Annotated in this window: 57 protein-coding genes and 4 tRNA genes; 53 read left to right on the top strand and 8 right to left on the bottom strand. The window is 43.3% G+C overall.

The window, feature by feature from the left end; translation table 11 throughout:
* Positions 1 to 226: 226 nt before the first annotated feature.
* Positions 227 to 1205 (bottom strand): IS630 family transposase gene (locus tag AAEZ00_RS16680; RefSeq protein ID WP_233768647.1). Its coding sequence is split into 2 segments (ribosomal slippage): positions 227 to 794 and positions 793 to 1205, totalling 981 coding nucleotides; the frame shifts between segments, so codons are not numbered across the junction.
* A gap of 356 nt (positions 1206 to 1561) precedes the next feature.
* Here AAEZ00_RS16680 and murB point away from each other — a divergent pair.
* Positions 1562 to 2578: a UDP-N-acetylmuramate dehydrogenase gene (gene murB, locus AAEZ00_RS16675; RefSeq protein ID WP_124013986.1), complete on the top strand. Its 1017-nt coding sequence runs from the start codon at positions 1562 to 1564 to the stop codon at positions 2576 to 2578.
* Positions 2575 to 3537 carry a bifunctional biotin--[acetyl-CoA-carboxylase] ligase/biotin operon repressor BirA gene (gene birA, locus AAEZ00_RS16670; protein WP_124013987.1) on the top strand — a complete coding sequence of 321 codons (963 nt, stop codon included), beginning with the start codon at positions 2575 to 2577 and terminating at the stop codon, positions 3535 to 3537. Before murB ends, birA begins: the two co-directional genes overlap by 4 nt.
* Before the next feature lie 37 nt (positions 3538 to 3574).
* On the opposite strand, the gene coaA is transcribed toward birA, so the two are convergent.
* On the bottom strand, positions 3575 to 4525 hold the full coding sequence (gene coaA, locus AAEZ00_RS16665; RefSeq protein WP_124013988.1) for a type I pantothenate kinase: 951 nt from the start codon (positions 4523 to 4525) through the stop codon (positions 3575 to 3577).
* Between the two features lie 223 nt (positions 4526 to 4748).
* On the opposite strand from coaA, the gene AAEZ00_RS16660 reads away from it, so the two are divergent.
* The 46 genes from AAEZ00_RS16660 (at position 4749) to AAEZ00_RS16435 (ending at position 37877) form a co-directional block, all read left to right on the top strand.
* A tRNA-Thr gene (locus AAEZ00_RS16660) sits at positions 4749 to 4824 on the top strand.
* Positions 4825 to 4831: 7 nt separating this feature from the next.
* A tRNA-Tyr gene (locus tag AAEZ00_RS16655) sits at positions 4832 to 4916 on the top strand.
* 34 nt (positions 4917 to 4950) lie between these two features.
* Positions 4951 to 5024, top strand: a tRNA-Gly gene (locus tag AAEZ00_RS16650).
* A 9-nt stretch (positions 5025 to 5033) separates the two neighbouring features.
* Positions 5034 to 5109, top strand: a tRNA-Asn gene (locus AAEZ00_RS16645).
* A 113-nt stretch (positions 5110 to 5222) separates the two neighbouring features.
* Positions 5223 to 6407, top strand: a complete 1185-nt coding sequence (tuf, locus tag AAEZ00_RS16640) for an elongation factor Tu (RefSeq protein ID WP_101033683.1) — start codon at positions 5223 to 5225, stop codon at positions 6405 to 6407.
* Positions 6408 to 6675: 268 nt separating this feature from the next.
* Positions 6676 to 7047 carry a preprotein translocase subunit SecE gene (gene secE, locus AAEZ00_RS16635; RefSeq protein ID WP_101033685.1) on the top strand — a complete coding sequence of 124 codons (372 nt, stop codon included), beginning with the start codon at positions 6676 to 6678 and terminating at the stop codon, positions 7045 to 7047.
* A gap of 10 nt (positions 7048 to 7057) precedes the next feature.
* Positions 7058 to 7609: a transcription termination/antitermination protein NusG gene (nusG, locus tag AAEZ00_RS16630; RefSeq protein ID WP_101033687.1), complete on the top strand. Its 552-nt coding sequence runs from the start codon at positions 7058 to 7060 to the stop codon at positions 7607 to 7609.
* 128 nt (positions 7610 to 7737) lie between these two features.
* Positions 7738 to 8166 carry a 50S ribosomal protein L11 gene (gene rplK, locus AAEZ00_RS16625; protein WP_124013989.1) on the top strand — a complete coding sequence of 143 codons (429 nt, stop codon included), beginning with the start codon at positions 7738 to 7740 and terminating at the stop codon, positions 8164 to 8166.
* 4 nt (positions 8167 to 8170) lie between these two features.
* A complete protein-coding gene (gene rplA, locus AAEZ00_RS16620; protein ID WP_101033691.1) occupies positions 8171 to 8872 on the top strand; it encodes a 50S ribosomal protein L1 in 702 nt (233 codons plus the stop codon).
* A 273-nt stretch (positions 8873 to 9145) separates the two neighbouring features.
* A complete protein-coding gene (gene rplJ, locus AAEZ00_RS16615) occupies positions 9146 to 9646 on the top strand; it encodes a 50S ribosomal protein L10 (protein ID WP_101033693.1) in 501 nt (166 codons plus the stop codon).
* A 54-nt stretch (positions 9647 to 9700) separates the two neighbouring features.
* A complete protein-coding gene (gene rplL, locus AAEZ00_RS16610; RefSeq protein ID WP_101033695.1) occupies positions 9701 to 10066 on the top strand; it encodes a 50S ribosomal protein L7/L12 in 366 nt (121 codons plus the stop codon).
* Positions 10067 to 10300: 234 nt separating this feature from the next.
* On the top strand, positions 10301 to 14332 hold the full coding sequence (rpoB, locus tag AAEZ00_RS16605) for a DNA-directed RNA polymerase subunit beta (protein ID WP_101033697.1): 4032 nt from the start codon (positions 10301 to 10303) through the stop codon (positions 14330 to 14332).
* 82 nt (positions 14333 to 14414) lie between these two features.
* Positions 14415 to 18641, top strand: a complete 4227-nt coding sequence (gene rpoC / locus AAEZ00_RS16600; protein WP_124013990.1) for a DNA-directed RNA polymerase subunit beta' — start codon at positions 14415 to 14417, stop codon at positions 18639 to 18641.
* Between the two features lie 176 nt (positions 18642 to 18817).
* On the top strand, positions 18818 to 19192 hold the full coding sequence (gene rpsL / locus AAEZ00_RS16595) for a 30S ribosomal protein S12 (RefSeq protein WP_101033703.1): 375 nt from the start codon (positions 18818 to 18820) through the stop codon (positions 19190 to 19192).
* Positions 19193 to 19274: 82 nt separating this feature from the next.
* The gene (gene rpsG, locus AAEZ00_RS16590) at positions 19275 to 19745 is read left to right on the top strand and encodes a 30S ribosomal protein S7 (protein WP_101033705.1); all 471 of its coding nucleotides are present in this window, start codon (positions 19275 to 19277) and stop codon (positions 19743 to 19745) included.
* A gap of 78 nt (positions 19746 to 19823) precedes the next feature.
* On the top strand, positions 19824 to 21920 hold the full coding sequence (gene fusA, locus AAEZ00_RS16585; RefSeq protein ID WP_101033707.1) for an elongation factor G: 2097 nt from the start codon (positions 19824 to 19826) through the stop codon (positions 21918 to 21920).
* Between the two features lie 69 nt (positions 21921 to 21989).
* Positions 21990 to 23174, top strand: a complete 1185-nt coding sequence (gene tuf / locus AAEZ00_RS16580; RefSeq protein WP_101033683.1) for an elongation factor Tu — start codon at positions 21990 to 21992, stop codon at positions 23172 to 23174.
* Between the two features lie 353 nt (positions 23175 to 23527).
* A complete protein-coding gene (rpsJ, locus tag AAEZ00_RS16575; protein WP_011635639.1) occupies positions 23528 to 23839 on the top strand; it encodes a 30S ribosomal protein S10 in 312 nt (103 codons plus the stop codon).
* Positions 23840 to 23866: 27 nt separating this feature from the next.
* Positions 23867 to 24505 (top strand): 50S ribosomal protein L3, encoded by a 639-nt coding sequence (gene rplC, locus AAEZ00_RS16570; RefSeq protein WP_101033710.1) that lies wholly within the window; start codon positions 23867 to 23869, stop codon positions 24503 to 24505.
* A gap of 17 nt (positions 24506 to 24522) precedes the next feature.
* On the top strand, positions 24523 to 25128 hold the full coding sequence (gene rplD, locus AAEZ00_RS16565; RefSeq protein ID WP_101033712.1) for a 50S ribosomal protein L4: 606 nt from the start codon (positions 24523 to 24525) through the stop codon (positions 25126 to 25128).
* Positions 25125 to 25427, top strand: coding sequence for a 50S ribosomal protein L23 (rplW, locus tag AAEZ00_RS16560; protein ID WP_101033714.1), 303 nt, complete (start codon positions 25125 to 25127; stop codon positions 25425 to 25427). The genes rplD and rplW overlap by 4 nt, the downstream gene beginning before the upstream one ends.
* Positions 25428 to 25443: 16 nt before the next feature.
* A complete protein-coding gene (gene rplB, locus AAEZ00_RS16555; protein ID WP_101033716.1) occupies positions 25444 to 26268 on the top strand; it encodes a 50S ribosomal protein L2 in 825 nt (274 codons plus the stop codon).
* Positions 26269 to 26283: 15 nt separating this feature from the next.
* The gene (gene rpsS / locus AAEZ00_RS16550; RefSeq protein WP_101033718.1) at positions 26284 to 26562 is read left to right on the top strand and encodes a 30S ribosomal protein S19; all 279 of its coding nucleotides are present in this window, start codon (positions 26284 to 26286) and stop codon (positions 26560 to 26562) included.
* 15 nt (positions 26563 to 26577) lie between these two features.
* On the top strand, positions 26578 to 26910 hold the full coding sequence (gene rplV / locus AAEZ00_RS16545; protein ID WP_101033720.1) for a 50S ribosomal protein L22: 333 nt from the start codon (positions 26578 to 26580) through the stop codon (positions 26908 to 26910).
* Positions 26911 to 26922: 12 nt separating this feature from the next.
* The gene (gene rpsC, locus AAEZ00_RS16540; protein ID WP_124013991.1) at positions 26923 to 27612 is read left to right on the top strand and encodes a 30S ribosomal protein S3; all 690 of its coding nucleotides are present in this window, start codon (positions 26923 to 26925) and stop codon (positions 27610 to 27612) included.
* Positions 27613 to 27623: 11 nt separating this feature from the next.
* Positions 27624 to 28034 (top strand): 50S ribosomal protein L16, encoded by a 411-nt coding sequence (gene rplP / locus AAEZ00_RS16535; RefSeq protein ID WP_101033724.1) that lies wholly within the window; start codon positions 27624 to 27626, stop codon positions 28032 to 28034.
* Positions 28034 to 28225, top strand: a complete 192-nt coding sequence (gene rpmC, locus AAEZ00_RS16530; RefSeq protein WP_101033726.1) for a 50S ribosomal protein L29 — start codon at positions 28034 to 28036, stop codon at positions 28223 to 28225. The genes rplP and rpmC overlap by 1 nt, the downstream gene beginning before the upstream one ends.
* Positions 28225 to 28473: a 30S ribosomal protein S17 gene (rpsQ, locus tag AAEZ00_RS16525; protein WP_101033728.1), complete on the top strand. Its 249-nt coding sequence runs from the start codon at positions 28225 to 28227 to the stop codon at positions 28471 to 28473. The genes rpmC and rpsQ overlap by 1 nt, the downstream gene beginning before the upstream one ends.
* Before the next feature lie 175 nt (positions 28474 to 28648).
* Complete coding sequence (rplN, locus tag AAEZ00_RS16520) at positions 28649 to 29017, top strand: 50S ribosomal protein L14 (RefSeq protein ID WP_011635649.1); 369 nt, start codon at positions 28649 to 28651, stop codon at positions 29015 to 29017.
* 10 nt (positions 29018 to 29027) lie between these two features.
* Positions 29028 to 29342 carry a 50S ribosomal protein L24 gene (gene rplX, locus AAEZ00_RS16515; protein ID WP_101033730.1) on the top strand — a complete coding sequence of 105 codons (315 nt, stop codon included), beginning with the start codon at positions 29028 to 29030 and terminating at the stop codon, positions 29340 to 29342.
* Between the two features lie 13 nt (positions 29343 to 29355).
* Positions 29356 to 29895 carry a 50S ribosomal protein L5 gene (gene rplE / locus AAEZ00_RS16510; protein ID WP_101033732.1) on the top strand — a complete coding sequence of 180 codons (540 nt, stop codon included), beginning with the start codon at positions 29356 to 29358 and terminating at the stop codon, positions 29893 to 29895.
* A gap of 10 nt (positions 29896 to 29905) precedes the next feature.
* Positions 29906 to 30211 (top strand): 30S ribosomal protein S14, encoded by a 306-nt coding sequence (gene rpsN, locus AAEZ00_RS16505; RefSeq protein ID WP_124013992.1) that lies wholly within the window; start codon positions 29906 to 29908, stop codon positions 30209 to 30211.
* A 24-nt stretch (positions 30212 to 30235) separates the two neighbouring features.
* On the top strand, positions 30236 to 30628 hold the full coding sequence (gene rpsH, locus AAEZ00_RS16500; RefSeq protein WP_101033736.1) for a 30S ribosomal protein S8: 393 nt from the start codon (positions 30236 to 30238) through the stop codon (positions 30626 to 30628).
* Between the two features lie 10 nt (positions 30629 to 30638).
* Positions 30639 to 31172, top strand: coding sequence for a 50S ribosomal protein L6 (gene rplF / locus AAEZ00_RS16495; protein WP_124013993.1), 534 nt, complete (start codon positions 30639 to 30641; stop codon positions 31170 to 31172).
* 10 nt (positions 31173 to 31182) lie between these two features.
* Positions 31183 to 31533 (top strand): 50S ribosomal protein L18, encoded by a 351-nt coding sequence (gene rplR, locus AAEZ00_RS16490; RefSeq protein ID WP_101033740.1) that lies wholly within the window; start codon positions 31183 to 31185, stop codon positions 31531 to 31533.
* Positions 31534 to 31545: 12 nt separating this feature from the next.
* Positions 31546 to 32049 carry a 30S ribosomal protein S5 gene (gene rpsE / locus AAEZ00_RS16485; RefSeq protein ID WP_011494651.1) on the top strand — a complete coding sequence of 168 codons (504 nt, stop codon included), beginning with the start codon at positions 31546 to 31548 and terminating at the stop codon, positions 32047 to 32049.
* A 6-nt stretch (positions 32050 to 32055) separates the two neighbouring features.
* Positions 32056 to 32244: a 50S ribosomal protein L30 gene (gene rpmD, locus AAEZ00_RS16480; protein WP_101033742.1), complete on the top strand. Its 189-nt coding sequence runs from the start codon at positions 32056 to 32058 to the stop codon at positions 32242 to 32244.
* Complete coding sequence (gene rplO / locus AAEZ00_RS16475) at positions 32244 to 32678, top strand: 50S ribosomal protein L15 (RefSeq protein ID WP_011635657.1); 435 nt, start codon at positions 32244 to 32246, stop codon at positions 32676 to 32678. Before rpmD ends, rplO begins: the two co-directional genes overlap by 1 nt.
* 7 nt (positions 32679 to 32685) lie before the next feature.
* Complete coding sequence (gene secY, locus AAEZ00_RS16470; protein WP_101033744.1) at positions 32686 to 34008, top strand: preprotein translocase subunit SecY; 1323 nt, start codon at positions 32686 to 32688, stop codon at positions 34006 to 34008.
* A gap of 41 nt (positions 34009 to 34049) precedes the next feature.
* Positions 34050 to 34163, top strand: coding sequence for a 50S ribosomal protein L36 (gene rpmJ / locus AAEZ00_RS16465; RefSeq protein ID WP_006083579.1), 114 nt, complete (start codon positions 34050 to 34052; stop codon positions 34161 to 34163).
* A 116-nt stretch (positions 34164 to 34279) separates the two neighbouring features.
* Positions 34280 to 34636: a 30S ribosomal protein S13 gene (gene rpsM / locus AAEZ00_RS16460; RefSeq protein WP_101033746.1), complete on the top strand. Its 357-nt coding sequence runs from the start codon at positions 34280 to 34282 to the stop codon at positions 34634 to 34636.
* Between the two features lie 17 nt (positions 34637 to 34653).
* Entirely contained in the window at positions 34654 to 35046 is a 393-nt protein-coding gene (gene rpsK, locus AAEZ00_RS16455) for a 30S ribosomal protein S11 (RefSeq protein WP_011635661.1), read from the top strand.
* A gap of 32 nt (positions 35047 to 35078) precedes the next feature.
* Positions 35079 to 35699 carry a 30S ribosomal protein S4 gene (gene rpsD / locus AAEZ00_RS16450; RefSeq protein ID WP_101033748.1) on the top strand — a complete coding sequence of 207 codons (621 nt, stop codon included), beginning with the start codon at positions 35079 to 35081 and terminating at the stop codon, positions 35697 to 35699.
* A 24-nt stretch (positions 35700 to 35723) separates the two neighbouring features.
* A complete protein-coding gene (locus AAEZ00_RS16445; protein WP_101033750.1) occupies positions 35724 to 36713 on the top strand; it encodes a DNA-directed RNA polymerase subunit alpha in 990 nt (329 codons plus the stop codon).
* A gap of 40 nt (positions 36714 to 36753) precedes the next feature.
* Positions 36754 to 37149 carry a 50S ribosomal protein L17 gene (gene rplQ / locus AAEZ00_RS16440; RefSeq protein ID WP_101033752.1) on the top strand — a complete coding sequence of 132 codons (396 nt, stop codon included), beginning with the start codon at positions 36754 to 36756 and terminating at the stop codon, positions 37147 to 37149.
* 533 nt (positions 37150 to 37682) lie between these two features.
* Positions 37683 to 37877: a hypothetical protein gene (locus AAEZ00_RS16435; protein ID WP_164839426.1), complete on the top strand. Its 195-nt coding sequence runs from the start codon at positions 37683 to 37685 to the stop codon at positions 37875 to 37877.
* A gap of 971 nt (positions 37878 to 38848) precedes the next feature.
* On the opposite strand, the gene ccmE is transcribed toward AAEZ00_RS16435, so the two are convergent.
* From ccmE to ccmA, 5 genes are read right to left on the bottom strand one after another with little or no spacing between them, the layout of a single operon-like run.
* Positions 38849 to 39334 (bottom strand): cytochrome c maturation protein CcmE, encoded by a 486-nt coding sequence (gene ccmE / locus AAEZ00_RS16430; protein WP_124013994.1) that lies wholly within the window; start codon positions 39332 to 39334, stop codon positions 38849 to 38851.
* The gene (gene ccmD / locus AAEZ00_RS16425; RefSeq protein WP_101033757.1) at positions 39318 to 39530 is read right to left on the bottom strand and encodes a heme exporter protein CcmD; all 213 of its coding nucleotides are present in this window, start codon (positions 39528 to 39530) and stop codon (positions 39318 to 39320) included. Before ccmD ends, ccmE begins: the two co-directional genes overlap by 17 nt.
* Positions 39530 to 40276 carry a heme ABC transporter permease gene (locus tag AAEZ00_RS16420; protein ID WP_101033759.1) on the bottom strand — a complete coding sequence of 249 codons (747 nt, stop codon included), beginning with the start codon at positions 40274 to 40276 and terminating at the stop codon, positions 39530 to 39532. Before AAEZ00_RS16420 ends, ccmD begins: the two co-directional genes overlap by 1 nt.
* Positions 40276 to 40962 (bottom strand): heme exporter protein CcmB, encoded by a 687-nt coding sequence (gene ccmB, locus AAEZ00_RS16415; protein WP_101033760.1) that lies wholly within the window; start codon positions 40960 to 40962, stop codon positions 40276 to 40278. Before ccmB ends, AAEZ00_RS16420 begins: the two co-directional genes overlap by 1 nt.
* Before the next feature lie 9 nt (positions 40963 to 40971).
* On the bottom strand, positions 40972 to 41622 hold the full coding sequence (gene ccmA / locus AAEZ00_RS16410; RefSeq protein WP_101033761.1) for a cytochrome c biogenesis heme-transporting ATPase CcmA: 651 nt from the start codon (positions 41620 to 41622) through the stop codon (positions 40972 to 40974).
* Between the two features lie 323 nt (positions 41623 to 41945).
* Between ccmA and AAEZ00_RS16405 the strand changes: the two genes are divergently transcribed.
* The gene (locus AAEZ00_RS16405) at positions 41946 to 42239 is read left to right on the top strand and encodes a c-type cytochrome (RefSeq protein WP_101033762.1); all 294 of its coding nucleotides are present in this window, start codon (positions 41946 to 41948) and stop codon (positions 42237 to 42239) included.
* Between the two features lie 94 nt (positions 42240 to 42333).
* On the opposite strand, the gene ccmI is transcribed toward AAEZ00_RS16405, so the two are convergent.
* Positions 42334 to 43590 (bottom strand): c-type cytochrome biogenesis protein CcmI, encoded by a 1257-nt coding sequence (ccmI, locus tag AAEZ00_RS16400; RefSeq protein ID WP_101033763.1) that lies wholly within the window; start codon positions 43588 to 43590, stop codon positions 42334 to 42336.
* 417 nt (positions 43591 to 44007) lie between these two features.
* Here ccmI and AAEZ00_RS16395 point away from each other — a divergent pair, with 417 nt between their 5' ends.
* The 4 genes from AAEZ00_RS16395 (at position 44008) to AAEZ00_RS16380 (ending at position 47631) form a co-directional block, all read left to right on the top strand.
* The gene (locus tag AAEZ00_RS16395; RefSeq protein ID WP_124013995.1) at positions 44008 to 45978 is read left to right on the top strand and encodes a heme lyase CcmF/NrfE family subunit; all 1971 of its coding nucleotides are present in this window, start codon (positions 44008 to 44010) and stop codon (positions 45976 to 45978) included.
* Positions 45979 to 45994: 16 nt separating this feature from the next.
* Positions 45995 to 46549, top strand: coding sequence for a DsbE family thiol:disulfide interchange protein (locus AAEZ00_RS16390; protein WP_124013996.1), 555 nt, complete (start codon positions 45995 to 45997; stop codon positions 46547 to 46549).
* Positions 46549 to 47031: a heme lyase NrfEFG subunit NrfF gene (gene nrfF / locus AAEZ00_RS16385; RefSeq protein ID WP_124013997.1), complete on the top strand. Its 483-nt coding sequence runs from the start codon at positions 46549 to 46551 to the stop codon at positions 47029 to 47031. The genes AAEZ00_RS16390 and nrfF overlap by 1 nt, the downstream gene beginning before the upstream one ends.
* 75 nt (positions 47032 to 47106) lie before the next feature.
* Positions 47107 to 47631: a TlpA family protein disulfide reductase gene (locus AAEZ00_RS16380; RefSeq protein WP_101033767.1), complete on the top strand. Its 525-nt coding sequence runs from the start codon at positions 47107 to 47109 to the stop codon at positions 47629 to 47631.
* The last annotated feature ends 153 nt before the right edge of the window (positions 47632 to 47784 follow it).

Below are 47784 nucleotides of genomic sequence, written 5' to 3'. Positions count from 1 at the left end.
CATTTCCAGGCGCCTAATTTACTCGAAAGAGTAGTGAAACAGCCCGCTATTATATAGCGGGCTTTTTTACGTCTGCATTTTAACAAACCGGATCGCTGCGCTGCTAGGGTCGCTTCGCTGCTAGGGCGGACTGCGTCCTGCTAGAGCTTGCGTTATTCTACTACCGCTATATGGGGCAACATGTCTCGAAATTGGGCGAACAGCGTAGGTTTAATACCAATCCGCATTAGACTTTACCCATATTGGCCCAGTCTCGTGTGCACAAACTTTTTACCCTGTCCTTACACTGAATAAACGTATTCCAAGCGCGGCAACACTGTTCAACGATATCGTCATAACCTTCAAAACACCTATTTGCCAAACAATGCTGTCTTAGCCATTGCCATACCTGTTCAATGGGATTTAATTCCGGAGAATAGGGTGGTAATTTGAGGACCGATAAATTACTGAATTCTTTTGCTATATCATCCGTATGCCAACCTGCACCATCAATGATAACAAGTGCATACCTATCCGAATGAGTTGCTTCTGAAATTTGTTTTAAGTGTTGCCACATAGCCGCCCTATTAACAAATGGAGTGACCAAGGCTTCTGTTGCACCCGTCGCAGGGCAAACTGCACCAAAAAGATAAGCATATTCAAATTGTTGCTGCCTTACCGCTCTTGGCCTCGAGCCTTTTGCTGCCCATAGTCGCGTGGTGGTATTTTGTTGACCAAATCGAGCCTCATCTTGAAACCAAATATCGACGGTGTCTAAAGGAATATAGACAGGGATCGTTGCGATCGTTTTAGAAATGAGTTTTTTTAAAATCTTCTTGGGCTGCTAAGGATTGTTTTGGGTGCTTAGAGCGACTTGTTATCCAGCTTAGGCCAATATTTTTTAGTACCTTATATACATGGTTAATATGATAATGGATGCCAAACTGCTGCTCTATATGTGATTGAACGTCTAACTCCGTTAATCGTCCACCCTGTTCGGAGCGGCTAAACTCATCTATATATTGATAAAGAACCTGCTTTTGGTGTTCGTCGAGTTTATTAGCATTTGTCGAATTCATATTGGCTTTCAAGCCATCAATGCCAGTATTTAAGTAGTTTTTAACCCATTCATTGACACTGCGACGACTAACCTTTAATTGGCGAGCGACTTGAGCGCGATTGTGACATTCCAGAAAGCAAGAAACAGCCAATATGCGGATACGCATACGGGCGTCTTTTTCTGACCTTGATAGCTTAAAAAGCTCAACAGATGTGTAGTTTTTCACAGTATAAAATAATTTGAAAGTGGTGAGCATATTAGATCATAATTTAATGCGGATTGGTATAACTCGAAATATGTGTTTGAAATATGTGTTTTTAGTCGCTATTTTCGTAGATTTAACCAACTCATATCTCAATAGATCGACCAGAACTGATTTGTTTTGCAACTTGTGAGAATACTTTTATTTGCTCTATTAAATCAAATTTACCTTAAATAACCTGCTTTTTTAAACAGAAACAAACTAATTTAAAGTTATCTTCCCTGTTACAATAACCGCATTCTTTATAAAGTTGATTTTCTATGTCTATATCTTTGGCAGCGTTTAATACCTTTGCTCTTCAGCAGAATTGCACTTCACTTGTTGAAGTGACGAGCAAAGCTGAACTCATTGATATTTGTAATAAATTGTATAAACAACAGTTGCCTATGTTGGTGCTTGGCGGCGGCAGTAATTTGGTTTTTACTGAAGATTATGATGGCACTGTGGTAAAAGTCTCTACAAAAGGGATACAGTTTACTGCAGATGATGATTATCAATATATCACCATTCAAGCCGGCGAAAATTGGCATAACCTAGTTGAGTCCTGTTTGCAAAAACAGATTGATGGTTTAGAAAATATGGCTCTGATCCCTGGGACTGTAGGTGCGGCACCAATACAAAACATTGGTGCCTATGGTGTTGAATTTAATCGGTTCTGTTACGAGATAGAGTTTTTACAACTCGATACAGGACACTTGGTTCGTTTTAACAACCAACAATGTGATTTTGGATATCGTGAGTCTATTTTTAAAAAACAACTCAATAATGTAGCCGTAATTACCGAGGTCACACTGAAATTGGCTAAGCATTGGGTGCCTGTAATAGATTATGGGCCTTTGCAACACTTTGAGCCATCGACAGTCACAGCCAAGCAGATATTTGATTGCGTCTGCCACATTCGCCAATCAAAATTGCCAGATCCTAAGGTATTAGGCAATGTCGGTAGTTTTTTCAAAAACCCGCTAGTTTCAACTAAGGCTTATAATCAACTTAAACTTCGTTTTACTGACCTGGTCGCTTATCAACAAGTTGATGGTCAATATAAACTTGCTGCAGGTTGGTTAATCGATTACGTCGGTTTAAAAGGGGTTAATATCGGTGATGCTGCCGTTCATCAAGATCAAGCTTTGGTGTTGGTTAACCTCGGTCACGCTACTGGCAAACAAGTCTGTCAATTAGCGAAATACGTCATCCAGATGGTTTTTGACAAGTTTGCGGTCACATTACAACCCGAGCCTAGGATTATGGGTTCAGTTGGGGAGATAGAAATAAAATGAATGAACATTGGTCACGCAAGCGCCAAATATTAGCGTGTTTACACCATGATCGTTTTGTTTCGGGTGAGGTCATTGCGCAGTCTTTATCGCTTTCTCGTGCGGCAATTAATCAGCATATTGATGCATTGAAAGACTATGGTATTGAAATATATAGTGTAAAGGGCCGAGGCTATAAATTAGCAAAGCCACTGTCGTTGGTAAATGAGTCACATCTTGTTAATGGTGTTGATGGGCGCTGTTTTTATTTTGATGAAACAACAAGCACTAATGCTTTTATGCTTGGACATGCTGCTGAACTAAAATCCGGTGATATTTGTATTGCTGAATATCAATCTGCCGGCCGAGGAAGAAGAGGAAGACAGTGGTTATCCCCTTATGGTCACCATATTTATGCCTCTATGTTTTGGCGCTTAAATGGCGATATTAGCCAAGCAAGTGGTTTAAGCCTCGTTATTGGCTGTTCTATTGCTAAAACATTATCAAATTTTGGTGTCCAAGGATTGGGATTAAAGTGGCCAAATGATATTTACCTTGATCATAAGAAATTGGCAGGAATTTTAGTGGAAATCTCTCATTGCACAGACCAACAAACCGAACTAGTGCTTGGTTTTGGTATTAATATGAGTATGTCTGCTGAGCAAGGTGAGCTTATTGACCAGCCATGGAGTGACCTATCCAGTTTGATGAGTATGCCTGATAAAACCGAGCTATTGATTAAACTGCATAAAACCCTTAAGGCTGATCTGCAGTTATTCGAGCAGAAAGGGTTAGAGGTTTTTTTAGACCGCTGGAATGAATTTGATTTATTTGTTAATCGTGATGTTACCCTGTTAATGGCCCCTAATTCAGTTAGTGGTATTTACCGAGGTATTGATGAACAAGGGGCGTTAATACTTGAAACCGAACAAGGTGTTAAGCGCTATCTAGGTGGTGAAATTAGTCTTAGGTCAGCACTGTAGAGGGTAAACATGAGCCTAGTTATAGGCTCATATGTTATTATTTTCTCAATAAAACGCGGTCCATTAAGTGATTTGGTCCCTTTTGTAAAATGAGGTGGGCCCGCTCTCGCGTTGGCCGAATATTTAATGATAAATTCGGCCCATTAATAGTATCCCAAATGTTCGCGGCAATATCATTAGCTTCATCATCGGATAGAGATGAATAGTGATGAAAAAATGAGTTTGGATCACTAAATGCACCTTGCCTGAATTGTAAAAATCGTTGTTTGTACCAGTCTTTCAGTAATGATTCTTCAGCATCGACATAAATAGAAAAATCTACAAAATCTGAAACAAACGGCCTCCTTGTATCAACCGGGCTGTCTAAGCCTGTTTGCAGTACATTTAAGCCTTCTAAGATTAAAATGTCAGGCTGACATATGGATTGATGTTCATCGTAGCGTCTATCGTATGTCACATGCGAGTAAAGTGGGGCAATAACTTCTTCATTACCTGCTTTTACCGCAGAAATAAATTCCACTAACATTTTCATATCATAGCTTTCAGGAAAGCCTTTACGCTGTAATAATCCTTTGCGTTTAAGGTCTGCTAATGGATATAAAAAACCATCAGTGGTGACTAAATCAACTTTAGGATGCTCAGGCCAACGTTGCAATAACGCTTGTAATATTCGCGCTGTGGTACTCTTACCAACCGCAACGCTTCCTGCGATACTAATAATATACGGACCTGGAGATGCTCTCTGCTCGAGAAAATTATCAAGAACCAGTCCACGCTGTTGCTTAGAGCCGACAAATAAATTCAGTAAACGACTGAGGGGAAGGTAAATGTCAGTGACTTCGTCTAAAGACAGCTTTTCATTCATACCACGCAGGTTTTCTAATTCAGCCTGACTCAATGTGAGCGGCACCGATTTGCGTAATTCAGCCCAATGCTTGCGCTGAAAAGCAAAGTAGAGTGCATCTTGTATTGAGTTAATTGGGTTCATTACCATTCCTCTAGTTTGGTCAGGCACATTACACTATCGAATAAATGGCGACAATAGTTTGGTCTTCATTTGTATTAATCACTAATTACATTTGTCTGCAAATCACACTTTCTATACAAAATGAGTGCAAAAAAGCGTCATTTGAAACTTTTTTTAGGTTTTTTACCATTTAGCTATTGCACTCCGAGGCACATTTACCTAATATCCGAACCCGAAATGATGCGCCGGCATAGCTCAGTTGGTAGAGCAACTGACTTGTAATCAGTAGGTCCCGAGTTCGACTCTTGGTGCCGGCACCATTTTTCTGGAGGGGTTCCCGAGTGGCCAAAGGGATCAGACTGTAAATCTGACGGCTCAGCCTTCGAAGGTTCGAATCCTTCTCCCTCCACCATTTTCTAGGTAGTTAGGTAGCCTAAATAGGTTGCGCGGATGTCGTATAATGGTATTACTCCAGCCTTCCAAGCTGATAACGCGGGTTCGATTCCCGCCATCCGCTCCAAATTTGTTCGCTGATATGGCTCGGTTGGTAGAGCGCACCCTTGTTAAGGGTGAGGTCGGTAGTACGAATATGCCTACCAACACCAGCCTGTTATGAATAAGCTTCCTAACCCTAAATAATCGATTCGATGTCATTTTATGCATCGGATTTTTACTATATGTGTTTTCATCACCAAGATAGTTGGACTGAGGCAATACCATGGCAAAAGCTAAATTTGAACGTAACAAGCCCCATGTAAACGTGGGCACCATCGGTCACGTTGACCATGGTAAAACAACCTTAACAGCAGCAATTTCTGCCGTTTTGTCTAAGACATATGGTGGTGAAGCTCGTAACTTCGCTCAAATTGATAACGCTCCAGAAGAGCGTGAGCGCGGTATTACAATTAATACTTCTCACATCGAATATGACACACCATTACGTCACTACGCACACGTAGATTGTCCAGGTCACGCGGATTATGTTAAGAACATGATTACCGGTGCTGCACAGATGGACGGCGCAATCTTAGTAGTAGCTGCTACTGATGGCCCAATGCCACAAACACGTGAGCACATCTTGCTTTCTCGTCAAGTAGGTGTCCCTTTCATCATCGTATTCATGAACAAATGTGACATGGTAGATGACGAAGAATTACTAGAATTAGTAGAAATGGAAGTGCGTGAGCTTCTTTCAGAATACGACTTCCCAGGTGATGATTTACCAGTAATCCAAGGTTCAGCGCTTAAGGCACTAGAAGGCCAGCCAGAGTGGGAAGCTAAAATTCTTGAGCTTGCAGAAGCTTTAGATACTTATATTCCAGAGCCAGAGCGTGACATCGATAAGCCGTTCCTACTACCAATCGAAGACGTATTCTCGATTTCAGGTCGTGGAACAGTGGTAACCGGTCGTGTTGAACGTGGTATCGTTCGTATATCAGACGAAGTAGAAATTGTTGGTGTTAGACCAACAACTAAAACGACTTGTACTGGTGTAGAAATGTTCCGTAAGTTACTTGACGAAGGTCGTGCTGGCGAAAACTGTGGTGTGTTATTACGTGGAACTAAGCGTGATGATGTTGAACGTGGTCAAGTACTAGCTAAGCCTGGTTCAATTAACCCACACACAACGTTTGAGTCAGAAGTCTACGTGTTGTCCAAAGAAGAAGGCGGACGTCATACTCCATTCTTCAAAGGCTACCGTCCACAGTTCTTCTTCCGTACAACAGACGTAACAGGCACAATTGAGTTACCAGAAGGCGTAGAAATGGTTATGCCTGGTGATAACATCAAGATGGTAGTTACACTGATTTACCCAATCGCGATGGATGACGGTTTACGTTTTGCTATCCGTGAAGGTGGCCGTACAGTTGGTGCAGGTGTTGTAGCTAAAATTATCGCGTAATAGCGACTTTAGTGAACACTGAAAAAGGAAGCCTCGGCTTCCTTTTTTGTTTTTAGGGTGAAGTTGACAACAAAATTTGATTTTTTGATTGATTTTTTAACCATACCCTACCTGCATTGTTGCGAATAAAGCTGAATAAGAATACAATCTATGACCGATTTTGGACCCTGTGCTTATGCATTTTCTGGGAAAGTTCGGAAATGCGGATTTGGTAAATATGTTGTTTATCAAGCTAAGCTCAGGTCGTAGTGAGTAACGGAATTAACCGATGAAAACAAATATTGAAAACCAGAGTGATTCTTTGGATATCGTTAAGTGGGGCGTAGCAGCATTGCTAGTTGCTACTGCTGTTATAGGCAATCAATTTTATGCAGATGCTAATGTAGTGGCCCGTGTTGCTGGGGTCATTATTGCCTTTGCTATTGCAGGTGTCATTGCGCTGCAGACAAGCAAGGGTAAGCAGGCACAATCTTTTGCGCGTGAAGCACATATTGAAGTGCGTAAAGTTGTTTGGCCAACTCGCCAAGAGGCGCTAAACACTACTTTTATTGTACTTGCAGCTACTGCTGTAATGGCATTAATCCTTTGGGGATTAGATGCAATATTGTTACGAGTAGTCAATTTAATTACTGGCGTATAGGCATCTGAAAATGACTGAAGTTACAGAAGCGAAAAAAAGATGGTATGTGATCCAAGCTTTCTCGGGCTACGAAGGCCGTGTGCTTAAAACACTGCTCGAACATATCAGAATGCACAATATGGAAGAGTACTTCGGTGAGATCTTAGTTCCTACTGAAGAAGTTGTTGAAATGCGTGCCGGTCAACGTCGTAAAAGTGAACGTAAATTCTTCCCTGGTTATGTACTAGTCCAGATGGAAATGAATGATGATAGTTGGCACTTAGTCAAAAGTATTCCTCGTGTAATGGGCTTTATTGGTGGCACATCAGATCGCCCGTCACCGATTTCTGACAAAGAAGCTGACGCTATTCTTCAACGTCTTCAAGATACTGTTGAATCTCCAACTCATCGTATTATGTATGAACCTGGTGAAGTTGTTCGTGTGTGCGACGGTCCATTTGCAGACTTTAACGGTACTATTGAAGAAGTCGATTATGAAAAGAACCGTATTAAGGTTTCTGTGATGATTTTCGGTCGTTCAACACCAGTAGAATTAGATTTTCATCAGGTCGAAAAGAGCTGATTAAAATAAATACAAATAAATATTGTTTGCGAGTGTAGTTTTTTATATAATTCGCACCCGTTGTTTTCAGGGGAGCATATTGGCATGTCGCCAAAATGCGTTTGAACCCAAATTGAGGATATGTCGACATGGCAAAGAAAATTGAAGCTTATATTAAGCTACAAGTAGCAGCTGGCGCTGCAAACCCGTCTCCACCAGTTGGTCCTGCTTTAGGTCAAAAAGGTGTGAACATCATGGAATTTTGTAAAGCATTCAACGCTCGTACTGAAAAGTTCGAGAAAGGTATGCCGATCCCTGTTGTTATCACCGTTTATAGTGACCGTTCTTTTACTTTTGTAACTAAGACTCCACCTGCATCTTTCCTACTGCTTAAAGCACTAGGTCTGAAATCAGGTTCTGGCCGTCCTAATACTGATAAAGTAGGAACTATCAAGCGTAGCGCTGTTCAGGAAATTGCTGAATCTAAAGCCGCTGATATGACTGGTGCTGATATTGAAGCGATGACTCGCTCAATTGAAGGTACTGCACGTTCAATGGGTTTGGTAGTAGAGGATTAATATAATGGCAAAGCTAACTAAGCGCGGTCGCGTTATTCGCGAAAAAGTTGATGTAACAAAACAGTATGACATCAGCGAAGCTGTAATACTTTTAAAAGAATTAGCAACTGCTAAATTTGTTGAAAGTGTTGACGTTGCTGTTAACCTAGGTATCGATCCTCGTAAATCAGATCAAAACGTGCGTGGTGCTACTGTACTTCCACACGGTACTGGTCGTGACGTTCGTGTTGCTGTATTCACACAAGGTGCTAACGCTGAAGCGGCTAAAGCTGCTGGTGCAGAACTTGTGGGTATGGAAGATCTAGCTGCACAAGTTAAAGCTGGCGAAATGAACTTTGATGTTGTTATTGCCTCTCCAGATGCAATGCGCGTTGTTGGTATGTTAGGTCAAATTTTAGGCCCTCGTGGTTTAATGCCTAACCCTAAAACGGGTACAGTAACGCCAAATGTTGCTGAAGCCGTTAAGAATGCCAAAGCCGGTCAAGTTCGTTACAGAAACGACAAAAATGGTATTATCCATACAACTATCGGCAAAGTAACTTTTACTACCGAACAGTTGAAAGAAAACTTAGAATCGTTAGTGTCAGCACTGAAAAAGGCTAAGCCTGCAGTTGCTAAAGGCATTTACGTGAAAAAAATAAGCGTCTCTACCACTATGGGTGCAGGCGTTGCTATCGACCAGAGTTCTTTGGAAGAAGCGAAGTAATATACAAGGAGCGCGTATTAGTCTATAATACGCGCACTTTGTGGGTTGAAGCCGCTTTTATTCATTAATTTTCGAATTTTTGGATAATAGAGTCGGTTTCCGTCCAAGACCGCAGGTGTTAATCGTCAGATTGACTTAATTTCCAGCGTAGACGGTGTCAGGCCCCAGCTAAATTTTTTTACTGGAAATCTGCACCGTAAGTAATTAAACACATAGGTGTTTAATTTGGTAAATACTAGGGAATTCCCTAGGTAGAATCCAGGAGTAAAGCCAATGGCATTAAGACTCGAAGACAAAAAGGCAATTGTTGCTGAAGTCAACGAAGCTGCCAAAGGTGCACTTTCTGCAGTTGTTGCCGATTCACGCGGCGTGACTGTAGGTGCTATGACCGGTCTGCGTAAAGCTGCTCGCGAAAATGGTGTGTTTGTACGTGTAGTACGTAACACTCTTGCTCGTCGTGCAGTTGAAGGTACAGCTTTTGAGTGCCTAGCAGATACGTTCACCGGCCCAACTTTGATAGCTTTCTCTAATGTGCACCCAGGTGCAGCAGCGCGTCTTTTAAAAGACTTCGCTAAGGGACAAGCAAAATTTGAAGTTAAAGGTGCAGCTTTCGAAGGGATGTTTATCCCTGCAGCTGATATTGATCGTTTAGCGAAACTACCAACATACGAAGAAGCACTAGCTCAGTTGATGATGACTATGAAAGAAGCATCTGCTGGCAAATTCGTTCGTACATTGGCCGCCCTTCGCGATCAAAAACAAGACGCCGCTTAATTTTAAGCAGGCAGCTTAATAAAATTGAATTCAGAACAATAGGAAATATTTCTAATGTCTATCACTAAAGACCAAATCTTAGAAGCTTTCGCAGCAATGTCTGTAATGGAAGTTGTTGAACTAATCGAAGCTATGGAAGAGAAATTCGGCGTTTCTGCTGCAGCTGCAGTAGTTTCAGGCGGCGGCGAAGCTGCTGTTGTTGAAGAGCAAACAGAATTTGATGTAGTTCTTACATCATTTGGCGAAAACAAAGTATCAGTTATTAAAGCGCTTCGTAGCGCTACAGGTTTAGGCCTGAAAGAAGCTAAGACTATGGCTGAATCTTCTCCAATCGCAGTTAAAGAAGCTGTGTCTAAAGAAGAAGCTGCAACACTTAAAGCTAGTTTAGAAGCTGCTGGTGCATCTGTTGAAGTTAAGTAAGCTATAATTTAGCTTGCATCACCCAAGTAATTGGGTGAAGGCTGGCGGTTTTTTAACCGTCGGCCTTTTTTGCGCTTTATGCGCAGGCGATTTTTTTTCACCGTTTATCGCCAGTTTTAGCAGTCCCTAGCAGAGATTACTGGTTAGGTTCTTGCCATCAACGGTGATGGGCAAACGTGCTGATTTAATTATATTATTTCAGTCTTGGTCACATCTCGTAAGCAGAGGAAACCCATGGTTTACTCCTATTCTGAAAAGAAGCGTATTCGCAAAGACTTTGGTAAGCGTCCAAAAGTTTTGGACATTCCTTATTTATTGTCTATCCAGTTAGACTCTTTTAAGAAATTCACCGATCAGGACCCTACGGGTGAGCGTGGCTTTGAAGCCGCATTCCGTAGCGTTTTTCCTATCAAGAGCTTCTCTGGCTATTCTGAGCTTCAATATGTCAGCTACAAGCTAGGTGCGCCAGTTTTTGATGTGAAAGAATGTCAGATCCGCGGTGTTACTTATTCAGCCCCACTTCGCGTGAAATTACGCATGGTGTTGTTTGACCGTGAAGCTGCTGCTGGTACTGTTAAAGACATTAAAGAGCAAGAAGTCTACATGGGTGATATCCCCATGATGACTGATAACGGTACTTTCGTTATTAACGGTACTGAGCGTGTAATTGTGTCTCAGTTACACCGTTCTCCAGGTGTGTTCTTTGATCATGACCGTGGTAAAACCCACTCTTCTGGTAAGGTGCTGTATAACGCACGTATTATTCCTTACCGTGGTTCATGGCTTGACTTTGAATTTGATCCTAAAGATGCTCTATTCGTTCGTATTGACCGTCGTCGTAAATTACCGGCGACTATTATTTTACGTGCGCTTGAATATTCAACTCAAGATATCCTCGATTTATTCTTCGAGCGTATTGAGTTTAAGATTAAAAAAGACTCATTAGTAATGGCACTTGTGCCTGACCGTCTTCGTGGTGAAACTGCAGGCTATGACATTAAAGATGCTGAAGGCTCTTTACTCGTTGAAGCTGGCCGTCGCATTACTGCGCGTCATATTAAGCAACTTGAAAAAACCAACACTACTGAGCTAGAAGTACCAGTAGATTATATTGTTGGTAAATATGCTGCTCAAGACTACATCGATGAAGATACCGGTGAAGTGTTAGTGACAGCAAACAGCGAGATTAGCTTAGAAAATTTAGCTAACTTATCACTTGCTGGAATCAAGAATATTGATACTTTATTTATCAATGACCTTGATCATGGTGCTTATATTGCCGACACATTACGCATTGATTCAACAACTAACCGTTTAGAAGCGTTAGTTGAAATCTACCGTATGATGCGTCCTGGCGAGCCACCAACCAAAGATGCAGCTGAAGGTTTATTCCAAAATCTATTCTTCAGTGAAGAACGTTATGACTTATCTAAAGTAGGTCGTATGAAGTTCAACCGTCGTCTTGAGATTGCTGAAGACGAAGGTCGTGGCGTGCTGTCTAAAGAAGACATCGTTTGCGTTATGAAGAAAATCATCGAAATCCGTAACGGTAATGATGAAGTCGACGATATTGACCACTTAGGTAACCGTCGTATTCGTAGCGTGGGTGAGATGGCTGAAAACCAGTTCCGTGTTGGTTTAGTCCGTGTTGAGCGTGCTGTTCGTGAACGTCTATCTTTAGGCGATTTAAACGAGCTTATGCCACAAGACTTAATTAATGCGAAGCCAATTTCTGCGGCAGTGAAAGAATTCTTCGGTTCTTCACAGTTGTCACAGTTTATGGATCAAAACAACCCGTTGTCAGAAGTCACGCATAAGCGTCGTATTTCTGCGCTTGGTCCTGGTGGTTTGACTCGTGAACGTGCTGGTTTTGAAGTTCGTGACGTACATCCAACTCACTACGGTCGTTTATGTCCAATTGAGACCCCTGAAGGTCCAAACATTGGTCTAATCAACTCGTTAGCAAGTTTTGCGCGCACTAACTCTTACGGCTTTTTAGAAACACCTTATCGCAAAGTGATTGATGGTGTGATTACTGATGAAGTTGAATACTTATCAGCAATCGAAGAAGGCCGATATGTCATTGCTCAGGCTAACATCGAAATTGATGCTGATAACCGCATGGTTGAAGAGCAAATTGCTTGTCGTCACAAAGGTGAGTCAACCTTTATGCGTGCAGCAGATGTTCAGTATATGGACGTATCTCCACAACAGATTATTTCTGTTGCGGCATCATTAATTCCGTTCTTAGAACACGATGATGCTAACCGCGCATTGATGGGTGCAAACATGCAACGTCAAGCAGTACCTACTTTACGTGCTGATAAGCCGTTAGTCGGAACGGGTATTGAACGTACTCTTGCTGTTGACTCTGGTGTGGTTGTTGCTGCTAAACGTGGCGGTGTGGTTGATTATGTTGATGCTAGCCGTATCGTAGTTAAAGTGAATGAAGATGAGCTACACGCAGGTGAAGCGGGTATCGACATTTACAATCTAACTAAATATACCCGTTCAAACCAAAACACTTGTATCAACCAACGTCCTTGTTGTTCAGTTGGTGAGCCAGTGGTTCGTGGTGATGTATTGGCTGATGGTCCATCTACCGATTTAGGTGATTTGGCGCTTGGTCAGAACATGCGCATCGCATTTATGCCTTGGAACGGTTATAACTTCGAAGATTCGATCTTAATTTCTGAGCGCGTTGCGCAAGAAGATCGTTTCACCACTATCCATATTCAAGAGCTTTCTTGTATTGCTCGTGATACTAAATTGGGTAGCGAAGAAATCACTGCTGATATTCCAAACGTTGGGGAATCTGCTTTATCTAAATTAGATGAATCAGGTATCGTCTATATTGGTGCAGAAGTGAAGGGTGGCGACATTCTTGTGGGTAAAGTGACACCTAAGGGTGAAACACAGTTAACGCCAGAAGAGAAACTACTCCGAGCTATTTTTGGTGAAAAAGCTTCTGACGTTAAGGACAGCTCATTACGTGTTCCTAACTCAGTCAAAGGCACCATCATCGACGTACAGGTATTTACCCGTGACGGCGTTGAGAAAGACAAGCGCGCGCTTGAAATTGAAGATATGCACGTTCGCCAAGCTCGTAAAGACTTAGGTGAAGAGTTCAAGATCCTTGAAGAAGGTGTATTGGGCCGTGCTCGTAACTTGTTACTGTCTGTCGGTTACTCTGAGGCTAAGTTAGCTGAGATCCCACGTAAAGACGTATTAATTCAAGTTATCGACGATGAAACCAAACAAACTGAATTAGAGCAGTTAGCTGAACAGCACGAAGAGCTAAGAGCTGACTTTGATAAGACATTTGAAATCAAGCGTCGTAAGATCACCCAAGGTGATGACTTGGCTCCTGGCGTACTGAAGATTGTTAAGGTTTACCTTGCAGTTAAACGTACTATCCAGCCTGGTGACAAGATGGCGGGTCGTCATGGTAACAAAGGTGTTATCTCGAAGATTTGTCCTGTTGAAGACATGCCATACGATGAAGAAGGTAATCCTGTAGACATCGTACTTAACCCACTGGGCGTACCATCGCGTATGAACATTGGTCAGGTACTGGAAGTCCACATGGGCGCAGCAGCGAAGGGTATCGGTAATAAAATTACCGCTATGCTTGAAGAGCAGCGCGAAATTGCTGAACTTCGTGGTTACATCAAGCAGGTATATGAGTTAGGTGATGACGTGCTTCAGCGCGTTGATATCGATTCGTTCACTGATGATGAAGTGGTGCGCTTGGCGACCAACCTTAAAGGTGGTATTCCAATTGCTACACCAGCATTCGACGGTGCTAAAGAGAAAGAGATCAAGCAAATGCTTGCTCTTGCAGGCTTACCAGAGTCTGGCCAGTTGACATTATGTGACGGCCGTACCGGTAACGAATTTGAGCGTAAAGTAACCGTTGGTTACATGTATATGCTTAAATTGAACCACTTGGTTGATGATAAGATGCACGCTCGTTCTACGGGTTCGTACAGCTTAGTTACACAACAACCATTGGGCGGTAAAGCTCAATTTGGTGGTCAGCGTTTCGGTGAGATGGAAGTGTGGGCACTAGAAGCATACGGTGCTGCCTATACTCTACAAGAAATGCTAACAGTTAAGTCAGATGACGTTAACGGTCGTACTCAGATGTATAAAAACATCGTCGACGGTAACCATCAGATGCAACCGGGCATGCCTGAGTCTTTCAACGTATTGTTGAAGGAAATTCGTTCACTTGGTATTAATATCGAGTTGGACCAAGAGTAAGCATCGCACTTAAGCAATGTTTGGTAACCAAGGGTGCTTTGCATCAGCAAAGCACCTGGTTTAACTCCTTCAGGAGAGAAACGTGAAAGACTTATTAAAGTTTCTTAAGCAGCAAAGTAAGACTGAAGAATTTAACGGTATTAAAATTGGTTTGGCCTCGCCAGATCTAATCCGTTCTTGGTCTTTTGGTGAAGTAAAGAAGCCAGAAACCATTAACTACCGTACATTCAAGCCTGAACGCGAAGGTTTGTTCTGTGCGCGTATCTTTGGTCCAGTTAAAGATTACGAATGTTTGTGTGGTAAATACAAGCGTTTGAAGCATCGTGGTGTGATTTGTGAAAAGTGTGGCGTAGAAGTTACCCAGACTAAAGTGCGTCGTGAGCGCATGGGTCACATAGATCTGGCTAGTCCAGTTGCCCACATTTGGTTCTTAAAATCACTTCCGTCACGTATCGGCTTAATGCTGGACATGACGTTGCGTGATATTGAACGCGTACTGTATTTCGAATCATTTGTGGTGATCGAGCCGGGCATGACCACGCTTGAGCGCGGCCAAATGCTAACCGAAGAAACATATCTTGATGCGTTAGAAGAATACGGTGATGAGTTTGAAGCTAAGATGGGTGCCGAAGCAGTTCTTGAATTGCTACGTGCTATCAACTTAGAAGAACAGATCGAGCAAATGCGTGAAGAGTTGCCTTCAATCAACTCAGAAACCCGTCGCAAGAAGGTCACTAAGCGCCTTAAACTGATGGAAGCATTTTTCACATCTGGTAACAAACCAGAGTGGATGATCTTAAAAGTATTACCGGTTCTTCCACCTGATCTACGTCCATTAGTGCCGTTAGATGGTGGTCGTTTCGCGACATCAGATCTGAACGATCTATATCGTCGTGTTATCAACCGTAACAACCGCTTAAAGCGTCTGTTAGATTTAGCTGCGCCTGACATTATCGTACGTAATGAAAAACGTATGTTACAAGAGTCAGTTGATGCGCTATTAGATAACGGTCGTCGCGGTCGTGCTATTACCGGTTCTAACAAGCGTCCGCTTAAATCTCTTGCTGATATGATCAAGGGTAAGCAAGGTCGTTTCCGTCAGAACTTACTCGGTAAGCGTGTTGACTATTCAGGCCGTTCGGTAATTACCGTAGGTCCTACTTTACGTCTGCATCAGTGTGGTCTTCCTAAGAAGATGGCGCTTGAACTATTCAAGCCATTCATCTACGGCAAGTTAGAAGGTCGTGGTTTAGCGACTACTATTAAAGCTGCTAAGAAAATGGTTGAACGCGAACAGGCTGAAGTATGGGATGTGTTAGACGAAGTGATTCGTGAACATCCAGTCATGCTTAACCGTGCACCTACACTTCACAGACTGGGTATTCAAGCATTTGAACCTGTACTGATTGAAGGTAAAGCAATTCAATTGCATCCGTTAGTTTGTGCGGCATACAACGCCGACTTCGACGGTGACCAAATGGCGGTTCACGTACCATTAACGCTTGAAGCTCAGTTAGAAGCTCGTGCGCTAATGATGTCAACCAACAACATTTTGTCACCTGCTAACGGTGAGCCAGTAATTACTCCGTCTCAGGACGTTGTATTAGGTTTGTACTACACCAGTCGTGAGCGTGTTAACGGTCGCGGTGAAGGCATGGCTTTTTCTGATGTGTCTGAAGTAGAGAAAGCTTACGCTACTGGCGTTGCTGAATTACATGCTCGCGTTAAAGTGCGTATTACCGAAACGCATATTGCAGAAGATGGCGAAAGAACTAAAGCAACTCGTATCATTGATACAACTGTTGGTCGTGCTCTTTTATCATTAATTTTGCCTGAAGGCTTATCGTATGATTTGGTTAACCAAAACATGGGTAAGAAGCAGATCTCTAAGTTGTTGAACACCTGTTATCGTCAATTAGGCCTTAAAGATACCGTTATCTTTGCTGACCAATTGATGTATACCGGTTTCCGTTTTGCGACCATTTCTGGTGCCTCTGTTGGTATCGATGACATGGTTATTCCAGACGAGAAATACACCTTAGTAGCAGACGCTGAAGCTGAAGTGCTTGAAATTCAAGAGCAGTTCCAATCAGGTCTTGTTACCGCCGGTGAGCGTTACAACAAAGTAATTGATATCTGGGCAAGCGCTAACGAAAAAGTCTCGAAAGCGATGATGGAAAACCTGTCAATTGAGACAGTGATTAACCGTGATGGTGTTCCAGAGCAACAAGCATCGTTTAACAGTATCTATATGATGGCTGACTCGGGCGCTCGTGGTAGTGCGGCTCAGATCCGTCAGTTAGCCGGTATGCGTGGTCTGATGGCTAAGCCAGATGGCTCAATCATCGAAACCCCAATTGTGGCTAACTTCCGTGAAGGTCTTAACGTACTACAGTACTTTATTTCTACTCACGGTGCGCGTAAAGGTCTTGCCGATACCGCATTGAAGACGGCGAACTCGGGTTACTTAACCCGTCGTTTAGTAGACGTTGCACAAGACTTAGTCGTTATTGAAGATGACTGTGGTATTGAACGTGGTCTAACAATGAAACCGCTTATTGAAGGTGGTGATGTTGTTGAACCATTACGCGAACGTGTTCTAGGTCGCGTGGTTGCTCTTGACGTAATGAAGCCTGGTACAGAAGAAGTGCTTGCTCCACGCAACACACTCCTTGATGAAGCATGGTGTAATACGTTAGAAGAACACAGTATCGATGAAGTTATTGTACGTTCAGTTATTACCTGTGATACAGACTTCGGTGTGTGTGCAGCGTGTTACGGACGTGACTTGGCTCGTGGTCATATTATTAACCACGGTGAAGCGATTGGTGTTGTAGCTGCGCAGTCAATTGGTGAACCTGGTACTCAGTTAACCATGCGTACGTTCCACATCGGTGGTGCGGCATCTCGAGCTTCTGCAGAAAACAACGTTCAAGTTAAGAACGCGGGTTCTCTGAAGTTACACAATGCTAAGCATGTTTCTAACATCGACGGTAAGCTCGTTATCGTATCTCGTTCTTCTGAATTAGCCATCATCGATGAGCTAGGTCGTGAGAAAGAGCGTTATAAAGTGCCTTACGGTACCGTATTAGAGAAATTGGAAGACAGTGAAGTTGCCGCTGGCGAAATTATCGCTAACTGGGATCCACATACTCACCCAATTATTTCTGAAGTGGCTGGTAGTGTTAAATTCGTTGATATGATTGACGGTGTCACCATGACACGTCAGACAGATGAATTAACCGGTTTATCTTCTGTCGTGGTGCTCGATGTCGGTGCGCGTACTTCAGCAGGTAAAGAATTACGTCCAGCAATTCGCTTAGTTGATGCAAACGGTAATGACTTAACGATCCCTGGTACAGAAGTACCAGCTCAATACTTCTTACCGGGTAACGCGATTGTGTCGAAAGACGATAACGCGAACATCAACGTTGGTGACCCATTAGCACGTATTCCACAAGAATCGTCTAAAACCCGTGATATCACCGGTGGTCTTCCACGTGTTGCTGACTTATTCGAAGCGCGTAAACCAAAAGAGCCTGCCATTCTTGCAGAAATCTCTGGTACGATCTCGTTCGGTAAGGAAACTAAGGGTAAACGTCGTCTAGTGATCACTCCAGCAGATGGTAGTGAACATTATGAAGAAATGATCCCTAAGTGGCGTAACTTAAACGTGTTCGAAGGTGAAAAAGTCGAACGTGGTGAAGTTATTGCAGACGGTCCAGAAGCGGCACATGACATCTTGCGTCTTCGTGGTATTCACAACGTAGCTAACTACATTGTGAACGAAGTACAGGACGTTTACCGTCTACAGGGCGTTAAGATCAACGATAAGCACATCGAAGTGATCATTCGTCAAATGCTGCGTAAGTGTTTAATCTCTTCAGCAGGCGATAGTGATTTCCTAGCGGGCGAACAAGCAGAAGTATCACGCGTGAAGATTGCTAACCGTGAGCTAGTCGCTCAAGGTAAAGCACCTGCAACGTTTGAGCGTGAATTACTCGGTATTACCAAAGCTTCTTTGGCGACTGAATCATTCATCTCTGCAGCCTCGTTCCAGGAAACCACTCGTGTGTTAACTGAAGCGGCCGTTGGTGGCAAGAGCGATCCATTACGTGGTCTGAAAGAAAACGTAATTGTTGGTCGTTTGATCCCAGCCGGTACTGGTTATGCTTATCACAAAACCCGTAACGAAGAACGTGCTAAAGTATTAAGTTCTCGTGGCAAAGTGGAAGCTACAACAGTAACCGCAAGCGAAGCTGAACAGAACCTAGCAGACCTACTAAACTTGGCTGGTAGCCAAGATTAAGTTAATGGTTTGTTAAAAAAGGCGCCATTGGCGCCTTTTTTATCGGAATATGCACGAAAAGTTGGCTATTTCTTGACAGGCAGCCATTACCTTTCTAAAATTCCGCGTCCCACCATTGTGGGATATAGATTTTTCACACCTTATTGTTGAGTTTAAATCAACTGTCGGAGCTATACATGGCAACTGTTAACCAGTTGGTACGTAAGCCACGCGCGCCAAAAGTCGAAAAGACTAATGTGCCTGCGTTGAACGCGTGCCCACAAAAACGTGGTGTTTGTACTCGTGTGTACACTACAACACCTAAAAAACCTAACTCTGCACTACGTAAAGTAGCTCGTGTGCGTCTAACTAACGGTTTCGAAGTCACTTCGTATATCGGTGGTGAAGGCCATAACTTGCAAGAACACAGTGTAATCCTAATCCGTGGTGGTCGTGTTAAAGACTTACCTGGTGTGCGTTACCACACTGTTCGTGGCGCATTAGACTGTGCTGGCGTGACTTCACGTCGCCAAGGCCGTTCTAAGTACGGTGCTAAGCGACCTAAGTCTTAACGTATTCCGTTTAAGTAAGGCCAAGCTAATATTTATTTGACATTCCAGTTTTGGAAATACCTGAAGCATACGGAGAATTAATATGCCAAGACGTCGCGTTGTAGGACAACGTAAAATCCTACCAGATCCAAAGTTTCACAGTGAGTTGTTGGCTAAGTTCATCAACGTCATTATGAAGGACGGCAAAAAGTCGACTTCAGAAAAAATTATTTACAAGGCATTAGATGTTGTCGCTGAAAAGAAAGGCGAAAATCATTTAAGTATCCTTGAAGCAGCTCTTGATAACGTTCGCCCATCAGTCGAAGTTAAATCTCGTCGTGTTGGTGGTTCTACTTATCAAGTACCATGTGAAGTTCGTCCAGTGCGTCGTAACGCACTAGCGATGCGCTGGTTAGTTGAAGCTGCTCGCAAACGTGGTGAAAAATCTATGGCTTTACGTCTAGCAGGTGAAATGCTAGATGCGTCTGACAACAAAGGTACTGCGGTTAAGAAGCGTGAAGACGTGCATCGCATGGCTGAAGCTAACAAAGCATTTGCCCATTACCGTTGGTAATATGATGGAGCGGACTTCGGTCCGCTCCATATTGTTGATATTGCTAAAACCAAAAGTTTTAGCTGAGAGGGTATAATAGTGGCTCGTACAACCCCAATTGAGCGTTATCGTAATATCGGTATTGTTGCTCATGTGGATGCAGGTAAAACTACCACAACAGAACGTGTTCTGTTCTATACCGGTATGTCTCATAAAATCGGTGAGGTGCATGACGGCGCCGCTACGACAGATTGGATGGTACAAGAGCAAGAGCGTGGTATTACTATCACATCTGCTGCAGTAACAACATTTTGGCGTGGCATGGATGCTCAATTCGCTGAACACCGTATTAATATCATCGATACCCCAGGTCACGTAGACTTTACAATTGAAGTCGAGCGTTCATTACGTGTTCTCGATGGTGCTGTAGTAGTATTTTGCGGCTCGTCAGGCGTTGAACCACAATCTGAAACTGTATGGCGTCAAGCAGATAAATACCACGTTCCACGTCTGGTGTTTGTTAACAAGATGGACCGTGCAGGTGCTGATTTTGACCGTGTAATAAATCAAATTCGTAACCGCCTTGGTGCGACTTGTGTACCAATACAATTAAACATTGGTGTAGAAGAGAACTTCAAGGGTGTTATTGATTTAATTAAGATGAAAGCCATTAACTGGTCTGAAACAGATCAGGGGCTGACATTTACTTATGAAGTCATTCCTGCAAATCTAGCGGCAAAAGCTGCAGAAATGCATGAGTATCTCGTGGAAGCAGCAGCTGAAGCCTCTGATGAACTGATGAACAAATACCTTGAAGAGGGTGAGTTATCAGAAGTAGAGATCAAAACAGCGTTGCGTCAGCGCACAATTAACAATGAGATCGTGTTAGCCACTTGCGGTTCTGCATTTAAGAACAAAGGTGTGCAAGCGGTACTCGATGCGGTAGTTGACTTTTTACCTGCACCTATTGATGTTCCTGCAATTACAGGCATTGATGAAAGCGAAAAAGAAGTCAAACGCCTACCAGATGACAATGCCCCTTTTGCGGCTTTAGCATTTAAAATTGCGACTGATCCATTTGTTGGTACACTGACCTTTATCCGCGTGTATTCAGGTGTACTTGAATCAGGTGCTGGTGTTTATAATTCTGTTAAGCAGAAACGTGAGCGAGTAGGTCGAATTGTGCAAATGCACGCTAATGACCGAACAGAACTGAAAGAAGTACGTGCTGGCGATATAGCGGCTGCTATCGGTTTTAAAGATGTAACAACCGGTGATACCCTTTGCGATAACAATCACAGAGTGATTCTTGAGCGCATGGAGTTCCCTGAACCCGTAATTACCATTGCCGTTGAGCCTCGTTCAAAAGCTGACCAAGATAAAATGGGGATTGCGCTGCAAAAACTAGCAGCAGAAGACCCGTCTTTCAAAGTTGAAACTGATGAAGAGTCGGCACAAACACTAATATCTGGTATGGGCGAATTGCATCTAGACATCATCGTTGACCGTATGCGTCGCGAATTTGGTGTAGAGTGTAACGTAGGTAAACCACAGGTTGCCTACCGTGAAACAATTCGTTCTAAAGTAGAAGTGGAAGGTAAATTCGTACGTCAATCAGGCGGACGTGGCCAATATGGCCATGTTTGGTTAAGAATTGAACCACTCGAAGAGGGTGCGGGCTACGAATTTGTTAACGAAGTTGTAGGTGGTGTAGTTCCTCGAGAATTCATTCCTGCCGTTGACAAAGGTATTCAAGAACAGATGAAGAATGGCGTATTAGCCGGCTACCCTGTACTTGATGTGAGAGTCAGTTTGTTTGATGGTTCATATCATGATGTGGACTCGAACGAAATGGCGTTCAAAATTGCAGGCTCTATGGGCTTCAAAAAGGGCGCGCTAGAAGCAACCCCTGTGTTGCTCGAACCTTGTATGAAAGTAGAAGTGACTACACCTGGAGATTATATGGGCGATGTTGTGGGTGATTTAAACCGCCGTCGTGGCATAATTGAAGGTATGGACGATGGCATCGCAGGTGTTAAACTTGTTCATGCAGTAGTGCCTCTATCTGAAATGTTTGGTTATGCGACTGATTTGCGCTCTGCATCTCAGGGTCGCGCTTCATACTCTATGGAGTTCTTGAAGTACGCAGATGCACCGCAAAACATTGCAAAAGCGATTATAGAATCTCGTAACTAATATTGGTTACGGCATCAATGTTATATTGCTCGAATTAATCGAGCACTTCTGAAAAGAAAGGAATATATCGTGGCAAAAGCTAAATTTGAACGTAATAAGCCTCACGTAAACGTGGGCACCATTGGTCACGTTGACCATGGTAAAACAACCTTAACAGCAGCAATTTCTGCCGTTTTGTCTAAGACATATGGTGGTGAAGCTCGTAACTTCGCTCAAATTGATAACGCTCCAGAAGAGCGTGAGCGCGGTATTACAATTAATACTTCTCACATCGAATATGACACACCATTACGTCACTACGCACACGTAGATTGTCCAGGTCACGCGGATTATGTTAAGAACATGATTACCGGTGCTGCACAGATGGACGGCGCAATCTTAGTAGTAGCTGCTACTGATGGCCCAATGCCACAAACACGTGAGCACATCTTGCTTTCTCGTCAAGTAGGTGTCCCTTTCATCATCGTATTCATGAACAAATGTGACATGGTAGATGACGAAGAATTACTAGAATTAGTAGAAATGGAAGTGCGTGAGCTTCTTTCAGAATACGACTTCCCAGGTGATGATTTACCAGTAATCCAAGGTTCAGCGCTTAAGGCACTAGAAGGCCAGCCAGAGTGGGAAGCTAAAATTCTTGAGCTTGCAGAAGCTTTAGATACTTATATTCCAGAGCCAGAGCGTGACATCGATAAGCCGTTCCTACTACCAATCGAAGACGTATTCTCGATTTCAGGTCGTGGAACAGTGGTAACCGGTCGTGTTGAACGTGGTATCGTTCGTATATCAGACGAAGTAGAAATTGTTGGTGTTAGACCAACAACTAAAACGACTTGTACTGGTGTAGAAATGTTCCGTAAGTTACTTGACGAAGGTCGTGCTGGCGAAAACTGTGGTGTGTTATTACGTGGAACTAAGCGTGATGATGTTGAACGTGGTCAAGTACTAGCTAAGCCTGGTTCAATTAACCCACACACAACGTTTGAGTCAGAAGTCTACGTGTTGTCCAAAGAAGAAGGCGGACGTCATACTCCATTCTTCAAAGGCTACCGTCCACAGTTCTTCTTCCGTACAACAGACGTAACAGGCACAATTGAGTTACCAGAAGGCGTAGAAATGGTTATGCCTGGTGATAACATCAAGATGGTAGTTACACTGATTTACCCAATCGCGATGGATGACGGTTTACGTTTTGCTATCCGTGAAGGTGGCCGTACAGTTGGTGCAGGTGTTGTAGCTAAAATTATCGCGTAATAGCGACTTTAGTGAACACTGAAAAAGGAAGCCTCGGCTTCCTTTTTTATTTTTAGAAACTGACAATCATTGGTGGTATTGACCCAGGATGTGTAGTGAATACTCAGCAATTGATTGTAAAACAACTTTCTGAAGACTATTTACACAATGGGCTTGATCTCCGATAAAAGTTCTGTATACTTGCCCCCTCGCTGACTAGTGCAGCGTAAATTATAATGACTAACCAGTATGGTTAATCATTTTCACAGCGACTCCGATTGGGAGTCGAACGGTTAAATCATCTCGCTCTGCTTTTCCATTAGGAAGAAGCTAGAGGGTGATTTTTTATATGTCCATTTTAGGAGCTCTGGTCAATGCAGAACCAAAGAATCCGTATCCGCTTGAAAGGCTTTGATCATCGTTTAATTGATCAGTCTACAGCGGAAATCGTTGAAACTGCTAAGCGTACAGGCGCGCAGGTACGTGGACCTATTCCACTACCTACTCGCAAAGAGCGTTATACCGTTTTGATCTCTCCGCACGTTAATAAAGATGCTCGTGATCAGTACGAAATTCGTACCCACAAGCGTTTAGTTGACATCGTAGAGCCAACAGAAAAGACTGTAGACGCATTAATGCGTTTAGATCTTGCGGCTGGTGTCGACGTTCAGATTAGCTTAGGTTAATTGAGATCCTTAGAAGAGGTTTGAGAGATGGCTATCGGTCTTATTGGTCGTAAAGTGGGTATGACTCGCATCTTCACTGAAGATGGTACGTCAATCCCTGTAACAGTAATTGAAATTGCAGGCAATCGTGTTACTCAAGTGAAAACTTTAGAAACAGACGGTTATCGTGCACTTCAAGTAACTACTGGTACCAAAAAAGCCAATCGCATCACTAAAGCAGAAGCAGGTCACTTTGCCAAGGGCGGCGTCGAAGCCGGTCGTGGTTTATGGGAAATGCGTTTAGCAGATGGTGAAGGCGAAGGCATTGAAGTTGGTGCTGAAATTAATGTTGATATTTTCGCTGAGACAGTGAAAGTAGATGTTACCGGTCAATCAAAGGGTAAAGGCTTCCAAGGCGGTGTTAAGCGTTGGAACTTCCGTACTCAAGATATGACTCACGGTAACTCTTTGGCACACCGTTCGAATGGTTCTATCGGTCAGAACCAAACGCCTGGTCGTGTATTCAAAGGCAAGAAAATGTCAGGCCATATGGGTGCTGAGCAAGTAACGACTCAAAATCTACACGTTGTACGTGTTGATGCAGAACGTAACTTGTTATTAGTACGCGGCGCAGTTCCAGGCGCTACCAATGGTGACTTGATTATCAAGCCAGCAGTTAAAGCTTAAGGTCTGAGGAGATAGTAATGGAATTGGTATTGAAAGACGCCCAGAGCGCTCTTGAAGTTTCCGAAACTACCTTCGGCCGTGACTTTAACGAGGCACTGGTTCATCAGGTAGTTGTAGCGTATGCTGCAAACGCGCGTCAGGGCACTCGTGCCCAAAAGACTCGTGCAGAAGTAACTGGCTCAGGCAAAAAGCCTTGGCGTCAGAAAGGCACTGGCCGCGCTCGTGCCGGTAGTGTTAAAGGCCCAATCTGGCGTGGCGGTGGCGTAACTTTCGCTGCTAAAACACAAGATCATAGCCAAAAAGTTAACAAGAAGATGTACCGTGGTGCTCTTAAGAGCATATTTTCTGAATTGGTACGTCAAGATCGTCTGGTTGTTGTTGAATCATTTGGTGTCGAAGCTCCTAAAACACAAGAGCTGAAAGCTAAATTAAAAGCAATGAACTTAGAAGACGTTCTAATTGTTACTGCTGAAGTTGATGAGAATTTATTCTTAGCAGCTCGCAACTTATACAAAGTTGACGTTCGTGACGTAGCGGGTCTTGACCCAGTGAGTCTAATTGCGTTCAACACTGTTCTTGTTACTGCTGACGCAGTGAAGCAAATCGAGGAGATGCTAGCATGATCCGCGAAGAACGTTTGCTAAAAGTTATTCTTGGTCCACATATCTCTGAAAAGAGTACTGTGCTTGCTGAGAAAAACAACACTGTAGTCTTCCGCGTAGCCATCGATGCAACTAAAGCAGAGATTAAAGCTGCAGTAGCGAAGCTATTTGAAGTTGAAGTTAATTCGGTTCGCACTTTAGTTAATAAAGGCAAAACCAAACGTACTGGTGGCCGAGTTGGTCGTCGCATCGATTGGAAAAAAGCCTATGTTACTTTAGCTGCTGGTGCTGACATTGATTTCGTCGGCGGCGCTGAATAAGCAAAGGAGAATTATCATGGCAGTTATTAAGTGTAAGCCAACCTCTCCAGGTCGTCGCCACGTAGTTAAAGTGGTGAATACGGACCTGCATAAGGGTAAACCTTTTGCTGGCCTGTTGGCGAAAAAAACTAAAAGTGGTGGCCGTAACAATACTGGCCGTATCACTGTTCGCCACATAGGTGGTGGACATAAGCAGCACTATCGTATTGTTGACTTTAAACGCAACAAAGATGGTATTCCTGCGAAAGTTGAACGTCTTGAATACGATCCAAACCGTACAGCGCACATCGCGTTAGTACTGTATGCAGATGGTGAGCGTCGTTATATTCTTGCTGCAAAAGGCATGAAAGCTGGCGACCCAATCCAATCTGGCTTGGATGCAGAAATCAAGACTGGTAACGCTAGACCGTTACGCAACATTCCAGTAGGTAGTGTTGTACACGCTGTTGAAATGAAGCCTGGTAAAGGCGCTCAGATCGCACGTTCAGCTGGTGCTTATGTACAAGTTGTTGCGCGTGATGGTGCTTATGCAACTCTACGTCTTCGCTCTGGCGAAATGCGTAAAGTTCCAGTAGATTGCCGCGCAACATTTGGTGAAGTTGGTAATTCCGAGCACATGCTACGCCAGTTAGGTAAAGCAGGTGCTACGCGCTGGAGAGGCATACGCCCTACAGTTCGAGGTGTTGCAATGAACCCAGTAGACCATCCACATGGTGGTGGTGAAGGCCGTACTTCTGGTGGACGTCATCCAGTGAGTCCATGGGGTGTGCCGACTAAGGGTTATAAAACTCGTAGCAACAAGCGCACTGACAAGTACATCGTACGTCGTCGTAATAAATAGTTAAGAGGATTCGCCATGCCACGTTCTCTCAAGAAAGGTCCCTTCATTGACCTGCACTTGCTGAAGAAGGTAGAGAAAGCGATGGAAGCGGGAGACAAAAAGCCAATTAAGACTTGGTCTCGTCGCTCAATGATCATCCCTAATATGATTGGGTTGACCATCGCTGTCCATAATGGTCGTCAGCACGTACCTGTGTTCGTAACTGACGAAATGATCGGTCACAAGCTTGGTGAATTTTCACCAACTCGCACTTATCGCGGCCATGTCGCAGATAAGAAAGCGAAGAAGCGTTAATACGGGAGGAATAAGATGGAAGTTTTAGCTAAACATCGTTTTGCTCGTACGTCTGCGCAGAAGGCCCGTCTAGTTGCTGATCAAATTCGTGGATTGCCTGTTTCTAAGGCGCTCGAGATTTTGACATTCAGCCCCAAGAAAGCCGCCGTACTAGTTAAAAAAGTACTTGACTCAGCTATCGCAAACGCCGAACACAACGAAGGTGCTGACATTGATGAGCTTAAAGTTGGAGCCGTCTTCGTAGATGAAGGCCCAACAATGAAGCGCATCTTGCCACGTGCTAAAGGCCGCGCTGATCGTATCATGAAGCGTACCAGTCACATTACTGTGGTTGTAGCAGATCGCTAGGAGAAGAGAGCAATGGGACAGAAAGTACATCCTAATGGTATCCGTCTGGGTATCACTAAGCCTTGGATCTCTACCTGGTACGCAGATAAGTCAGACTATGCAAATAATCTGAACAGCGACTGGGAAGTGCGTCAATATTTAACTGAAAAGTTAAAAGCCGCATCAGTATCTAAGATTGTTATTGAACGCCCAGCGAAGAGCATCCGCGTTACTATTCACACTGCCCGTCCAGGTATTGTGATTGGTAAGAAAGGTGAAGACGTTGAAGTATTACGTGCCTATGTGTCTAAAATCACTGGTACTACTGCTCAAATCAACATCGCTGAGATCCGTAAGCCTGAATTAGACGCTAAGCTCGTCGCTGACTCTATAGCTCAGCAGTTAGAGCGTCGTGTTATGTTCCGTCGTGCTATGAAGCGCGCAGTACAAAACGCAATGCGCATTGGTGCTCAAGGTATCAAAGTTCAAGTGAGCGGCCGTTTAGGCGGAGCTGAAATCGCGCGTGCAGAATGGTATCGTGAAGGTCGTGTACCTCTACATACTTTGCGTGCCGATATCGACTATTCAACTGCAGAAAGTCACACGCAATATGGTGTGATTGGTATTAAAGTTTGGATCTTCAAAGGCGAAGTTCTAGACGGTTTAATACCAGCTATTGAAGAGCCTAAGCAGCAACCCAAGCGTAAGCCTCGTGGTAAATAGGAGAAACTTTTATGCTGCAACCTAAACGTATGAAGTTTCGCAAGATGTTCAAGGGCCGCAACCGCGGTCTAGCGAACGGTACTGAAGTTAGCTTTGGTACTTTCGGTTTGAAAGCAGTCGGCCGTGGCCGTTTAACTGCTCGTCAAATTGAATCTGCACGTCGTGCCATGACACGTCACGTTAAGCGTCAAGGACAAATTTGGATTCGAGTTTTCCCTGACAAGCCAATTACCTCTAAGCCTCTAGAAGTGCGTATGGGTAAAGGTAAAGGTAACGTTGAATACTGGGTATGTCAGATTCAACCTGGTAAGGTTCTTTATGAGATGGATGGTGTTCCTGAAGCGTTGGCTCGTGAAGCCTTTGCTTTGGCTTCAGCCAAACTTCCTCTGAAGACTACCTTCGTAACTAAGACGGTGATGTAATGAAAGCGAGCGAACTAAGAGAAAAGAGCGTTGAAGAACTTAACGCTGAATTACTTGGTCTGCTGCGTGAGCAGTTTAACCTGCGTATGCAACACGCTACTGGTCAGTTGAGCCAAACTAATCAATTGAAACTAGTGCGTCGTAACATTGCACGTGTAAAGACCATTATTACTTCTAAGGCAGGTGCGTAATGTCTGATAAAACCCGTACTTTGCAAGGTAAAGTAATTAGCAACAAAATGGACAAGTCTATTACTGTTGCTATTGAGCGCCAAGTGAAACATCCTATTTATGGGAAGTACATTAAGCGTACTACTAAGATCCATGCACATGACGAAACTAATCAGTGTAACGAAGGGGATTACGTGGCGATTAGCCAGTGTCGTCCGCTATCTAAGACTAAGTCTTGGACGCTTGCTGAAGTAGTGACAAAAGCCTAATTTTATTAGGCTAACGTAAACGGCCCCAGTATTTGGGGCCGTTTGTTTTTTTTGCTATGCATCCCGAAAATGTGTGTTATACTTGCGCGCCATTTTTAAGTAAATTATTACTTGAATTTGGTTCAAATGTAGTCCCATAGTGGGATTGTGTAGTAACGATAGCGGAGCACTTGAAATGATCCAAATGCAATCGACTCTAGACGTCGCATGTAACAGCGGCGCACGCAGAGTTCAGTGTATTAAGGTCTTGGGTGGCTCTCATCGTCGTTATGCCGGTATCGGCGACATCATCAAAGTTTCTGTTAAAGAAGCAATTCCTCGCGCTAAAGCGAAGAAAGGTGATGTATATAACGCGGTGGTAGTCCGTACTAAGAAAGGCGTTCGTCGTCCAGACGGTTCTGTCATTCGCTTCGATCGAAATGCAGCGGTTTTGCTTAATGCAAACCTTGCACCGATTGGTACTCGTATCTTTGGCCCAGTGACACGTGAATTGCGTAATGATAAATTCATGAAGATTGTCTCGCTGGCACCAGAAGTACTGTAAGGAGCTTCAAATGGCAGCTAAAATCCGTCGTGAAGACGAAGTAATTGTACTAGCAGGTAAAGACAAGGGTAGCCGCGGTAAGGTTTCTCAAGTTTTACCTACTGGTAAGTTAATTGTTGAAGGCCTCAATCTTGTTAAAAAGCACCAGAAACCAAACCCTCAATTGGGCGTGACTGGCGGCGTTATCGAGAAAGAAGCACCGATTCAAGCATCAAACGTTGCGATCTTTAACCAAGCCACAGGCAAGGCAGATCGTGTTGGTTTCCGATTTGAAGACGGCCAAAAAGTCCGTTTCTTTAAATCGAACAGCGAACTCGTTAAGTAATTTGGAGTAAACGATGGCGAAACTGCATGATAAATATCAAGAGACTGTAATCGCTGAACTAGCTAAAAAGTTCGGTTATAGCAGTGTCATGCAAGTCCCTCGGATTGAAAAAATCACCCTCAACATGGGTGTAGGCGAAGCTGTTGCAGATAAGAAAGTTATGGAGCATGCGCTCCGTGACATGACTGCAATCGCTGGCCAGAAACCAATTGTAACTGTTGCACGTAAATCAGTTGCTGGTTTTAAAATCCGTGAAGGCTACCCTATTGGCTGTAAAGTGACCCTACGCGGTGAGCGTATGTGGGAATTTTTAGAGCGTTTAGTTGACATTGCAATACCACGTATTCGTGATTTCCGAGGCTTAAGCGCTAAAGCGTTTGACGGTCGTGGTAATTACGCAATGGGCGTGCGTGAGCAGATCATCTTCCCAGAAATCGATTATGATAAAATCGATAAAATTCGTGGTATGGATATTGTTTTCACTACTACTGCGAAGAATGATGAAGAAGGTCGTGCTTTGTTAGACGCTTTTAACTTCCCATTCAAGAAATAAGGGTAGCATAATGGCAAAAACATCTATGAAAGCACGTGAAGCAAAACGTGCGCAGCTCGTAGCTAAATATGCTGAAAAGCGTTTAGCACTTAAGGCTATTATCAACAGTCCTGCAACTTCTGACGAAGATCGCTGGGATGCTGTACTTAAGTTACAAGCTCTACCACGTGATTCTAGCGCTGCGCGTCAACGCAACCGCTGTAATCAAACTGGTCGCCCACATGGTTTCCTACGTAAATTCGGCTTAAGCCGTATTAAATTACGTGAAGCAACCATGCGTGGTGAAGTTCCTGGTCTGCGTAAGGCCAGCTGGTAAGCACTTGTCACGGAGTAAGCTAATATGAGCATGCAAGATCCTATTGCGGATATGTTAACCCGTATTCGTAACGGCCAAGCTGCTAACCACGTATCTGTAAAGATGCCTTCAGCTAAGTTAAAAGTAGCAATTGCGAAATTACTTAAAGATGAAGGTTTCATTACTGAATACGCCGTAGCAGATGAAGCTAAGCCTGAATTAGAAATTACCTTAAAGTACTTTCAAGGCAAACCAGTCGTTGAGACTATCCAGCGTGTAAGTCGCCCTGGTCTTCGTATTTACAAAGGTAAAGACGAGCTACCAAAGGTGATGGGCGGTCTGGGTATCGCAATTGTGTCCACTTCTAAAGGCTTGATGACTGATCGCGCCGCCCGCCAAAATGGCTCGGGTGGCGAGGTTATCTGCTACGTAGCGTAAGGAGCTAGAAATGTCTCGTGTTGCAAAAGCACCAGTCACTGTTCCTGCTGGCGTAGAGGTGACTTTAAACGAACAGACCTTAACTGTGAAAGGCAGTAAAGGAAGTCTGACTCGAGTAATCAACAATGCGGTAAATGTTGTTATCGACGATGCACAAGTTAAGTTCCTTCCTGTCGAAGGCGTTGCTAACGCTTGGGCACAGGCTGGTACTGCACGTGCATTGGTAAACAATATGGTTGTTGGTGTATCTCAAGGTTTTGTGAAAAAACTTAAATTAGTTGGTGTAGGTTACCGTGCAAAGATTGCTGGTAGTGACTTAGATTTAACTTTAGGTTTTTCACATCCATTAGTACACAAACTGCCCGCAGGCGTTACTGCAGAGTGTCCTAGCCAAACTGAAATCGTGCTTTCGGGCGTTGATAAACAGTTAATTGGTCAGGTTGCTGCTGAAATTCGCGGATATCGTCCACCAGAGCCTTATAAGGGCAAAGGTGTTCGCTATGACGACGAAGTAGTACGCCGTAAAGAGGCTAAGAAGAAGTAGGTAACGCGATATGGATAAGAAAACATCTCGCTTACGTCGCGCTACTCGTGCACGTAAGAAGATCCAAGAGCTGGGCGTGAATCGTCTGGTTGTACATCGTACACCACGTCACATTTATGCTCAGGTAATCAATCCTGAAGCTCAGGTGTTGGCAGTTGCTTCAACCGTTGAAAAAGCGGTTAAAGAACTACTAAAGAGTACCGGTAACGTGGATGCAGCTAAAGCAGTAGGTAAAATTGTTGCTGAGCGTGCGATCGAGAAGGGCGTAGCAATAGTTGCGTTCGACCGTTCTGGTTTCAAGTATCATGGTCGTGTCGCTGCGTTAGCAGATGCCGCTCGTGAAGCTGGCCTGAAGTTCTAAGGGGTTATAAAAATGGCTAAATTAGAAGCTCAGCAAAAAGACGATCTGCAAGAGAAATTAATTGCAGTTAATCGTGTTTCTAAAGTAGTTAAAGGCGGTCGTATCTTTAGCTTCACTGCACTAACAGTTGTGGGTGATGGTAATGGTAAGATCGGCTATGGCTATGGTAAAGCGCGAGAAGTTCCAGCTGCTATTCAAAAAGCAATGGAAAAAGCCCGTCGAAATATGGTAACCGTGGAGTTGAATGCAGGTACTTTGCATCACCCAGTTAAAGGTCGCCATACTGGTTCTAAAGTTTATATGCAACCAGCATCACAGGGTACCGGTATTATTGCCGGAGGCGCAATGCGTGCCGTATTGGAAGTAGCAGGCGTTCATAACGTTCTGTCAAAAGCATACGGTTCTACTAACCCGATCAACATCGTTCGCGCAACTGTCGATGCGTTGGTGCACATGAAGTCACCAGCTCAAATCGCAGCAAAACGTGGCCTGAATGTTGATGAAATTCGGGGGTAATGCACCATGGCTACTAAAACTTTAAAAGTCACACAGACTAAAAGCAGCATTGGTCGTTTACCAAAACACCGTGCAACCTTAACCGGTTTAGGCCTACGCCGCATTGGTCACACTGTCGAAATTGAAGATACACCTTCAGTTCGCGGTATGATTAACAAGGTGTACTACATGGTTTCGGTGGAGGAATTAAGATAATGCGTCTAAATACTCTATCTCCAGCAGCAGGTTCTAAATCTGCTCCTAAGCGTGTAGGCCGTGGTATCGGTTCAGGTTTAGGTAAAACAGCGGGACGTGGCCATAAAGGTCAGAAGTCTCGTTCAGGCGGCGGCGTTCGCGTCGGTTTCGAAGGTGGTCAAATGCCACTTAAGATCCGCCTACCTAAATTTGGCTTTACCTCGCGTCGCGCTTTGGTAACAGCTGAAGTTCGTTTACTCGAACTAGCAAAAGTTAACGGTGATGTTGTCGATTTGAATGCACTGAAAGATGCGAATGTTATTACTCGCAATATCCAGTTTGCGAAAATCGTTCTTTCAGGTACCATTGACCGCCCTGTGACTGTAAAAGGTCTGAAGGTAACTAAAGGTGCTCGTGCAGCTATTGAAGCTGCCGGTGGCAAGATCGAGGAATAATACATCGATGGCAAAACCAGGACTTGATTCAAAAAGCGCGAAAGGCGGTTTGTCTGAACTGAAAACTCGTCTTCTGTTCGTGATTGGCGCAATTATCGTCTTTAGAGCCGGTTCGTTTGTGCCAATTCCTGGTATTGACGCCGCTGTATTGGCAGAGCTATTTGCTCAGCAAAAAGATACCATCCTTGGCATGTTCAACATGTTCTCGGGTGGTGCTTTAGAGCGTGCTTCTATCTTCGCATTGGGTATCATGCCGTATATTTCGGCATCTATCATAATGCAGTTATTGACTGTTGTGCATCCTGCACTCGCTGAATTAAAAAAAGAAGGCGAATCAGGACGTAAAAAAATCAGTCAATATACTCGATATGGCACACTTATGCTGGGTACGCTGCAATCTGTCGGTATTGCAACGGGTTTACCAAATCTGATGCCTGGCCTTGTGGCCAATCCCGGAATTGGTTTTTACTTTGTTGCAGTTGTGAGTCTAGTGACAGGAACTATGTTCCTTATGTGGCTAGGTGAGCAAATTACCGAACGTGGTATTGGTAATGGTATCTCGATTTTAATTTTCGCAGGTATTGTTGCTGGTCTACCATCGGCCATCGGCTCAACAGCCGAGCAGGCGCGTCAAGGTGACATGAATGTTTTAGTACTACTGTTGCTCGCTGTTATTGTATTTGCTGTAACTTATTTAGTGGTATTTGTGGAACGTGGTCAACGTCGTATCGTCGTTAACTACGCTAAGCGCCAACAAGGCCGTAAGGTTTTTGCAGCGCAAAGCACCCATTTACCTTTAAAAATTAATATGGCAGGTGTGATTCCACCAATCTTTGCTTCCAGCATTATTTTGTTCCCAGGCACACTGGCTCAGTGGTTTGGTCAAAATGAGTCTATGTCATGGTTAAGCGATTTCGCTTTAGCTGTGTCACCAGGACAACCGCTGTATTCATTATTGTACGCGTCAGCAATTATCTTTTTCTGTTTCTTCTATACTGCGTTGGTTTTTAACCCTCGTGAAACAGCAGATAACTTGAAAAAGAGTGGTGCATTCATTCCTGGGATCCGTCCCGGAGAACAGACTTCGCGTTACATTGATAAAGTAATGACACGTTTAACCTTAGCGGGTGCGTTGTATATTACCTTTATCTGCTTAATTCCGGAGTTCATGTTAATTGCGTGGAAAGTACAGTTCTATTTTGGCGGTACTTCACTACTAATTATAGTCGTCGTGACCATGGACTTCATGGCTCAGGTTCAGACCCATATGATGTCTCATCAGTATGAGTCTGTGATGAAGAAAGCTAATCTCGTTAACAAAGCGAAATAAGATCGCTTTGGAAAACAAGATTGCTTTTACGGAGTGATGAAATGAAAGTTCGAGCTTCCGTGAAGAAGATCTGCCGTAATTGCAAGATCGTCAAGCGTAGTGGCGTTGTTCGCGTTATCTGTGTTGAACCAAAACACAAACAGCGTCAAGGCTAAGAAAGAAGTTTGGTCAGCCCAATAATGGGCTGACCAAAATATTGTTTGCAAATCTGTCGTCTGTCGAGTATCCTTTCGGGCTTTTCGCAGATGACCTTTAACTTAAGGAGTGCATAGTGGCCCGTATCGCTGGCATTAACATTCCTGATCAAAAGCATGCAGTCATTGCGTTGACTGCTATCTTTGGTATTGGACGTACACGCGCTAGAGCAATCTGCGCATCTACTTCAATCGCCGAAGATGCTAAGATCAAGGAATTGAGCGAAGCTCAGATAGATATCCTACGCGAAGCAGTCGCCAAATATTCAGTAGAAGGTGACTTGCGTCGTGAGATTTCAATGAACATCAAGCGTCTTATGGATCTTGGTTGTTATCGTGGTCTCCGCCATCGTCGTAGCCTGCCCCTTCGTGGGCAACGTACTAAGACCAATGCGCGTACGCGTAAAGGTCCACGTAAGCCAATCAGAAAGTAACGGGAAGGTAAACCAAAATGGCTAAAGTTCCGTCACGTTCTCCGCGTAAGCGCGTACGTAAACAGGTTGCAGATGGCATGGCTCATATCCATGCGTCTTTCAACAACACAATTGTCACCATTACAGATCGTCAAGGTAATGCGTTGTCATGGGCTACCTCAGGTGGTTCTGGTTTTCGTGGTTCACGTAAATCAACACCATTCGCTGCACAGGTTGCTGCTGAGCGTGCAGGTATTGCTGCTCAAGACTACGGCGTTAAAAACCTTGAAGTTTTCGTGAAGGGTCCAGGTCCAGGTCGTGAATCAGCCATTCGTGCGCTGAACGCTGTTGGTTATAAAATTACCAACATTACCGATGTGACGCCTATCCCTCATAATGGCTGTCGTCCACCTAAAAAACGTCGTGTATAACACTGCGTATATAGGATAGTTGGAGAAAGATCATGGCAAGATACTTGGGTCCCAAGCTCAAGCTCAGCCGCAGAGAAGGTACAGACCTTTTCCTAAAAAGCGGTGTGAGAGCAATCGAATCGAAGTGTAAGCTAGAAACTGCACCTGGACAACATGGCGCACGTAAGCCACGTTTGTCTGAGTATGGTATTCAGCTACGCGAGAAACAAAAAGTTCGTCGTATTTTCGGAGTGCTAGAAAAGCAATTCCGTAACTACTACAAAGAAGCTGCACGTTTAAAAGGCAATACAGGTGAAAACCTATTGCAACTCTTAGAAGTCCGCCTAGATAACGTTGTTTATCGTATGGGTTTCGGTTCTACGCGTGCAGAATCACGTCAGCTAGTAAGCCATAAATCTGTTATGGTTAACGGTCGTGTTGTTAATATTCCGTCATTCAAAGTGTCTGCGAATGATGTTGTAAGCATCCGTGAAAAGTCACGTACTCAAGCTCGTATCAAAGCGGCTTTAGAAGTGGCTTCTCAACGTGAAAAGCCTACATGGGTAGAAGTCGACAATGCGAAAATGGAAGGTGCTTTTAAGCGTATTCCAGAACGTAGCGATTTGTCTGCGGATATTAACGAACAGCTGATCGTCGAGCTTTACTCTAAGTAAGGCTAACAAACAAGAGAGGACACAATGCAGGGTTCTGTTACAGAATTTCTTAAACCGCGTCTCGTTGATATTGAGCAGGTTAATTCAACTCGCGCCAAAGTTACACTAGAGCCACTAGAACGTGGTTTTGGCCATACCTTAGGTAACGCGTTGCGTCGAATCCTATTGTCGTCTATGCCTGGCTGTGCAGTTACTGAAGTCGAAATTGACGGCGTACTGCATGAATACAGCAGTAAGGAAGGCGTGCAAGAAGATATCCTTGAGATATTGCTTAATCTTAAGGGATTAGCAGTGACCATCGAGGGTAAAGACGAGGCTTTGCTTACATTAAGCAAGTCCGGCACAGGCCCTGTTACAGCAGCAGATATCACGCATGATGGTGATGTTACCATCGTGAATCCTGATCATGTTATCTGTCACTTGACTGGTAACAATGATATCAGCATGCGTATCCGCGTTGAGCGTGGTCGTGGTTATGTGCCTGCTTCGGCTCGTGCACAGACTGAAGACGATGATCGCCCAATCGGTCGCTTATTGATTGATGCTTCATTCTCGCCTGTAGCTCGCATTGCATATAATGTTGAAGCTGCTCGTGTAGAACAACGTACTGACTTAGACAAACTTGTGATTGATATGACCACTAACGGTACTATTGATCCTGAGGAAGCCATTCGTCGTTCCGCAACCATCTTAGCTGAACAGCTAGATGCGTTTGTTGAATTACGTGATGTGACTGAGCAGGCTGTTGTAGAAGAGAAACCGGAGTTCGATCCGATTTTGCTGCGTCCTGTCGACGATTTAGAGCTAACTGTACGTTCGGCTAACTGTTTAAAAGCCGAAGCGATTCATTACATCGGAGATCTGGTACAACGCACTGAAGTTGAGTTGCTTAAGACCCCTAACTTAGGTAAGAAATCTCTTACCGAAATTAAGGATGTTTTAGCGTCTCGCGGACTGTCGTTAGGTATGCGTCTAGAAAACTGGCCACCGGCTAGTTTAGCTGACGACCTATAAGTCTCAGGTTAGTACAGATTTAGGTTATAAGGATTAGGTCATGCGCCATCGTAAGAGTGGTCGTCAACTAAACCGCAACAGCAGTCATCGTCAAGCTATGTTTCGTAACATGGCTTGTTCAATAGTTCGTCATGAGATTATCAAGACAACTGTAGCTAAAGCGAAAGAACTGCGTCGCGTTGTTGAACCTCTAATAACACTTGCTAAAATTGACAGCGTTGCAAATCGCCGTTTAGTTTTTGCTCGTACCCGCGACGCTGAAGTTGTAGGTAAGTTATTTACTGAATTGGGTCCACGCTTCCAGGAACGTCCTGGTGGCTACACTCGTATTCTAAAGTGCGGTCTACGTACCGGTGATAAAGCCCCAATGGCTTACATCGAGTTAGTAGGTCGTCCTGAAGCTGCTGAAGCTGTTGAAGTAGAAGCTGCTGAGTAATTAGTTACTCACCGAAAAAACCGAGCTTAGGCTCGGTTTTTTTTATTTTTTTCCTGCATCGGTCATATTATAAGCGTTCGGGCAAGTACCTCTTCAGTACCGCTTATTGCTCCTTTATCTTAACGGCTAACTATTACATCAAGAGTTAATATGGCTAAATGTTCTCATGAAGAATGAGCTGCCTCCCAATAAATGCAGCCAGCGCTTTAACGATTACTGGTTTTTGTCATTAACATAATCTCAGTTCAGCACCTTTTATTTCTGTAAAGCAACTAAGCTTAAAACGTCGCAGCGTTTGATAAATAACAGTGATCATGTCGACAGAGGTGACGCCCCATGCTTTTCAATAGACTATCTGCATGCAGCATCAAACGGGTTTGTGGGCTTCCCCTATTCGTTGTCAGTCAGCCTTTTTTGTGAAAGTATTATAACCCCAAGCTATTAATTCGCTCATCACCAGCACTATTTCTTATATCAGCAGTATCTATTAGCCCTATACAAGCCAGAGGTACAGCTTAAGCGTTAATCGCAGATTGGATGATAAAGTCCGCCGTCCTGTTAACTCCTTAGATGATTTACGGTACCAACCTCTATTAACTAAAAGTGAACCTCACGCTGATGAAGCGACGCTCAAAGTGATTAACGAATCGTATCTGTGGGTGAATTGCTCTGGCGTGGATGAGCCTCGTTATCAAGGTTTAAACAACTTTGTGCTGTACGACTATTAACAAGGTAGCCTCAAGGACACGTGCGAGAGCGCTTTTCTTGCCATGGAGCAAACCCGTTAGGGTTATTTACCGATCGATTGCTACGCGGCCTTCTAACAGGCAAGCAATAGACTTGTGGGGTCTATCCAAGATATAAATTCAAAGAAACATGAAAGTTGCACAGGAAAAACAAAACTTGCAGCGTCAACAAGGCGGATATGGCACTGAGCATGATAGCCAAGCGGAATTGTATTGAAATGCAAATATCTGCACTAAGTCAAAAAGACTGATCATTTTTTTAAGTGGCTCATTCAAGTTCTTCAGGAGGCAATTTAAACACTGGCTCGATACATCAGCGGAGCAAGTGCCAAAAAACGCCCTTGGCCAAGACATACACTACAACCTGCTTTATGGCCAAAGCCTAGCCGGTGACATAGAGAATAGTGGTTTTAATAGCGACAACAATCGTTGACAACGCGTAGCAAAGCAGTTTGTGATTGGCCGTTAATACTGATGGGTTAACCTCAACCATAGTGGTGTAGAGGCGAGTGTTATTTTGTCCAACATAATAGAAATGGCATCAGGAATGGGTTAACACCGTTCGATTACATTGAACACAGCTTAGAGCCGCTATCCTTGCCTCATAGAGGCCTCTACAGTCTATTTATCTGGCTCGTTAATCTAGGTGAGGGTAGTTTTCAAAACGCTTAATAAGTAGCGATCTTGTGTTCGCTGAGCAGTAGGTTCAGTGCCTGCTCATCATGACGTGCCTTTGATTTTCATCGCCGGCTCAATGAGTTATCGTTAAGTTTCTAGTGTGGATTTATATGCCTTTAACTCTAGACCTTATACTGAGTTAATGATTAAAGTAGTCTGAATCCAGATAGCGTCATTGGTTTACCCGAATAGCATCCAATGCCTGCAGACGGTAAATTAGTTTTACTGGGTATAAAAAAAGCCTCCGAAGAGGCTTGATTGAATGTTGTGTTTATTTACTTATTGCCCATAGCCTCTTCACTATAGCTAGGCTTTTCATGCTTTTGTCCCATCGCTTCAGCGACTTCAGGCGGCATATAGTTTTCATCGTGCTTGGCGAGGACTTCAGTCGCTTCTAGTTTTCCAGACGCTACTAGAATACCTTGGGCAACGATCCCTTGGCCTTCTCTAAATAGGTCTGGAAGTAAATCATCATAAGTGACGAACACTGTCCCACCCGCTGAATCATGCACTGCAAATTCAACATGTAAACTTTTTGGATCACGTTTCATCGACCCTATTGTGACCATGCCACCGACTCGGATCCGTTGTCCTACTTCTGGCATTACACCCGTATCGTTTTTCCCGTGGGTGATTTCATACGGTGTATAGAATAAATTCAAATTAGAATTTAGTGCGTATAACAATAACGAAGCAACAGCTGCAACACCGGCTATTAACGCTACTGCAAGGGTTAATCTCTTTTTACGTCTTGGATTCACGATTATTACCTCTTGTTTCTTTCAGGCGTTGTTCACGCGTTATTTTTTTAGCTATTTCAATTAGGACTGTGCGTTTTTTTCGCACGCTGAGGATGATCAAGGTTCCTAAAGAGCCGATTGTTACACCGTAAGACAACCATACATAGAATCCATAGCCACCCATATTAATGAAATCTTTCAATGAATCAAATTGCATTATTTTGCCTCCTCTGCAGTTGCTAAATCTCTTACCCAAGGGCGCATGCCATTTCGAGCGAGGATTTCGGTTCTATAACGGACTAAGGTAATTGCACCTATCATTACTCCAAAACCAACTATATTGATCAATAGTGGGTATAGCATATCTGTCGACATGGTTGATTTTTCAGTTATTTTAATTGTAGACGGTTGATGTAAGCTGCTCCACCAGTCGACAGAGTATTTAATAATCGGAATGTTAATCACACCGACAATGGCCAAAATACCAGAGGCTCTAGCCGCGAGCACCTTATCTTCAAAAGAAGCATACAGCGAAATAATACCTAAGTATAAAAAGAGTAAGACTAATTCAGAGGTCAGACGCGCATCCCATACCCACCAAGCGCCCCACATTGGTTTGCCCCATGCGGCTCCGGTAAGTAATGCTATGAATGTGATAACCGCACCAATAGGTGCTATTGCTGCCGCGGCCCAATCGGCAGATTTAATTTGCCATACTAAACCTATAAAGGAAGCGGTTGCCATTGCCAAATAAGCGCTCATTGACATCGATGCGGCAGGCACATGGATGAAAATAATACGATAACTATCGCCTTGTTGGTAATCTGTTGGTGCAAACAATAATCCCCAAATGCTCCCAGTTCCAATAAGTAAAATCGCGAATGTGGTAAACCACGGCAGTAGTGTGCCTGACAATTTATATGCTCGTTCAGGATCAGCGAAGGTATGAAGCCATTTCCACATTAGTTTGTACTCACACGTAAAGAGGCACCAATTGCAAAAGGAGCCAAGATTAAAGAACCGACCAACATAGCGGCTAGTATCGCCAGTTGGCCATCATAAGTAAGGTTGAGTCCTGCGGCATCAATTGCGCTAGTGGCAAAGATAAGTACAGGAATATATAAAGGTAGAATGAGTAAGCTCAGTAACACGCCTCCTTTTCGAAGCCCAACGGTTAGTGCTACACCTATCGCACCTAGTAAAGATAACACCGGGGTTCCTAGCGCTAACGTCGCCATTAATGCACCGTAACTATTACTCTCTAAATGCAATAGAACGGCTAACAAAGGGGCAACTAAGATTAATGGCACACCTGTTAGTATCCAATGAGCCAGTACTTTTGATAATACTAATAATGGTAATGGCTGTGGACTCAACAACATCTGCTCAAGGCTACCATCGTTGTAATCGGCTTTAAATAATCGCTCTAATGACAACATAGAGGCGAGTAAGGCCGCGACCCATATAATGCCAGGTGCTACTCTTGTTAGGACCTGAGGTTCAGGCCCAATTCCTAGAGGAAAAAGAGTGACCACTAATATAAAAAATAATAGTGGGTTAAAAATATCACCGCGATGTCGGATAGCAATTCTTAAATCTCGTTGCAAAAACGTCATGAATGATGCGGTGTAACTAATTCCTCGTTTCATCCCAATACCTTATATAAAGCGATAGTCGAGCGTGACTTTACGTAACATGTCATCACGAATAATGCTCATATCTTGGTGGGTGGTTAATATGACACATCCTCCCGATTTAGCATGTTGTATGAAAAGTTGTTCCAATTCTTCAACGCCTTTTTTATCAATTGCAGTAAAAGGTTCATCGAGGATCCAGATTTTACAGTTGCTATGCTGTAAACGTGCTAATGCGGTTCGACGGTGTTGTCCTGCAGATAAATGACCTGCCAGAGCTTCTTCAAAACCGGTTAAATTGACCTTCGCCAAAATAACGTTAGTGTCGAAATCATCATAGCCACTGATTCTTAAATTGAAGTTAAGATTTTCTTCTGCAGTGAGCTCACTTTTTACACCCGCCAAATGCCCAAGATATAACAAGTCGAGATTAAACTCGTCTCTACATCGATTAATGTCTTCACCTAAATATTCAACCTCACCAGCATAGGGGCGAGATAAGCCTGCAATAATACGTAGTAGGCTAGTTTTACCAGCACCATTTGGGCCTTCAACTTGGACAATATCACCCGCATTGATGTTAAAACTAAGTTCATCAAATAAAATGCGTTCTTCGCGAATACAGGTCAATTCGTTGGCACTTAATAGTACTTTTGGTTGGTTTGATATAGTCACTTATCCCTCTTGTTTTGCTTGAGGATGAATTCGAAAAGATATTAACACAAACACTTTTACCGGTTTAGCTTTGTCACCGATTAAGTGCTAGCAATTTGATATGGTTCCAAAAAATAATATATAGTTTGAACTTTTTTAATGATTGCTAATATATTACCTTAACTGCACTGATTGTCTTGATTTAGGGACTAAGCTGAGATTGTTATCACAAAAAGATGAGTTTTTTTGCTATTTGTAGTAATCTTATGTTGCCAAAATGAGTCTGCCTTCTAAATCAAAGGGCAGCGTTAAGCTTTATATATTTGCAATTAGGAACGATGAACATGAAAAAATTGTTAGCAATGACTGCAGTAGCTGCATTAACTTTGTCTGCAAATGTATTTGCTCAAGAAGGTGAAGCTATTTATAATAAAGCGTGTCAAGTCTGTCACAGCATGGGCGTGGCTGGTGCGCCTAAAGCTCATGATACTGCGGCATGGGAACCACGCCTAGCGAAAGGTTTAGATGCCTTAGTGGGTTCGGTTAAGTCAGGTTTAAACGCTATGCCACCAGGTGGTATGTGTACTGACTGTACCGATGACGATTACAAAAAAGCAATTGAGTTTATGTCTAAGTAGCTTTCGACTAGATCAAAAAACCGGCTAATAGCCGGTTTTTTTATGGGTCAATCTTAGTCATGTTAGCGTATAACATCACTAAGACTAAACAGGGTTACTGTACTAAGGTATCCAGTGTTAGTGCAGCATTACCACCCACTTTTATTGCTTTAATTGTGCCCTTTAAGTCACCCGACTGTGGCTTAACACTGCCATTCTTTGACAATACCGCAATGATTTCGACTTCTTGTACTGAACTGAGTGTGACATCGCCACCCATAGAAGTACTGTCATCTAGTGTAATTGTTGTGGGTAAACTGCTTGCGCTGATTTTAGTTGCGGCTAGCGGTACTTTAAGGCCTTGGGTTGCTCGTGCGAAAATAAACACAGTATCTGTATCAGCCACTTTATCCGCTAGTTCTGGCGAAATGGATATTTCAATCGCCACCGTTTTGGCGTTGCTAGTGATATCTGATTTGTGATTGGCATCACTAGGCATTGAGTCTGGGTTTTCACCAAGGCGCATGTTAGCAGACTCAATCGCATTCATTAATGCTGTTCTATCAACATCATTACGATCACTGTCTAAGATCATTTGCCACGAATTGATGGCTTTATTGTAGTTTGCGGTAAAGAAAGCATCCATACCAACGAGAAGCAGCGTGGAGGGATCTTGTGGATCTAACGCTAAAGATTGATCAATTATCGCTTGAATTGCCGGTGACATTTGTTGATTAGCTTTGTAGTATAGCGCTGTCGCTTTAGGGCCAAGGAGTTCAGCTTGCGTGCCCACTAACTCCATCACTTTATCAAATGCAGCAACGGCTTTATCATATTGATTGGCAGAGATATAAGCATGCCCAAGGCTAAACCAAGCTTGACTGTCGTCTGGCTGAGCTTGCACTTTTGCTTCCATTATCTGTACCCGTTGCGACATAATTTGCGCCGGATCCATACCCTGATGAGGATTGCTGGCTTGCGAAGGAGGGTTGGCTAATTCGTTGTAAGCACCAAGTTGTTGATAAAAGTAACCTGAAACAGCCAACAAACAAATGGTCATAAAAGCAGGCCACAAAGCAGTTTTTGATTTAATTTCGACATCAAGGGAGTCGTCACCCTTTTGTTTCATATCCTGAAGTAGATTTATCTCTAGTTCTTTCTTTAATGCTTCGAATTCGACTTGATCTAAAAGATCGTCTTTCAATTCTTTTTCAAGAATAGCTAAACGTTCAGCAAAAAGTTCAAGGTTAGTTTGTCTACGAACACCAGATTCTTCAGCTTGTAACAGCTTTTTCTGGCGAAAATGTGGAACCCAAATCATGATTAGGCCGATGAGTACGACAAGCGCAATAAATATCCAAAATGTGGTCATTGTTTCAATATTCACTTTTAGGTTAACAGAGAAAGCGGCAATTACCGCAGTGCTTGGAATCTTGATTATACGTAAAGATTATTAATTGAATAGTAATATAAGGAAGATATGAATCCAAATCCTGATAGTTGCGTACTGGTTCACAGATTGAATTGTTTGGCTAACTCATGGTGAAACTTTGTTAAGGTAATCCTGTCAGACTGGTTGTGGAAACTTTTCGATTTATCTCAATCGATGTTCATAATGAGACTAGTGACCCAATTTTGCACGAAAATGGCAGACAGAAGTCATCGCAAGTTCTAAAATGCGTTAAAATTCGTTTAAGCTAATGTGCGTATATTAGTTCATCGCATTAATTGGTACTGTAGTGATTTGTTTGTTTCAGATCCGCTTATTTTTTTAGACTAAGGAATACCCATGATTCCAGAAATTGGACATTTCTCGCTCATTCTCGGTTTGGCTTTTGCCATACTGTTAGCTAGCGTGCCGTTATATGGTTCCGCATGTAAAGACCAGTATCTCGTTCGTTATGCTTGGCCATTGACATACGGAATGTTTTTTTTCATCACTCTATCGGTCGTTATCCTAGGGTACAGTTTTGCGGTTGATGATTTTTCGGTGGCTTATGTCGCACATCATTCCAACTCACAATTACCTATTTTCTTTAAGATTGCGGCAGTTTGGGGTGGTCATGAAGGATCACTATTATTCTGGGTCTTTGCATTATCTGTATGGTCTACCTCTGTGGCACTATTCAGTAAAGGGTTAGAAGAAGTCTTTACCGCCAGAGTATTGTCAGTCTTAGCGATGATTGTTGTTGGTTTCACCTTATTCATGGTACTGACATCAAGTCCATTTGAACGGTTATTTCCTATTCCTTTAGAAGGGAGAGACTTAAATCCGATGCTGCAAGATGTTGGATTAATCTTCCATCCACCTATGCTGTATTTGGGTTACGTGGGTTTCTCAGTATGTTTTGCTTTTGCCATAGCAGCACTTATGAGTGGCAGACTTGACTCCGCATGGGCTCGTTGGAGTCGTCCTTGGACTTTAGCGGCTTGGATATTTTTAACCGGTGGGATCTCATTAGGTTCTTGGTGGGCTTATTACGAATTAGGTTGGGGCGGCTGGTGGTTTTGGGACCCGGTTGAAAATGCGTCATTTATGCCTTGGTTAGTGGGTACTGCGTTAGTGCACTCATTAATCGTGACAGAAAAACGTGGTGCATTCCGTAACTGGACTGTATTGCTAGCTATCTTTGCGTTCTCATTAAGTTTACTCGGCACCTTTATTGTTCGTTCGGGCGTATTAACGTCAGTACATTCTTTTGCAGCAGATCCAAGTCGTGGTTTGTTCATCTTGCTGCTGTTAGGCCTTGCCATCGGCGGTTCGTTAACTCTGTTTGCTTTCCGAGCCAGTGAAATGAGCAGTCCAGCACGATTTGAGCTTAAATCGAAAGAAACCATGCTGCTAATCTGTAACGTATTACTTACTGTTGCAGCGGGTACTGTTCTACTGGGTACACTATATCCTTTACTGATTGATGCATTAGGTATGGGCAAAATTTCAGTTGGCCCTCCGTATTTCAATGCTGTGTTTGTACCTATCGTACTAGTGCTATTTTGTTTTATGGGTATAGGTCCAATTATTCGTTGGAAGAAATCTAAAGCCGGTGAAATCAAAAGACAGTTACTTGTTCCAGCTATTATCGCGTTAGTTGTGGGTGTTGCAGCTCCATTTGTTGCTGGCGGTGAATTTAATGCTTGGGTAATGTGTGGTGTGGGTGCTACCGCGTGGATCATGCTAGCCACTCTTCGCGCTGCTTATAATATGGTAAGCAATAAAGAAGGCGGTATCAGTCTCAATCAAATAGGTCGTAGCCAGTTAGGGATGCTCTTTGCCCACTTTGGTATTGCGGTTTCAGTAATGGGGGCAACAATTGTCTCTAATTACTCGATTGAAAAAAGTGTTCGCATGGGACCAGGTATTAGCCAAGAGCTGGCAGGTTATACATTCAAGTACTTAGAAACTAAAAATGTCGTCGGCCCTAATTATACTGCCAAACAAGGTCAGATTGAGATTTATAAAGATGATGAATTTGTCTCTTTGTTAAAGCCTGATCGTCGTCAATACACTGTTCGTACTATGGATATGACTGAAGCAGGTATTGATTGGGGATTATTCCGCGACTTATATGTCACTATGGGCGACCCCATTAGTTTAACTGAGTTTGCTGTACGTCTTAATTATAAACCCTTTGTACGTTGGATATGGTTTGGCTCAATCTTTATGATGATTGGTGGCTTCCTTGCTGCATCAGATAAGCGTTATCGTGTGAAGCAAGTTGCTTCAGAAGATGTAGTAAAAGCAAAATTAGCGACAGTGTAATTAACTCGGAGACACTATGAAGAAGTTTGTACTGTTTATACCCTTAGTCATATTCTTGGGTATGGGCGCGTTTTTATACAAAGGATTATTTCTCAATCCTAAAGTGCTCGATTCAGCATTAGAAGGAAAGCCTGTTCCGGCTTTCCAACTTGAGCGCTTAGAAGTGCCTAGTGAAGTCTTAACTGAGAAAGATCTTCCTGCAAAAGTGTCGATGTTAAACTTTTGGGCGACTTGGTGTCCCGCATGTAAATATGAGCATCCTTATTTGTTGATGTTATCTAAACGTAATTTGTTACCTATATATGGTATCAACTATCGTGACGAGCGAGCATTAGCAATTAAAGAGTTAACCACTCTAGGTGACCCTTACACAGCTAACCTCTTTGATAAAGATGGTCGCCTAGGGCTCGACCTTGGGGTTTATGGCGCACCAGAAACATTTATTGTCGATCATAACGGTATTATTCGTTATCGTTATGCAGGACCAATAGATCAAACAGTATGGACACAAACCTTGTATCCGATGATCCAGCAATTACAAGCTGAAGCAAAAGTTGATGGAGCATCGTAATGAAATTCGTATTTAAAATAATGATGGTTTGTACTAGTTTACTTTTTACTTTGACGGTAATGGCTACACCAGTCGATACCTATGAGTTTAAGTCAGCTGAAAATCAACAAAGGGCATTGTCACTCGCGCATCAATTGCGTTGTCCACAATGTCAGAATCAAAATTTAGTCGATTCAAACTCACCTGTTGCACAAGATTTGCGTCTAGAAGTGTATCAGATGGTTGATAGCGGTAAATCTGAAGCTGAAATTATCGACTTTATGACCAGTCGCTACGGTGATTTTGTTTTGTACAATCCTAAGCTAGACTCGAAAACATATATTCTATGGCTTGGTCCATTTGGGTTACTTATTTTGGGTCTCTTTATTGGTTTTATCTTTGTGCGCAAGCAACGGATTCAAGCAACAGAATCAACAACCTTGTCGACAGAGCAACAAGCCGAGTTAGATGCAATATTAAATCCTAATAAGACAACCAAGTAACCAATCGGAGTATTAACCTTGAAACAGTGGTTTGCGTATATCTTCACGAGCTTCTTTATATTGGGTATTGCAAGTATGGCTAATGCATACCCCGGCATGCAAGCTGCGGCTAAGCAAACCACTGAGTCAACACTTGATCGGATTAATATCCTACCGCAACCATTCCCTATTGCTTTAGTCGACTTCACCAACCCCGTTGGTCAGCCAATTAATTTTGAACACTATAAGGGAAAAGTGGTTGTGGTTAACGTTTGGGCTACTTGGTGCCCACCTTGTGTCAGAGAGCTCCCTGCGCTAAATCGATTAGATAAAAGCTTAGATGCAGAACATTTTGCACTAATACCTATTTCTATTGATGCCGAAGCGGTTAATGTCGTACAGCCATTTTTGGAATCTCTTGAATTATCCACATTCAACTCATATTTTGATCCGCAACAACAGTTACGAGATGTATTCCCACTCGATACAATACCGGCGACATTTATCTTAAATGAACAAGGTGAGCTGGTGGCCTATGTTCGCTCGTTTGTCGATTGGGATGATAAGAATGTGATTAGTTTCCTTAACCAATTCCGCAACAGCACAGTAAAAGTACAATAAACAGTCAATAAAGCTCAAAAAATATCTTAAAGGATCGCTTTTGGTGAAAAGATCGCCAAGCGATCCTTTTTTCTTAAAAAAGGGCTTGCGCTAAATCTTGTATTGCCTATAATGCGCATCCACTGACACGGCAGACAGCGAAAGCAGTCACCG

This window comes from Shewanella sp. S1-49-MNA-CIBAN-0167, from assembly GCF_040310145.1.
GTDB lineage: Bacteria > Pseudomonadota > Gammaproteobacteria > Enterobacterales > Shewanellaceae > Shewanella > Shewanella psychromarinicola.
The sequence above is the reverse complement of the archived record's forward strand: the minus strand, read 5'-3'. Positions and strand labels throughout refer to the sequence as shown.

Bases quoted from the DNA above. Each gene is read 5' to 3' on its own strand.
- AAEZ00_RS16405 (WP_101033762.1), top strand. From the start codon at position 41,946: ATGAAAAAATTGTTAGCAATGACTGCAGTAGCTGCATTAACTTTGTCT.
- rpmJ (WP_006083579.1), top strand. From the start codon at position 34,050: ATGAAAGTTCGAGCTTCCGTGAAGAAGATCTGCCGTAATTGCAAGATC.
- rpsL (WP_101033703.1), top strand. From the start codon at position 18,818: ATGGCAACTGTTAACCAGTTGGTACGTAAGCCACGCGCGCCAAAAGTC.
- nusG (WP_101033687.1), top strand. From the start codon at position 7,058: ATGACTGAAGTTACAGAAGCGAAAAAAAGATGGTATGTGATCCAAGCT.
- rplK (WP_124013989.1), top strand. From the start codon at position 7,738: ATGGCAAAGAAAATTGAAGCTTATATTAAGCTACAAGTAGCAGCTGGC.
- rplC (WP_101033710.1), top strand. From the start codon at position 23,867: ATGGCTATCGGTCTTATTGGTCGTAAAGTGGGTATGACTCGCATCTTC.
- rplV (WP_101033720.1), top strand. From the start codon at position 26,578: ATGGAAGTTTTAGCTAAACATCGTTTTGCTCGTACGTCTGCGCAGAAG.
- rplW (WP_101033714.1), top strand. From the start codon at position 25,125: ATGATCCGCGAAGAACGTTTGCTAAAAGTTATTCTTGGTCCACATATC.
- rpsD (WP_101033748.1), top strand. From the start codon at position 35,079: ATGGCAAGATACTTGGGTCCCAAGCTCAAGCTCAGCCGCAGAGAAGGT.
- rplN (WP_011635649.1), top strand. From the start codon at position 28,649: ATGATCCAAATGCAATCGACTCTAGACGTCGCATGTAACAGCGGCGCA.
- rplR (WP_101033740.1), top strand. From the start codon at position 31,183: ATGGATAAGAAAACATCTCGCTTACGTCGCGCTACTCGTGCACGTAAG.
- AAEZ00_RS16395 (WP_124013995.1), top strand. From the start codon at position 44,008: ATGATTCCAGAAATTGGACATTTCTCGCTCATTCTCGGTTTGGCTTTT.
- rplD (WP_101033712.1), top strand. From the start codon at position 24,523: ATGGAATTGGTATTGAAAGACGCCCAGAGCGCTCTTGAAGTTTCCGAA.
- rplF (WP_124013993.1), top strand. From the start codon at position 30,639: ATGTCTCGTGTTGCAAAAGCACCAGTCACTGTTCCTGCTGGCGTAGAG.
- rpsJ (WP_011635639.1), top strand. From the start codon at position 23,528: ATGCAGAACCAAAGAATCCGTATCCGCTTGAAAGGCTTTGATCATCGT.
- AAEZ00_RS16390 (WP_124013996.1), top strand. From the start codon at position 45,995: ATGAAGAAGTTTGTACTGTTTATACCCTTAGTCATATTCTTGGGTATG.
- rpsC (WP_124013991.1), top strand. From the start codon at position 26,923: ATGGGACAGAAAGTACATCCTAATGGTATCCGTCTGGGTATCACTAAG.
- AAEZ00_RS16380 (WP_101033767.1), top strand. From the start codon at position 47,107: ATGGCTAATGCATACCCCGGCATGCAAGCTGCGGCTAAGCAAACCACT.
- rplA (WP_101033691.1), top strand. From the start codon at position 8,171: ATGGCAAAGCTAACTAAGCGCGGTCGCGTTATTCGCGAAAAAGTTGAT.
- rplB (WP_101033716.1), top strand. From the start codon at position 25,444: ATGGCAGTTATTAAGTGTAAGCCAACCTCTCCAGGTCGTCGCCACGTA.
- rplO (WP_011635657.1), top strand. From the start codon at position 32,244: ATGCGTCTAAATACTCTATCTCCAGCAGCAGGTTCTAAATCTGCTCCT.
- rplX (WP_101033730.1), top strand. From the start codon at position 29,028: ATGGCAGCTAAAATCCGTCGTGAAGACGAAGTAATTGTACTAGCAGGT.
- rpsG (WP_101033705.1), top strand. From the start codon at position 19,275: ATGCCAAGACGTCGCGTTGTAGGACAACGTAAAATCCTACCAGATCCA.
- ccmB (WP_101033760.1), bottom strand. From the start codon at position 40,962: ATGAAACGAGGAATTAGTTACACCGCATCATTCATGACGTTTTTGCAA.
- rpmD (WP_101033742.1), top strand. From the start codon at position 32,056: ATGGCTACTAAAACTTTAAAAGTCACACAGACTAAAAGCAGCATTGGT.
- rplJ (WP_101033693.1), top strand. From the start codon at position 9,146: ATGGCATTAAGACTCGAAGACAAAAAGGCAATTGTTGCTGAAGTCAAC.
- rpmC (WP_101033726.1), top strand. From the start codon at position 28,034: ATGAAAGCGAGCGAACTAAGAGAAAAGAGCGTTGAAGAACTTAACGCT.
- secY (WP_101033744.1), top strand. From the start codon at position 32,686: ATGGCAAAACCAGGACTTGATTCAAAAAGCGCGAAAGGCGGTTTGTCT.
- ccmD (WP_101033757.1), bottom strand. From the start codon at position 39,530: ATGCAATTTGATTCATTGAAAGATTTCATTAATATGGGTGGCTATGGA.
- rplQ (WP_101033752.1), top strand. From the start codon at position 36,754: ATGCGCCATCGTAAGAGTGGTCGTCAACTAAACCGCAACAGCAGTCAT.
- tuf (WP_101033683.1), top strand. From the start codon at position 5,223: ATGGCAAAAGCTAAATTTGAACGTAACAAGCCCCATGTAAACGTGGGC.
- secE (WP_101033685.1), top strand. From the start codon at position 6,676: ATGAAAACAAATATTGAAAACCAGAGTGATTCTTTGGATATCGTTAAG.
- rplE (WP_101033732.1), top strand. From the start codon at position 29,356: ATGGCGAAACTGCATGATAAATATCAAGAGACTGTAATCGCTGAACTA.
- rpoB (WP_101033697.1), top strand. From the start codon at position 10,301: ATGGTTTACTCCTATTCTGAAAAGAAGCGTATTCGCAAAGACTTTGGT.
- rpsH (WP_101033736.1), top strand. From the start codon at position 30,236: ATGAGCATGCAAGATCCTATTGCGGATATGTTAACCCGTATTCGTAAC.
- murB (WP_124013986.1), top strand. From the start codon at position 1,562: ATGTCTATATCTTTGGCAGCGTTTAATACCTTTGCTCTTCAGCAGAAT.
- birA (WP_124013987.1), top strand. From the start codon at position 2,575: ATGAATGAACATTGGTCACGCAAGCGCCAAATATTAGCGTGTTTACAC.
- rpsS (WP_101033718.1), top strand. From the start codon at position 26,284: ATGCCACGTTCTCTCAAGAAAGGTCCCTTCATTGACCTGCACTTGCTG.
- ccmI (WP_101033763.1), bottom strand. From the start codon at position 43,590: ATGACCACATTTTGGATATTTATTGCGCTTGTCGTACTCATCGGCCTA.
- rpsE (WP_011494651.1), top strand. From the start codon at position 31,546: ATGGCTAAATTAGAAGCTCAGCAAAAAGACGATCTGCAAGAGAAATTA.
- coaA (WP_124013988.1), bottom strand. From the start codon at position 4,525: ATGAACCCAATTAACTCAATACAAGATGCACTCTACTTTGCTTTTCAG.
- rplL (WP_101033695.1), top strand. From the start codon at position 9,701: ATGTCTATCACTAAAGACCAAATCTTAGAAGCTTTCGCAGCAATGTCT.
- rplP (WP_101033724.1), top strand. From the start codon at position 27,624: ATGCTGCAACCTAAACGTATGAAGTTTCGCAAGATGTTCAAGGGCCGC.
- AAEZ00_RS16445 (WP_101033750.1), top strand. From the start codon at position 35,724: ATGCAGGGTTCTGTTACAGAATTTCTTAAACCGCGTCTCGTTGATATT.
- AAEZ00_RS16420 (WP_101033759.1), bottom strand. From the start codon at position 40,276: ATGTGGAAATGGCTTCATACCTTCGCTGATCCTGAACGAGCATATAAA.
- rpsK (WP_011635661.1), top strand. From the start codon at position 34,654: ATGGCTAAAGTTCCGTCACGTTCTCCGCGTAAGCGCGTACGTAAACAG.
- rpsN (WP_124013992.1), top strand. From the start codon at position 29,906: ATGGCAAAAACATCTATGAAAGCACGTGAAGCAAAACGTGCGCAGCTC.
- nrfF (WP_124013997.1), top strand. From the start codon at position 46,549: ATGAAATTCGTATTTAAAATAATGATGGTTTGTACTAGTTTACTTTTT.
- rpsQ (WP_101033728.1), top strand. From the start codon at position 28,225: ATGTCTGATAAAACCCGTACTTTGCAAGGTAAAGTAATTAGCAACAAA.